A 55,827-nucleotide genomic window follows, 5' to 3' on the forward strand; every position below is an offset into this window, starting at 1 on the left:
AACACGCGGCCCATGATCTGCACATCCTGCCTGGACGGCAGGTCGTCCGATCCCTCGCAAGGGCTCAATACGGTCAATGACCCAATAAGGGCGAGCAGGATTTGCCGTCTCATACTGCCCGCACGCCTGTTGCAGCTCAAGATGCTGTTGCTGGATAAATTCCAACATCACCCTGGAGCCATACTTGTTAAAATATTATAAAACTCCCATATCTGATCAAATCAGCACGACGGATCGGCACCCGGATAGCGTGTTGAGGTCGGCCTCATCGATATCGGCACCGGAGCCTGCGGCTGTGCCGACGACAGATCTGACGTCGGCGAACAGATCGGCGCCTCCATTGCGCGCGAAAACCACCTATGATGTCGCGATGTGTGGCGGTCGGTCGCAGTTCGCGCTCGGAACTGTCCAGTGCGGGCGGCGCGGTCGGGTCAGGATGGCCGCGTCGAGGGCGGGTCTGGCTCGACGTGTCGGACCCGTTCGGTTTCTGCCCCTCGGACGGGCGGCACGCCCGAATGGCCTGGCGTCCCGGGCAATTCGTTCGGCTTTGGCTTCCGCGCGCCGTCGACGCCAAAACCTGCTCCCGCGGCACGACGCTCGAGGCCCGGCGTCGTCGGGTCAGGCAGAAGCGGAACGGCCCTTCGAAGGTCGAGCCCCGCTTCGGGCGGATCGTCGCGTGCGGCCTGCGGCTGCCGGTCCACGCGGGATCACCACGCCCGTGACCGAGCGAGACGAACGGCCACCTGCATGGCCTTGCACGGTCGACGGCGGAGGATCATGGTCGCCAGCCGTGAAGTCCTGAACAGCACCTCTACGGAGCCTGCGGAGAGACCGGTTTCGACGGGAGTAGCTTTCAACTTCACGGCACGCTTTGTGATCTGAACTCCCGATACCCCTTCGCCCTGAGCTCGCAGGCCGGGCAGACCCCGCAGCCGTAGCCCCAATCGTGGCGGTGCGCCCGGTCGCCGGTGTAGCAGGTGTGGGTGTCGTCGCGCACGAGGTCGACCAGCGGCGCTCCGCCGAGCCCCTCGGCCAAGCGCCAGGTGGCGGCCTTGTCGATCCACATCAACGGCGTGTGCAGCACAAAGCGCGCTTCCATGCCGAGGTTGAGGGCGAGCTGCATCGCCTTGATGGTGTCGTCGCGACAGTCCGGATAGCCGGAGAAATCCGTCTCGCAGACGCCGGTGACGATGTGCTTGATGCCGCGCCGGTAGGCCAGCGCCGCCGCGAAGGTGAGGAACAGGAGGTTGCGGCCCGGCACGAAGCTCGTCGGCAGGCCGTTGTCCCCCATGCTGATCGCGACGTCGCGGGTCAGGGCGGTGTCGCTGAGCTGCCCCAGGACGGCGAGGTCGAGCATGTGGTCGGGGCCGAGCCGGCCCGCCCAGGCGGGGAAACCCGCGCGCAGCCCGTCGAGGAACGGCGCCCTCACGTCGAGCTCGACGCGGTGGCGCTGGCGATAATCGAAGCCCACGGTCTCGACGTGGGCGAAACGGTCGAGCGCCCAGGCGAGGCAGGTAGCGGAATCCTGCCCGCCCGAGAACAGCACGATCGCCCGCGCTTCGTCCTGTCCGGCCATCACGCGATCCCCAGGAACTTGTGCGTCTGCAGCCCGAGGCGCCAGCGCGGGTTCGCCATGCAGTAGCGCACGGCAGCCTCCGTGTTGGCGGCCGCCTCGGGCCCGTCCATCGGCTGCAGGATGAAATGCCCGAAGCCGAGATGCGCGAAGCGCTCCGGCAGGGCGCGGGGCTGCGGGAAGACGAGCTTCAGCTCGTCGCCGCGCTCGACCGCCAGCGGCGCGTCGCCCTTCGGGCTGACGCAGAGCCAGTCGAGGCCCGGCGGGGGCGCGATGGTGCCGTTAGTTTCCACCGCGATCTCGAAGCCCCGCGCGTGCAACGCCGCCGTCAGGGCTTCGTCGACCTGCAGCAGCGGCTCGCCGCCGGTGAGCACGGTCAGGCGGTTGTCGGGCGCGCCGGTCCAGGCCGCCGCGACCGCGGAGGCGAGGGCGTCCGCGTCGGCGAACCGGCCGCCGCCGGGGCCGTCGAGGCCGACGAAATCCGTGTCGCAGAAGGTGCAGGCGGCCGATGCGCGGTCGGCTTCCCGCCCGCTCCACAGGTTGCAGCCGGCGAAACGGCAGAAAACGGCGGCGCGGCCGGCCTGCCGGCCCTCGCCCTGGAGGGTGTAAAAGATCTCTTTGACGGCATAGGACATGATCGCCACAGGATATAGGCGATCGTCCGCCCGATTGCAGCAGGGGCGCACGGACCCGCGCCGCACGGTCGCCCGTTCGGGCCGGACCACCACGAGAGGATCGCACCATGACGACGACACGGGGCGCCGCCCTGGCCTTCACCCTGGCCTGCCTGGCCGCCGGGCCGGCCTCCGCCGCCACCTGCCACATGACCGTGCAGGGCGTGCCGGTCATCGACGACCGGGACTGCGCGGTCAGCGGCCGCGCCGGCGACGTCACCATCACGGTCGGGGCCGAGGATGCGATCAGGGTCAGGCGGGCGGCGATGAGCGGCCGCTTCGTCGCGCGGCGCCCCGGCGACGGGCGCCTGCGCCGGGTGTTCGTGCGCTACGGCCAGGTCGTCGTGTCGAGGGATTCGGACGACAAGACCTGCTACTTAAACCAAAGGGCGACGCTCTGCGTCGACCCCTGAGGCCGGGCCGCGGAACGGCCCGGCGCCCGCCCATCAGCGGAACGGCGGCTCGTCGAAGGCGCGCAGCTTGCGCGAATGCAGCCCCGCCCGGTCGCGGCGCAGCCGGTCGAGCGCGTCGAGGCCGATGAGCAGGTGCTCGCCCACGGCCCGCTCGTAGAAGGCGTTGGCGGCGCCGGGCAGCTTGATCTCGCCGTGCAGCGGCTTGTCGGACACGCAGAGCAGCGTGCCGTAAGGCACGCGCAGGCGGTAGCCCTGGGCCGCCACCGTGCCGCTTTCCATGTCGACCGCGATCGAGCGCGACAGGTTGATCCGCCGCCGCTCCTGCGAGAAGCGGAGCTCCCAGTTGCGGTCGTCGTAGGTCACGACCGTGCCGGTGCGCAGGCGGCTCTTCAGCGCGTCCGGCGCTTCCCCGGTCACGCCGGCCGCCGCGGCCTGCAGCGCCAGCTGCACCTCGGCCAGCGCCGGCACCGGCACGTCGGGCGGCACCAGCTCGTCGAGGATGCGGTCGCGGCGCATGTAGCCGTGGGCGAGCACGTAGTCGCCGATGGTCTGCGATTGGCGCAGGCCGCCGCAATGCCCCACCATCAGCCAGCAATGGGGGCGCAGCACCGCGAGGTGGTCCGTGATGGTCTTGGCGTTGGACGGGCCGACGCCGATATTGACCAGCGTGGTCCCCGAAGGGGCGCCGTCCGGCCCGCGCCCGACGAGGTGGTAGGCGGGCATCTGCGAGCGGTGCCAGGGCGAGGCCGCGATCACGGCCGCCGGATCGGCGTCGGCCGCCTCGCCGCGCTCGACCACGACGCCGCCCGGCAGCACCAGACGCTCGTAGCCGTCGCTCTCGGCCAGCGTCCTCAACCCGACGCGCACGAACTGGTCGACGTAGCGGTGGTAGTTGGTGAGCAGGATCCAGGGCTGGATGTTGCGCCAATCCGAGCCCGTGTAGTGGACGAGGCGGCGCAGGGAGAAATCGATCCGCACGGCGTCGAAGAGGGCCAGGGGCCGCGCGCCGTCGGGCTCGTCGACCTGCCACAGCCCGTCGGCGATCTCGTCGCCCACGGCGCTCAGCAGAGGCACGGGGAAGTGGCGGGCGAGTTCGGCCGGGGTGACGCCGCCGGACGCGAGGTCGGCGCCGGGCTCGACCACGTAGGGATAGGGGATCTCCTGGGCGCTCGACCCGACCTCGATCGAGACGCCGTAGTCCCGCACCAGCGGGCGGAGCTGGTCCAGCAGGTAGGGGCGGAAATAGTCGGGCTGGGTCACCGTGGTGGTGTAGGTGCCCGGCCCCTGCAGCTTGGCGGTGGCGCGCTTGATGCGCGGCACCGGGCCGTCGGGCGCGTAGGTGACGCGCAGCTCCGGATAGCGGAACTGCATGCGGGTGCCCATGTCGGGCGCCGTGCCGTCGTCGAGAAAGCGCCCGAGCGCCGCCCGCAGCGCTTCGGTGGCGCCGGCGTGGAGGTCGCGCAGGCGGTCCACCGCCGCTTCCGGCGAATCCATGGTCTCGGTCGGGCGGAGTTCGTCGGTCTGCACGCGGGGACACCTCGATGGCGCCGGGGGCGCGGTCGGCCGACTCTCGCATCCCCGGCCCCCGAGCGCAAAGACGACGATCAGGCCGCCTCGGACCGGTCTCCGGGGCGGCCGTGCGGCTTGCCGTGCGGCTTCGGACCCTGCGGGACCTCGACGGTTTCGCCGGCGCGCAGGACCGTCCTGACCTTGATCTCGGACGGCTTGGCGTCGCCCGTGACGGTGACGACGTCCCCCGGCGCGAGCCGGATGCGCTCGGCACCCTTCGGGCCGAGGTCGGCCAGGACGGTGCCGCCCTCGCCCTTCAGGGTGAACCGGTGGGCGAAGACGTCGGCGACGGTGCCGGACAGCGTGACGGTATCGGACATGGATCGATCTCCTCGTTGACGATGATGCCGGCGGTCGAAGCCCTCGACCGCCGGCCAGCGCGACCGGGCGCCGCCGCTCGGGCGGCGCGGCCCGTCGCGATGGGTGGGCGGGAACCCGCCCTTCGTTGGCTGCCTCCGCGACGCGGGAAGCGGCTTAGCTCGGTTGCCGCGCGGGCTGCCGATCCGTGACCCGGCCCCTTCGGCCGGATCCCGGATCAGAAGCCGGCGCGGACCGGAGGCGGGGGCGGCCCCCCGGGACCGGCGTCGAGCGCGTCCTGGCGGCCATCGGCGTGCGACAGCACGGCCGCGTGCAGCGTGCCGTGGTCGAAGCGGCCCTGCACCGTCACGGTTTCGCCGGCCTTGACCAACGCGGCGCCCCGCGCCGCCGGTCCAGTCTCGACGAGGGCGCGGCCGGTGTCGTCGGCGAGGACGAACTTGTCGCCGAACACGTCGGCGACCTGGCCCTTCAGGGCGGCGCTGCCGTCCTTGACGCTGCCGATGGGGCCGGGCGCGAGGGCCAGCACGGTCGTGTGCCGCGTGCCGTCGGCGAAGTGGATCAGCGCGCCGCCGGCCCCGAAGGCGAGCAGCAGCGCCGCGGCGGCTCGGACGCCGCGGCGGCGCGACAGCCCGGGGCCGGGGAGCCCGGGGCGCGGCGTGGTGGCGCGGGTGGAGGCGGGGTCGGAGGTGGACATGCGGTGGGCATCCCGTGTTGGCGATGCCCCGGTGTAGCGGGGTGGCCGCGACGGGCGCTGAACCCCGCGGTTCAGACTGGGTTCAGGTGCCGCCCGCGCCCCGGCGGCCTTCGCCGCGCTGCAACCGCCGAGGTGTCGGCTGCGGATCCACGAGCTCTGCAGATGTGAAAGATGCCGGAACAAGGAGCGTCGCCTGAAAGGCTCGCTTCTTCGGTCAACGGCGATCTGATAAGCTGTCGCGCGTACTGGAGCGGACGAAGGGATTCGAACCCTCGACCCCAACCTTGGCAAGGTTGTGCTCTACCACTGAGCTACACCCGCATCCATGTCGCGCGGCGACGAGGTGGTTATTGCCGCAGACCGGGACGGTTTGCAAGCCCGCCGGCCACAAAAAGCGACGACGGCCTGCGGGGACGTCGGCCGTCGGCAACGGAAGGCCGCACGGCGCGTTGCATCCCGGACGAGGCGGGGGAAGACGGCATGAGGCGATCGGCACTCGGAATCATCGCGGCCTGCGCGCTGGCCGGCCTGGGCCTGGGGAGCGCGGAGGCGCAGACGCCCGGCGGGCAGACGGGCGGCACCTCCGGCGGCACGGGCGGCGCCAGCTCCAGCGGCGGCCAGGGCGACGCCGGCGGCACGGGGCACACCGGCGTGAAGACGGAAGGCAGCGGGCGGCCCGCGCCGGCCGAACCCGCCGCGGGGTCCAGCGCCGGCGGCGTCAGCGGCACGCCCATCGTCGGCTCCGGCGCCAACGGCAACGGCGGGGTGATGACGGGGACCACCGGCAAGGCGCCCCCGTGAAGCGCGGCGAATACGGGGGGCCGACACCATGAGCAAGCGATCCACGATGGTCGTGACGGCGGCGGCCGTGGCGCTGCTCGCCGCGGCGGGGGGCGCCGGGGCGCAGAGCGGCCGCGGGGCGGACCTGGACGCGAACGCGGGCTCGCCCCTGCCGGGCGGCGGCACCACCAAGGACCTCACCGTGCCGGGAGCGGGCGGCGTGGCCGGGACGGGGCTCGGCGGTTCGACGAACGGGTCGGGCAACGGCGCCACGAGCGGCACGCCCAGCGGCGACACCGGAGCGGCCGGCGTGCCGGGCACCGGCACGAGCGTCCCCGGCCCGGCGGGACAGGGCATCGGCGGCCAGGGCGTCTCGAACGGCATCGGGACCGGCGCGGCCGCGTCCCCGGCGGGCAAGGCCGGTTCGGGCGCGGCGGCGACGGGCGGGGCCGGCGCCAAGCCGTGAAGGCGGCGCGGCTCCGGGCGGAGCCTCGACCCGTCAGAAGTGCTCGTCCTGGGGGGCGGTCGGCTTCAGCTCGTGGCGCATGATTAGCGGCACCTGGGTGAGCGCGAAGACGATCGTCAGCGGCATGGTGCCGAACACCTTGAAGCCGGTCCAGAACACGTCGCTCTGGGTGCGCCACACCGCTTCGTTGAGCGCCGCCAGCACGAAGAAGAACAGGCCCCAGCGGAAGGTGAGCTTGCGCCACCCCGCCTCGTCGAGGTGCAGCGCCGAATCGAGCACCACGGGCAGCAGCGGTTTGTTGAACGCCAGGCCGCCCAGCAACGCCGCGCCGAAGATGCAGTTGATCACCGTCGGCTTGATCTTGATGAAGACCGGGTTGTCGAAATAGAACGTCAACGCGCCGAAGAACAGGACGGCGACCGCGGTGACGACCGGCATGACCGGGAGGCGGCGGGTCAGCGCGTAGGAGGCGGCAAGCGTCACCACCACGCCCACCATCAGCACCCCCGTGGCGACGTGGAGGCCGTAGCGGTAGGAGGCGACGAAGAAGCAGGCCAGCGGCCCGAGCTCCAGCACGAGCTTCAGCGCCGGGTCCACCGCGCGTCCGGCGGGCTTCGCCGCGCGCGCCGCGCCCCCGGCGGCTTTCGGTCTGTCATCGAGACTCGTCATCGTTCGCCTGTCACCTCGGCTCCGCGCGCCGACCGGGATTCGCCACCCCGGCCGGCGCGCCGGCGCCCGAATAGCCTCAAACTTCAACCCGATAAAGCGACGAACCCGTTCTTTTGATGACGCGGCGCGGCGTCAACGCTCCAGGCCCGCGATGGCGCGGGCGAAATCCGCGGCCGCGAAGGGTTCGAGGTCGTCGATCCCCTCGCCGACGCCGATGAAATGGACCGGCAGGGCGAACTTTTCCGCCACCGCCGCCAGGATGCCGCCCCGCGCCGTGCCGTCGAGCTTGGTCATCACCAGGCCGGTGACGCCGGCGACCCTGGCGAAGATCTCGACCTGGCTCAGGGCGTTCTGGCCCACCGTCGCGTCGAGCACGAGCAGCACGGCGTGGGGCGCGTCGGGCTCCGCCTTCTTCACCACGCGGACCACCTTGGCGAGCTCGTCCATCAGCTCGGCGCGGTTCTGGAGCCGCCCCGCCGTGTCGATCAGCACCACGTCGGAGCCGTTGTCGCGCGCTTCCGCGATGGCGTCGAAGGCGAGGCCCGCGGCGTCGGCGCCCTGCGGCCGCGACACGACGGGCGAGTTCGTCCGCTCGCCCCAGACGCGCAGCTGCTCGATGGCGGCGGCGCGGAACGTGTCGCCGGCGCCGAGCGTGAGCTTCAGGCCCTCCGCCGACAGCTTCGCCGCGAGCTTGCCGATCGTCGTGGTCTTGCCCGAGCCGTTGACGCCCACCACCAGCACCACGAAGGGCTTCTTCGCGGCATCGACCGCGAAGGGCACCGCCACGGGGGCCAGGACGGCTTCCACCTCGCGCGCCAGGATGGCCTGCACCTCCTCGGGGTCGATGCCCTTCTCGTAGCGGCCCGAGCCGATCGCCCCGGTGATGCGGGTCGCCATGGCGATGCCGAGGTCGGCCCTGATGAGCACGTCCTCCAGGTCGTCGAGGGTGGCGTCGTCGAGCTTGCGCTTGGCGAAAACCCCGACGATGCCGTCCTTGATCGACGACGACGAGCGCGACAGCCCGCCCGTCAGCCGCGCCAGCCAGCTGCGCCGCGGCGGCTCGGCGGCTGGGGCGGCCCCGGGAAGCGCTTCGGCCTCGACGAGCCGGGCCAGCGGCGTCTGCCCCGCGGGGGCGGGCGGAGGCTGCGGCGCTTCGGCGACGGGGCCAGCCGCGTCGGGCTCGGGCCGCGGCGGCTCCGGCGCCAGGCGGGGCGCGGGGTCCGGCGCCGGGCGCGTCGCGTCGGGAGCCGCCGGGATGGGATCGGACGCCGGCTTCAACGCCGGGACGGGATCGGGCGCCGGCTTCGGCGCCGGCAGGGGATCGGGCGCCGGCGCCGGCCGGGGAGGAGCTTCGGCGGCGGGGGCGGGATCGGGCGTGGGCTCGGCCGGAGCCGCGGGCTCGGGCACGGCGCCGCCGCCGAACAGCCGCTTGAAGAAGCCCGGCTTCCGCTTGCCGCCCTGATCGTCGTCCCCGGCCATCCGCCCATCCCCGTCCCGTGCCGCGCGGCTCGCCACGCCGTCCCGGTTCCGATAAGCCTTTCCCGGTGCAGCCGATAGACCTCGCCCCCCGCCTCCTCTACCGCGACGCCCTGATGCTCGTCCTGGACAAGCCCGCCGGCATCGCGGTCCACCCCGGCCCGAAGGGCGGCGACAGCCTGGAAGCGCATTTCGACGGCCTGCGCTTCGGCCTGCCCCGCGTGCCGGCCCTGGCCCACCGGCTCGACCGCGACACGTCGGGCTGCCTCGTGCTCGGCCGCCACCGCAAGGCGCTGCAGAAGCTCGGGGCGCTGTTCAAGGCGGGCCGCGTCGACAAGACTTACTGGGCGGTGGTGGAGGGCGTGCCCGAGGCGGATTCCGGCACGGTCGACCTCGCGCTCGGGCGGCGGGACGCGTCGCGCGGCTGGTGGATGCAGGTCGACCCCGCCGGCCAGGAGGCCGTGACGGATTGGCGCGTGCTCGGGCGCGGCGGCGGCCGGAGCTGGCTCGAGCTGAAGCCGCGCACGGGCCGCACGCACCAGATCCGCGTGCATTGCGCGGCGCTGGGCTGGCCGCTGGTGGGCGACGCCATCTACGGCGACCGCGACGCCGCGTCGACCACGACGCTGCACCTGCTCGCCCGCCTCGTGGCGGTGCCGCTGTACCCGAGCCGGGCGGCAGTGGAAGCGGAAGCCCCGGTGCCGGGCCACATGGCCGCCGCGCTGGCGGCGCTGGGCTTCGCGGGAAACCCGGCCCCCTGACCCCGGGGGCCGGCCCGGCGTTCAGATCCGCTTCAGCGACAGCGCCTTGCCCTTCTTCGGGTCGTTCATCCAGGACCCGTCCTCCTGGGCGTCGAGCTCGGTCGTGTGGCCCTTGCGGGCGGTGAGCACCAGCTTGCCGCCCACCATCTCCCAGCCGACCGGATCGAAGATCACGATGCCCTGGTCGCGGCAGGCCGGGGCGAGGCGGGCCTTCAGGGTCCGGCCCGCTGCCGACGCGTCGTCCAGCGTCACCATGCAGCCGGTGTCGTGCGTCCTGTCGCGCAGCACCGCGTAGCGGCCGGCCACGTCGGCCGGCTTCTGCCCGGCCGCGGCGGGCCGCTTGGCGGCCGGCGCCGCCTTGGCGCTCGCCTGCGCGAGTTCGACCGCGGCGGGCGCCGCCGCGGCGGCCCTGTCCAGCGCCGCACGGCCGCGGCCGTCGGCGGAGCGGAGCGACAGCGCGTCGCCCTGCGGGGTCGTGGTGCGGAACCCCGCCCCGTCGACCGCGAAGGCGAGCAGCGGCTCGCCGCGCGCGTCGTCGAGGTGGAGGCCGTCGCCCACCTCGGACCAGGATGCGACGCCCTTCAGCGCCGGAAAGGCGCGGTGGCAGCCCGGCGGCATGGCGACGGGGGCGGTCTTGCCGCCCGCGGCGGCGTGCAGGGTCAGGCGGCACTGCTTGCCGCCGTCCCCCGACAGCGTCCAGCTGCTCGCGGCCGGCGCCGGCGCCGCCTGCGCGCCGGCGGCGCACAGCAGCGCCGCGGCGGCGATGGCGGGGCGGATCGCGTGCATGATGCGGGCTTTCGGGAGCGCGGTCATCGGGGGCCGGCCGAGCCCTTGTAGGCGCCGCGCCACGGCGTCTCGACCACGGGAGTCAACGGGGGCGCGCCGGCGCGCCAGGAGCGGATGTTGTCGACCACGAGCTGGCCCATGGCGTCGCGCGTGTGGTGCGACGCCGAACCCACGTGGGGCAGCAGCACGACGTGGTCGAGGTCGAGCAGCGCCTGGGGCACCTTCGGCTCCTCGGCGAAGACGTCGAGGCCGGCGCCCAGGATGGTCTTGGACTGCAGCGCCGCGATCAGCGCCGCCTCGTCGACCACGGAGCCGCGCGCCACGTTGATGAGGATGCCGGAGGGGCCCAGCGCCTTCAACACGGCGGCGTCCACGAGATGATGCGTTTCGGCGCCGCCCGGCGTGATGACGACGAGGATGTCGCAGTTCTCGGCGAGCTCGAGCGCGGTCGCGTGGTAGCGGAAGGGGACGCCGTCCTGCGGCCGGCGGCCGTGATAGGCGATCGCGAGGCCAAAGGCTTCGGCGCGATGCGCGATGGCCTTGCCGATCCGCCCCAGCCCGAGGATGCCGAGCGTGCGGCCGCGCAGCGTGTGGCTCAGCGGAAAGGCGCCGTCGAGCCACCGCCCGGCCCGCAGGTGGCGCTCGGCGGCGGGGAACTGGCGCACGGTCGCCAGCACGAGCCCCATGGCGGTGTCGGCCACCTCGTCGTCGAGCACGCCCGGCGTGTTGGTGACCAAGAGCCCGCGCTCGCCCGCCCAGGCGGCGTCGATCGAATCGTAGCCCACGCCGAAGCTCGACACGATCTCGAGCTTCGGGAACCGCGCCATGAAGGCGCCGTCGACCTTGACGTGCCCGCCGACCGCGAGGGCGCCGACCTCCGGCGCCACGCGGGCCAGCTCGGCGTCCGGATCGGCGGACTCCCACAGCTTCACCAGGCCGGCGTCGCCGCCGAGGGCCTCGACGACCTTGGGTGCCATCGGTTTGGGCATGAGGATCAGGGGAGACGCCAAGCCGATGCTCCGGAACGCTGAAAGGTGTGAGCCATCATGCGGCAAGGCCGCCCCACCGGCAACAGCGCGATCGGGTCCGGGCGCCGCAAGCTGGGGTGCCCGCCGACCGGGCGACGCTCTCCCCCATGCCCGCCCGCATGGCGGAAGTCGCCGGATCGCCGGCGAGACTTCGGGCATCGGCCGAGGAATGCCGCTCCTCGAACCGGCGGCGGCCTGGACGGGACGAGGAAAGGCCGCCGCTGGCACGGGAGCGCGTGTGGCCACGGGAGGGGGGCGGCGTCAGCCGCCGGTGGCGAAGCCGGGGTAGAGCGTCATGCCGCCGTCGACGAACATGGTGGTGCCCGTGACGTAGTCGGCGGCGTCGGACGCCAGCCACACGGCCGCCTGGGCGATGTCGTCGGGCTCGCCGATGCGCTTGTAGGGCACCAGCGTCATCAGGTCGGCATAGGCTTCGGGCGTGGACCAGGCCGCGGTGTTGATGGGCGTGCGGATGGCGCCGGGACCGATGGCGTTGACGCGGACGAAATGGGGCGCGAGCTCCTGCGCCATGCTCTGCATCAGCATCATGATGCCGCCCTTCGACGACGCATAGTTGACGTGGCCCGCCCAGGCGATCTGCTGGTGCACCGACGACATGCAGATCATCTTGCCGGCGGCGAGCGACACCCCTTTCACGACGCCGCGCTTCAGGAACTCGCGCGCGGCGGCGCGCTGGCACAGGAACTGGCCGGTGAGGTTCACCGAGATGACCTTCTCCCACTGCGCCAGCGTCATGGACACGAGCGGCGAGTCGGCCTGCAGGCCGGCATTGCTGACCGAGATGTGCAGCGTGCCGAATTCCGCGATGGCCTTGGCGTACATGGCCTCGACCTCGCCCTCGTTCGACACGTCGGCCTTCACCACGATGGCGCGGCGGCCGAAGCCCTCGATCTTGTGGGCGACCTCCTCGGCCGTCTCGGGATGGGTGACGTAGTTCACCGCCACGTCGGCGCCCGCCTGCGCGAGGCCGAGCGCCACCGCTTCGCCGATCCCGGAATTGGCGCCGGTGACGATGGCGGGCTGGCCCTTCAGCACCTCGTTGTAGGCGATCCGGGGCACGCGACCGGGGTCGAACTGGGCGGGGGCGGCGGATTTCGCGTCGGCCTGCTTGGCATCGCTCATGGCGGGTGTCCTCGGTCGAACGGCGGAACGGCTCCGCCTCGGCTCCCGCTCAACGACCGGCCGCGCGTGGCGTTCCGCCGCAAGCGCCCGGCCGGGCCGGGCCGGGCGCGATTGGCCCCCCGGTTGCGGCGTGGTACACCCGCGGCTCATCAGGACGCGACGGCCCGAGCCTGCGCACCGGACGACGAGGATCCCATGACGACCAGCGCCCCGAACGCCCGCCTCGGCGAGGTGACGCAACGCATCGTCGAGCGCAGCCGCGACACCCGCTCCCGCTACCTCGACCGGATCGCCAAGGCGGCCGAGGCCGGCCCGCGCCGCGCGCGGCTCGGCTGCGCCAACCAGGCCCACGGCTTCGCGGCCTGCGGGGTCAGCGACAAGGCGATGCTGCGTTCGGGCGCCGGCGCCAACCTCGCCATCGTGACGGCCTACAACGACATGTTGTCCGCCCACCAGCCCTACGAGGGCTACCCCGAGATGATCCGCCGCGCCGCCCGCGACGCCGGCGGCGTGGCCCAGGTGGCCGGCGGCGTGCCCGCCATGTGCGACGGCGTCACCCAGGGCGAAGCCGGCATGGAGCTGTCGCTGTTCTCCCGCGAGGTCATCGCTCTGTCGACCGCCGTGGCGCTGTCGCACCAGACCTTCGACTCGTCCGTGTACCTCGGCATCTGCGACAAGATCGTGCCCGGCCTCGTCATCGGGGCGCTGGCCTTCGGCCATCTGCCGGCGATCTTCATCCCGGCGGGGCCGATGACCTCGGGCCTGCCCAACGACCAGAAGGCGAAGATCCGCCAGCTCTTCGCCGAAGGCAAGATCGACCGCGCGGCGCTGCTGGAAGCCGAGGCCGAGTCCTACCACGGCCCCGGCACCTGCACGTTCTACGGCACCGCCAACACCAACCAGATGATGATGGAGATCATGGGGATGCACCTCCCCGGCGCATCCTTCGTCAACCCCAACACGCCGATGCGCGAAGCCCTCACGCTGGAAGCGGCGCGCCGCGCCATGCAGATCACCGCGCTCGGCAACGAATACACCCCGATGGGGCGCATGCTGGACGAGCGGGCCTTCGTCAACGGCATCGCGGGGCTGCACGCCACCGGCGGCTCGACGAACCACACGCTGCACATCGTCGCCATGGCGGCGGCGGGGGGCATCAAGCTCACCTGGCAGGACTTCTCCGACCTCGCCGACGTGGTGCCGCTGCTGTGCCGCGTGTACCCGAACGGCAAGGCGGACGTGAACCACTTCCACGCCGCCGGCGGCATGGCCTTCGTGATCCGCGAGTTGCTGAGCGACGGGCTGCTCCACCGCGACGTCGAGACCGTGATGGGCAAGGGGCTCGACGCCTACACGGCCGAGCCGGCGCTGGGGGCCGAAGGCCAGCTCGTGTGGCGCACGGGCCCGCAGCAGTCCGGCGACGAGACGGTGCTGCGCGGCGTCGCCAAGCCGTTCCACGCCACGGGCGGGCTGAAGCTGCTCGACGGCGGCCTCGGCCGCGCGGTGCTGAAGACCTCGGCGGTGGCGCCCGAGCGCCACGTCATCGAGGCGCCGGCGCGCGTGTTCCATTCGCAGGAGGAGCTGCAGCGCGCCTTCAAGGCGGGCGAGTTCACCGGCGACATGGTGGCGGTGGTGCGCTTCCAGGGCCCCAAGGCCAACGGCATGCCGGAGCTGCACAAGCTGATGCCGCCCCTCGGCGTGCTGCAGGACCGCGGCCACCGCGTGGCGCTGGTGACGGACGGGCGGCTGTCCGGCGCGTCCGGCAAGGTGCCGGCGGCGATCCACGTCACGCCCGAGGCGACGGAAGGCGGCCCCATCGCCAAGGTGCGGGACGGCGACATGGTGCGGATCGACGCCGTGACGGGCCGGCTCGACGTGCTGGTGCCGGCCGACGAATGGGACGCCCGCGAGAACGCCACCTGCGACCTCGAAGACTCCCACTGGGGCTGCGGGCGCGAGCTCTTCGCCCCGTTCCGCGCCGCTGTCGGCGCCGCGGACGCCGGGGCGACCATCTTCGGGTGACACGGAGGGTGGGGGCGGCGGTCGACGCGGGGGCGCCCCGCGGCGGACCGCGTCCGCGCCCCCTCCCCGCTCGGCCGGCCTATTTCGCCAGGTGCTGGTCGAAGAACCGCGTGATCTCGCCGAACACCTCCTTGGTGAGCGGCGCCTGGGGGTCGAACAGGTACTGCGCGTGGGAGATCCCCTCGTAGACCTGCAGTTCCTGCACGACGCCCGCTTCGCGCAGCTTCTGCTGCGTCCTGACCGTGTTCGACAGGAACAGGTCTCGGGTGCCGCTGGTCAGGATCGTCGGCGGCAGGCCGTGGAAGTCGCCGTAGATGGGCGACAGCTGCGGGTCCTTCAGGTCGTGGCCGGCGGCGTAGAGCTGCGCCGCGTGGGTCAGGTAGCCGGAATAGCTGACCAGCACGTTGTCGACCCACTCGTTGGTCCGGTAGGTGTCGCCGGTCTCGGTCATGTCGGACCAGGGCGTGCCGGGCGCGACGGCGCCGGGCAGCGCCACGCCCTCGCCCTTCAGCCGCAGCATCAGCGCCAACGCCATGCCGCCGCCCGTCGAGGTGCCCACCACGGCCACCTTCTTCGGGTCGGTTTCGGCGATCAGCGCCCGGTAACCGGCGTCGGCGTCGTCCATCGCGGCCGGATAGGGCGCGTCGGGCGGCATGCGGTAATCGACCGCGACCACCTTGTAGCCGCCGTAGGCCGCCATCAGCATGGCTTCGGCGGTGCCCGACTCGCCGGGCCCGTAGACGTATCCGCCACCGTGGATGTTGTAGACCACCTGGCCCTTGTGGGCGTCGGGGATCTCCTTCGGCGTCAGGACGAAGCCCTTCACGCCGCCGATCGTGGTGGGCTGGATGGTGACGCCCAGGGCCGCGCGGGCCTTGGCCAGCCCCGGCAGGGAGGCCTGCGCCAGCTTGTCGACCAGCGCCTTCCAGGCGGCGGCGTCGGGCGGGTTGGCGTTCCAGGCCGGCACGCGGTAGGGCGCGGCGACGAGGGCCGCCGTGGCGAGATCGACGTCGTCGGGGACCGGCACGGCCTTCGCCGGCACGGAGCGGGGGCCGGGCGCGCCGTTGGCGGCGTTCTGCGCGGCCTCGAGGGCGGGGAAATCCGGGTTCGGAACCGTCTGGGCGAGGAGCGGCGTCGCGCCGAGAAGCGCCGCGGCGCAGGCCGCCGCGCGCAGAACAATCGACATGTTTCCATCCCGTGGGCGCTGTCCGACCCCGGGCCGGCCGGCGCGGCGCCCTCGCCCGGTTGGCCGCATGTTACGGTCCTTCGCGGCGCGCCGGCAAGCTGCGCCCCCGGCGGGGGCCGGGCGCGCACCGCGACGGCCGTTCGCCGCAGGCTTTCCGTCCAGCCCCGCCTTGATCGGCCGGGCGAGTGTTGATAGGACGCCCCGGAAGCGCGGTTCTCGATTGAAGAACGGCTCGCCCGAACAGAAATCCGTTCATCTATTCAGTCTAGGTTTCCGTGCCATGGCGGCATGGGCCTGCAACGATCGGACGCGTCCGCCACGCCCGCGCCGGGACGGCGACGTCGACCGGACGGGATCGCGATTTCGAGACGCCGGAACCGGACCTTCAGAACCCTCATGACCGACCTGACGAAGACCGTCGCCCCCGATTCCAACAGCGTCGTCGACAGCGTCGTGTGGCGGTACGCCTGGGCGTCGCACGACCTGACATACGGCTTCACGGCGTCGGACATCGACGGCGACGGCAGGCCCGATTTCGACGAGGGCAATTGGCGCGCCTTCTACGGGTCGATCTTCGCCGATCTGTCCACCTTCACCCCCCTCACGTTCCACGAGACGGCGGCCAGCGCGGCCCTGCTGAACCAGATCCTGGGCAGCGGCGGGGGCGGTCAATCGTCCGATCCCGCGCCGGGCGTGACGCAGACGGGCACGGAGCTGGACATCTCCGGGACCGCCGCCTCGGCGTCCAGCGCCGTGTTCCTGGGACAATATTCGAACTCCTGGCTGCACGAGATCGGGCACAGCCTCGGCTTGCGCCACACGTTCGAGGTCGCGGGCGAGATCGACGACGGCGTCCGGGGCGAAGCGGACCTCGGCGTCCACTTCCTGAACTCGTCCCTCTACAGCGTCATGTCGTATTCCGGGACGGTGTGGGGCGAGGACAACCCGTGGACGCCGTCCGTCGACCCCGGGCAGACCGTGCTGAACGCCAACCTCGGCTCGTACGGCCCGATCGACGTCGCCGCCCTGCAGTACATCTACGGCGCGAAGGCGCACGATACCGGCGACGACGTGTACACGTTCGGCGACGACAAGGCGGCCGATGCGGGCTACACCACCATCTGGGACACGGGCGGGACCGACACGATCCGGTACGTCGGATCGAGCCGGTCCAAGATCGACCTCAGGGCGGCGACGCTGGACAAGCAGGTCGGCGGCGGCGGCTTCCTGTCTACCTCGGAAACGCTGACCGGGGGCTTCCTGATCGCGAACGGCGTCACGATCGAGAACGCCATCGGGGGAAGCGGCGACGACATCGTCATCGGCAATGCCGTGGCCAACACGCTGACGGGAGGCTCCGGCCACGACACGCTCACGGGCGGGGGCGGCGCCGACGTCTTCAAGGACACGGCCGCCGACCACGACGGCGACACGATCACCGACTTCACGAACCTCGACACCCTCCGCTTCACCGACGCGGCGCTCGGCAGCTTCTCCTTCGGCTACGACGCTTCGACCGGCCGGCTGACCTACGCCACGGGCAGCGGCGGCGGCCTTGGCCTGTCGCTGTCGCCCGGCCTGTCCGGCGCTTTCGTGGCGACGACGGATCCGTCCGGCGGCGTCGACCTCAGGCTCGCCGCAGCCACGGTCCCGGCGGCGACGCCTGCCGGCGGTTCGGCGGCGCCCGCCCCGACCGGCCAGGCTTCGACCACCGCCGGCCAGACCGTCGCCGCCACCGTTTCCGCGGTGGCGGCATCGGTGGCGGCCGGCCCGACCACCGCCCCGGCGACTGCCGGAACCGCGGTCACGAATGTCGGCGGGGCGATCCCCGCCGCCGCCCCTGCCGTCACGGGCACCGGCGACGGGCAGGCCGCCTCCGCGGCGGTCGCCGCCACGCAGGTCGCCGCGCAGGTCGCCACTGTGCCGACGGCGTCCCGCGCGGTTTCGACGGCACCGGTGGACAAGCTCGCCCTCGACCCCGGCCTCGCCTACACGGGCGACGGCGGCTTCGTGTTCACCGGCCACGCGTCGAGCACGGCCGGCGTGGCGAGCGTGGCGTTCTCCGCCGAGGTGGACGGCGCGCGCCGGCAACTGGGCTTCGCGGCCGTCGCGGCGGACGGGAGCTTCGCTTTCACCGACGCCGTCGACGACCCGCAGAGCTTCATCGTGGCGACGATGACCGACGGCGCCGGCGGACGATCGGACGTCGCTTCCCCGGCGAGCCTGGCCCGCCCCCCCGAGGGGGCGGGCTTCGTGGCCGAGATCGACAGCTACGACGGCGGCGCCCAGACGAGCGTGGCGCTGATCCGGGCCAACGGGCACCGCCAGGTCGACGTGCTGACGGGCGGGCAGACGCTCGCGTCGTCGAGTTTCGACGTGTTCCTCAACCACGGGGCTCCCGACAACACCTTCGTGTTCGATCCCGGCTTCGGCCGCGACGTCATGCGGCAGTTCCGCGTCGGCGGCGACGGGGGCGACACGCTGGCGCTGTCGGGCGCGGACTTCGACAATTCCGTGGCGGAGGTCCTCCGCGACAGCCGCATGGTGGGCGGCGCCGTCGTGATCTCCGATCCGGTCACCGGCGACATCCTGCGCCTGGCGGGGGTGACCAAGCGGGAGCTGATCGCCGGCCGGGACGCCGTGACGTTCCACGCGTGACGCCCGCGCGCGCCTCGGCGGAGCGGGGGCGTCACGCGCTTTCGGCGCTGAACTCCCCCGTCGCCTCGTCGAGGTCGATCAGGCGCATGACGATGTCGGACGGCTCGTAGACGGAACCTTCCGTCATGGCGTCGCCGGCCTCGTTGGCGCGGCCGATCACGACCTTGAACAGCCCGTCCGCGCGGTCGCGCGCGAGCTGGAGGTCGCGGATGCGTTCGCGGTTGCCGCGCTTCGTGCGCCAAGCGTCGAGGTCGGGCGCGTCGAACAGGTCGTAGCGCACCCCGCCCGGCACCTCGCGCAGCTTGTCGGCCCACAGCGTGACCACCACCGTCGCCCCGTCCTCGCCGTGGCCCGACCAGGCCCAGCGCTCGTTCTTCAGCGCGGCGCCCAGCGCCGCATAGGCTTCCACTTTTCCGACCATTCCACCGTGGCTCTTCGATCAGGTTTCCGAGGGGCTCGCCCTTCGGCGGGCTTCGACGCGAAGCCCTGACACGAGGACCGCTCCGCGGATAGGCTCGATGCCCCGCCTCGCACGCGAAACCCGCGGCGGACGACGGCCTCCGCGGCCGGCCGTCACGCCATCACGGCCTCGATCAGGAACGGCCCTTCCCCGTCCCGGTTCAGGGCGTATTCGAGCACGGCGTGGAACCCTTCGGCGGTTTCGACCGCCGCGCCCTCGACGCCGAAGCCGTTGGCGAGCGACACCCAGTCGACCGCGGGGTCGTCGAGCTGCATCATGCGGCGCGCGTTCTCGCCGAACTCGTTCACGCCGACGTTGCGCATCTCGCGCTGCAGGATCGCATAGGCGCGGTTGGAGAAGACGATCGTCACCACGTCGAGCTTTTCGCGCGCCTGCGTCCACAGCCCCTGCACGGTGTAGAGGCCGGAGCCGTCCGCCTGCAGCGCCACCACCTTGCGGCCGGGCGACGCCAGCGCGGCCCCGGCCGCCGCGCCCGGGCCCATGCCGATCGCGCCGCCGGTCAGCATCAGGTAGTCGTGCGGCGGCGCGCCCTTGAGGAGGTCGAAGACCGGGCGCGCCGTGGTCAGCCCCTCGTCGATCACGATCGCGCCTTCGGGCATCAGCATGGCGATGGAGCGCGACAGCGCGGCGTCGGTGAGGTCGCCCTCGGCCACGCCCTCCAGGGGCGCGGGCCGCGCGACCTCGAGCGGTGCCCCGGCGCCGAGCCGGTCCGCCAGGACCGACAGCGCGTCGCCGATCGCCTCGCCGGGCTCGGCCAGGACGAGGGCCCGCGCGCCCTCGGGCAGCAGCCGGTTCGGCTTGTTCGGGTAGGCGAAGAAGGCCACGGGCTCGGGGGCGCCCACCAGCACGAGCACGTCGACGTCGGCCAGGCACGCCAAGGCGAGGTCGATCGCGTAGGGGATCTTGGTCACGGGCACCCGGCCGAGCCCGGCCTCGATGCGGGGGATCTGCACGGGGGCGAAGAGCCTGGCGCCGGTCGCGGCGGCGATGCGGCCGGCGGTCTCCAGGCCGCCGGCGCGCAGCCCCTCGTGGCAGAGCAGGATCCCGGCGCGCGGCCCGGCGCCGCGGATCGCCGCCGCGGCGGCGGCGATCCGCTCCTCCGGCACGGCGCGGGGCGCGGGGACCGATGCCGCCACGGCCTCGGCGGGGGCGTCGACGCCGCCCCAGGCCGAATCGGCGGGCAGGATCAGCGTCGCCACGCCGGGATGGGTGCGGGCCGCCAGGATCGCCGCCTCGGCGGCGGGGCCCACGTCGTCCGGGCCCGTGCAGCGGCGCAGCCAATGCGACATGGGCCGGGCGAGCGAGTCGATGTCGGTGGTCAGCGGCGCGTCGAAGGGGAGGTGGTATCCGGCGTGGTCGCCCACGACGTTGACCACCGGGGTGCGGGCGCGGCGGGCGTTGTGGAGGTTGGCGAGGCCGTTGGCGAGGCCCGGCCCCGTGTGGAGCAGCGTGGCGGCGGGCTTCCCGGCCATGCGGGCGTAGCCGTCCGCGGCGGCCGTCACCACGCCCTCGAACAGGCCCAGCACGCAGCGCATGGCGGGCCGGCGGTCGAGCGCCGCCACGAAATGCATCTCCGACGTGCCCGGGTTGGCGAAGCACACGTCCACGCCGTTGACGAGCAGCGTGTCGCACAGGCGGTCGGCACCATTCATCGCGTCGGTCTCCAGGGCCGCCCGGCGGGCGCCGCATTGCGTTCCGGTGTTTTCGCGCCGATCCTGCGCAAAGGGAAGCGGGGGCGGCGCATCGTGGTGATCCTGGGGCTGACGGGTTCGATCGGCATGGGCAAGTCGACCACCGCGGCGATGTTCCGCGACGCCGGCGTGCCGGTGTTCGACGCCGACGCCGCCGTCCACGCGCTGTACCGCGGCGCCGCCGTGGCGGCGATCGAGGCGGCCTTCCCGGGGGTGGCGACGGGCGGCGCCGTCGACCGCGAGCTGCTGCGCCAGCGGGTGCTCGACGACCCTTCCGTGCTGCGCCGGCTCGAAGCCATCGTGCACCCGCTGGTGCGGGCCGAGCGCGCCGCCTTTCTGGCGCGGGCGGAGGCCGCCGGGGCTCCGCTCGCGGTGCTCGACATTCCGCTGCTGTTCGAAACGGGGGGCGACGCCGAGGTGGACGTCGTGGCGGTGGTGACGGCGCCCGAGGCTGTGCAGAAGGCGCGCGTGCTCCTCCGCCCCGGCATGACCGAGGCGCGGCTTTCCGCTATCCTCGCCCGGCAGGTGCCCGACGCCGAGAAGCGCGCCCGCGCGCGCTTCGTGATCGACACCGGCGCGGGCATGGCGGCCGCGCGGGCGCGGGTCGCGGCCGTGATCGCCGCGCTGGCGAAGGATGGATGAGGCTGATGCGCGAGATCGTGCTCGACACCGAGACCACCGGCCTCGACCCCAAGACGGGGGACCGGCTCTGCGAGATCGCCGGCATCGAGATCATCAACCACATCCCCACCGGCAACCGCTACCACGTCTTCATCGACCCCCAGCGCGACATGCCGGAGGGCGCCTTCAAGGTGCACGGGCTGTCGGCCGAGTTCCTGGCGGGGCACCCGGTCTTCGCCGTCCAGGTCGACGGCTTCCTGGACTTCGTGCGCGGCGCGAAGCTGGTGATCCACAACGCCGAATTCGACATGCGCTTCATCAACCACGAGCTCGGGCTGCTGAAGAAGCCGCCGATCCCGATGGACGACGTGATCGACACGCTCGCCATGGCGCGTCGCCGCCACCCCGGCGCGCCGAACTCGCTCGACGCGCTCTGCGCCCGCTACAAGATCGACACGTCGAAGCGCGTGAAGCACGGCGCCATGATCGACGTCGAGCTGCTGGCGGAGGTCTACGCCGAGCTGTCGGGCGGCCGGCAGACGAGCTTCGGCCTGGGCCCCCGCGCCGCCGTGCAGGCGACGGCCGGGGCGGTGGCGGCCCCGCTGCGCCGCTCCGTCCCCCTGCCCCCGTCCGTCACGGCCGAGGAGGACGCCGCGCATGCGGCCTTCGTCGACGGCATGGGGCCGAAGGCGATCTGGATGAAATACGGGATGGGCGCCGAGGAGCGGAAAGCGGGATAGGGTCCACCCGGACCCGCCCCGTCCGGCGGCACGACGTGGCGGCGCCGATCGGTTTCGGCGAGCCCGCAGGCAGTCAGGCTTCGGCGTCGCGCCGGGAGGGGCGGATGCGCGAGGCGGGGATTACGACCGCCCCTCCACCCGCTGCCCGCATGGCGACCGGTCCCGACGCCGGGCATCGCCGGGGCGGACGTGCCGAAGCATGATCGCCCATCGAACCCGCGGTTCCTGTTCGCACCGCAACGGGTGAGGGTCCGTCTACACCGGAAGCACGAGTTCGCCCTGTCGTGCCACGGTCGCGACGAAGCGGCGATCGTCCGCCGACAGGCCGGCGCGCAACGCATACTCGCCCGGCGAAACGATCCAGCCCGATCTCCGGGTGCAGTACCAGGCGAAGTCGCGCGGATCGAGCCGCAACACGACATCGCCGGTCTCCCCGGGCGAAAGATCGATGCGGGTGAAGGCCTTGAGTTCGCTGGGCGGGCGCTCCACGGGGGCCGCGTCGGGGGACACGTAGACCTGCACGACCTGTGATCCCTTTCGCTGTCCACGGTTGGCGAGGGTCACGCGCAGCGCCACCGTCGCGCTTGCCGAGAAGGTGTCGCCCTCGACCACCATCGCCTCGATGTCGATCGCCGCGTAGCCGAGCCCATGGCCGAACGGAAACAGGGGCGCGATGGCGTTCGCCTCGTGGTGGCGGTAGCCGACGAGCAGCCCTTCGGCGTACCGCACGCGCCCCTCGACGCCGGGATAGGACAGCCCGCCGCCCCCCTGGGTCTGCGTATCGTCGAGGCGATGCGGGAAGCTTTGCGGCAGCCGCCCGCCCGGCTCGACGTGGCCGAGGAGGACGTCGGCTACGGCGTGGCCGGCTTCCTGTCCGGGATACCAGGCCTGCACGACCGCGGACACCTTCCCGACCCACGGCATCTCGACCGGACCGCCGGTCTGGAGGACGACGACCGTGCGCTCGGCGACGGCAGCCACCGCCTCGATCAACTCGTTCTGCCGGCCCGGCAAGGTCATGGAGGGGAGATCGGCGCCCTCGCTGTCCCACTCGCCGTTGCGCCCGACGCAGAGGACGGCGACCTGCGCTTCGGCGGCGACCCGTACGGCTTCCGCGATCTCCGCGTCCGCCATCGGGAGGCCGATGCCGACATGGTAGGCGGAAAACGCCATCAGCGTGGTTTCGACCGGTTGAAACAGGATGACGATCTCGCAGGACCGGCCGACCGCCATCTCGACCTCGCCGATCCGCTCGTCGCAGCCTTCCTCGAAGAACGTCGATCCGCGCGTCCAGCTTTCCCAGGCCTCGACCACCTCGCACCCATCCACGAGCACGCGCGCGCGGCCTGCGGCGTAGACGCCGATGCGGTGGCGCCCATCCGCCTCCGGCACGTAACGCCCGGTGATCCGCAGCGAGAAGCGCTTCGGGTCGACCCTGCCGCCCGCGGGGGCGTCGATCATCATGGCGTGGGCCACCGCCAACGTCTCGACATGGACGGGCGTGCCCGAGAAATCGTCGTTGGCGAACCATTCGGCCCTCAGCGGGCCGGCGAGTTCGGGCGCATATCGATGGTTGTCGCAACCCGGCGCGAACAGAAGCGCGCCTTCGCCGACCGCCGCGGCGAGGCCTTCCCACGGCGAAACCTGCCGGTGAGCCTTCAACTGGGAGGAACCGCCCCCCATGCAGCGGGCCGCCTTGGCGTTGGGCCCGATCACGGCGATCTTTCCGACGCCGGCCAAGGGGAGCGTCCCGTCGTTGGTGAGGAGAACCGTGCCGCGCGCGCCCGCGCGTCGGATCAAGGCGCGTGTGGCCTCACGCTCGACGGCCTTCTCCTCGTGCGGCCGCGCGTCCTGCAGGGCACCGGTGCGCTGCATGAGGCGCAGCATGTTCAGGGCAGCCTGCCGAACCGCGTCCCGGGGCACGGTTCCGGCCTCGACGGCGCGCACGAGAGCCGCGCCACGGTCGCGGGTCGGTCCGGGCATCTCCAGGTCGAGGCCCGCCCGCATCGTTTCGGCGGTGGAATGGGAACCGAACCAGTCGCTCATGACGACGCCGTCGAACCCCCATTGGCGGCGCAGCACGTCGGTGAGCAGCCAGCCGTGCTCGGAGGTGAAGGTCCCGTTCAGCCGGTTGTAGCTCGACATCACGGCCCACGCGTGGGCTTCCTTCACGGCGGCCTCGAAGGGCACCAGGTAGAGTTCGCGAAGCGTGCGCTCGTCCACCTCGGACGACATGGTGGTGCGCTGGAACTCGCTTTCGTTGGCCACGAAATGCTTCACCGTCGCGCCGACCCGCTGGCCTTGCAGGCCGCCGATGTAGGCCACCGCGAGCGCGGCCGTGAGGACCGGATCCTCCGCGTAGCATTCGAAGTTGCGCCCGTTCAGCGCACCGCGCTGCAGGTTGACCGTGGGCCCGAGGAGCACGTGGGCTCCCTTGTCCTTCACCTCTTCGGCGAGCGCGGCGCCGATCTCGGACAGAAGGGACCGGTCCCAGGTGGCACCGAGCGAAATCCCGACCGGAAAGGCGGCGGCGCTGATCGCGCCGATCCAGGAACCGGCGCCCCGGGCCCCGTTGGGTCCGTCCGTCACGCGGAGGCTTCCGATGCCGAGCCGCCCGATGGCCGGGGTGGACCAGAAATCGGCGCCCGACAGCAGGCTGACCTGCTCCTCCAGCGTCAAGCCGTCCACAAGGGTCGCGGGGGTCATGTCGGTCACGAGAGCTCTCTCCGCAGCATGGGGGGGCGACCGGGGAAACCCTGTGAGGCCCCGGCGCGGTCGTCGTGGTCGAGACGATGGAAGGCTCGAGCGGAATGCCGGCTCAGACGCGCTCGCCGGTGGCGGCGTCGAACACGGACAGGCGCGCGGGATCGAAGGTGAAGCGCAGCGTCTGCCCGACCTCGAAGACGCGCTCGCCGTCGACCCGCACCGACATGGGCTGGCCGCCCAGTTCGGTCCACAGCAGCGTGTCGGCGCCCATGGGCTCCACGACGGCGACGCGCCCGTCGAAAGCGTAGCCGGATGCGGCGCCGGCCACCGACACATGCTCGGGCCGCACCCCCAGTGTCACCGGCGCGCCCGGATCCCGGGAGCCGTCGGCGAAGGCATAGCCGGAAAGGGGGATGCGGACCTGGCCGAGGACGAAGACGTCCCCGTCGAGGCGCCCGTCGAAGAAGCTCATGGCCGGCGACCCGATGAAGGCTGCGACGAACCTGTTCACGGGCCGCTGGTAGACCTCGATGGGGGGTGCGAGCTGTTGAATGACGCCCCCTTTCATGACGGCGATCCGGTCGGCGAGCGTCAAGGCCTCGATCTGGTCGTGGGTGACGTAGATCATCGTGTTGCCGAGGCTCTGGTGGAGGCGCTTGATCTCCACCCGCAGTTCCGCGCGGAGCTTGGCGTCGAGGTTGGACAAGGGCTCGTCGAAGAGGAACACATCCACCTCGCGCACGAGCGCCCGGCCGATGGCGACACGCTGGCGCTGGCCGCCAGACAATTCGGCAGGCTTGCGCTGCAGGAGGGGGTCGAGCTGAAGCATCCGCGAGGCTTTCTCGACGCGTCGCGCGATCTCACCCTTCGGAACGCCGTTCATGCGCAGTCCGAACGACAGGTTCTCGGCCACGCTCATGCGGGGGTAAAGGGCGTAGGATTGGAACACCATTCCGATCCCGCGGTCCTTGGGCTCGGCGAAGGTGACGTCCTTGCCCGAGATGGAGATCTCGCCGCCGGACACGTCCAGGAGGCCCGCGATGGCATTGAGCAATGTGGACTTGCCGCAGCCCGAAGGCCCGAGAAGCACGAGGAACTCGCCGCGCCGGATCTCCAGGTCGAGGTCCTCAATGGCCGTATGACCGCCGTATCGGATCTGCAGGTCGCGAACGACAACGCTCGGGGCAGGCCTCGATGAGTTCGTCATGATCAACCCTTGACACCGCCGGCCGCGATGCCGCGCACGAACCAACGACCGGACAGGAAGTAGACAGCGAGGGGGAGCAGCGCAGTCAGGATCGTCGCGGCCATGTTGACGTTGTAGAGCTTTTCGCCCTGCGACGAATTCACGACGTTGTTGAGAAGCACCGTCATCGGCAGGTTGTCACGACCGGCGAAGACGAGACCGAGGATGAAGTCGTTCCAGATGCCCGTGATCTGGAGGATGGCCGCCACCACGAGCGCCGGGGTCGACATCGGCAGAACCACGTAGAAGAAGATCTGCCAGAACCCAGCGCCGTCGACGCGCGCAGCCTTGAACAGGTCGACCGGCAGGCTGGAATAGTAGTTTCGAAACAACAACGTCATCACCGGAAGGCCGAAGATGACGTGGACCAGGACGATGCCGGCCAAGCTCCCATAGATCCCGACGGCCGAAAACAAGCGGACCAGGGGATAGATGAAGACCTGGTAGGGCATGAAGGCGCCCAGGAGGAGCGCGGCGAAGAGGACGTTGCCGCCCCGTATCCTTCGATGCGAGAGCGCATATCCGGTCACGGCTCCCAAGACGATCGATAAAGCGACGGAAGGGACGAGGATCCGCAGCGAGTTGAAGAAGCCGTCCGAGATGCCGGTGCATTTCAGCCCCGTGCAGGCTTCGCTCCAGGCCGCGGTCCAGGCCTTGAGGCTGGGCGAGGCCGGCAGGGCGAAGATGCCGCCTTGCCGGATCTCGTCCATGGACTTCAGCGAGGTCACCGTCATGATGTAGAGCGGCGTGATGAAGAACAGCGCCGCGACCGCGAGGGCGGCATAGAGCGCCACGCGTCCGGCGATGGGCCGGCGCGGCCTCGCGACGGGCGTGCCGGTCGGCACGGGGGCCGAAGCGGCGGCCCTCACGCGTGGCCTCCCGCGCGGTGCGCCTTGAAATATTCCTGGTAGAGCCAGGGTGCCAGGGCGGCCAGCACCGTGACGAACATGACGGAGGAAGCGGCCGTGGCGAGCCCGATGTTCTGGCGCGTGAACAGGTAGTCCATCACGAACTTGGCCGGCACGATCGTGGCGTTGCCGGGCCCCCCGTTGGTCAGGGCGACCACGAGGTCGTAGGCCTTCACGACGGCGACGGACAGCAGCACGACCGACGTGACGACCACGGGCCGAAGCAGCGGCAGGACGATCGACATGTAGACGCGCCACGTGGGGATGCCCTCGATGCGCGCGGCCTTCCACAGATCCTCGTCGACGCCGCGGAGCCCGGCCAGCATGAGCGCCATCACGAGGCCCGACGATTGCCAGACGCCCGCGATCACGAGCGCGTAGATCGCCATGTCGCGCTGAACGACCCAGTCGAAGGTGAATGAGGTCCAGCCCATCCCGCGCACGCTGGCTTGGATGCCGAGCGAAGGATTCATCATCCACTGCCAGACTAGGCCGGTGACGATGAAGCTGATGGCGTAGGGATAAAGGAAGACGGTCCGCAGCAGGTCCTCGCAACGGACCTTCTGGTCGATGAAGGCGGCGAGGAGGAAGCCGATCACCAGGCTCCCACCCACGAAGAGCAGGCCGAAGGTCACGAGGTTGCGCGCCGACAGGATCCAACGCGCATCGGAAAACAGGCGCGCATACTGCTCGAGGCCGATGAAGTCGCTCACCGGCAGGAGCCTGGAATCCGTGAAGGAGATGCAGACCGTCCAGACCATCGTGCCTGCATAGGCGAAGACCACGATGAGGAGCGCGGGCAAGAGGGCGAGGAGAGGAGCGATATCGTGCCGCCTCGATTGAGCCATGACGTCGATCACCGCAGGAAGGGGTGGAAGGGGGGCGGGGAACGCCGCTGCCGGGACAAAGCCGGCCGCGACCGCGGCATGGCGAAGACTTCGGGCGCCGCCTGCCGCCATGGGACCCGTGGACAGGGTTCGACGCGGCGTCCACGGGATCGCGCGGGATGGTCCCGAAGACCTCGGGTTCAGGCGGCGAAGCGCACGCCGCCGTTTCGGCTCGCGGTCGCGCGCGTCAGTGCGCCGACCTGATGACGCCCGCGAACGTTTCGACGAAGCTCTTCGCGTCGGCGCCCGGCGTGTTCCAGAACTCGGTCACGGCATCCTGCACCGCCCCCAACGTGTCGGCCGTGAGGAGGAAGTAGTTGGACGGAACCTGGTTGGCGGGATCGCGCACCATGGCGATCCCCACCTGTGCGCAGGGATCCATCGAACTCGTGTCGACGTCGATGCGCACAGGGATCGAACCCTTTCGCTTGTTGAACTCGAGTTGCGTGACAGGGTCGAGCATGGTTTTCGCGAGCAGGGCCTGCGCGGCGGTGGGCGTCGCCCCCGGCCCCAGCTTGGGGAACACGAAGACGTCTCCGCCCATCAGGTAGCCCGGCTTGCCCGGCATCAGGCTGCAGCCGACCTTGGGGCCGCCCGGCGCCATGCCGGCGGCGTTGAATTCACCCTTGGCCCAATCACCCATGATCTGGAGGCCGGCGTGCCCGGCGATGACCATCGCGGTGGCGTCGTTCCAGGCTCGCCCGGGGGATCCCGGATCGACATAAGCCTTCATGCGCGCGAAGACCTCGACGGCCTCGCGGAACCGCGGTGAATGGACCGCCTCCAGGTCGTGGTCGCGGAACACCTTCAGGAAGAGATCCTTGCCGCCTTGGCCGAGCAGGACCGCTTCGAACACGATCTCCTCCTGCCAGGCCTGCCCGCCCCAGGCGATCGGCACCACACCGGCGGCCTTCAGCTTGTCGAGGGCCGCGAACAGGGCGTCGAAGCTCGTCGGCACGTCCTGGATGCCGGCCTTGGCGAAGACGTCCTTGTTGTAGAACAGCCAGTTCTGGCCGTGGATGTTGATCGGCACGGCGAAGAACTTGCCGTTGCGCGTGGCCGCGGCCGCGATCGGCCCTGGAATGATCTTGGCCCAACCTTCGGCGACGGCCACGCCCGAAAGGTCGGCCAGAAGCCCCTGGCCGACGAGATCGTCGAACTGGCGGCCGGTGTTGAACTGGCTGGCGGCAGGCGGGTTTCCGCCCACGATGCGGTTGACGGCGGCAGCGCGGGCGTTGTCCGTGCCCGCCACGGCATTGTCGACCCATTTCCCACCCGCGGCGTCGAACCGGTCCGCGATGACCTTCACGGCGGCGGCCTCGCCGCCGGACGTCCACCAATGGATGACCTCGGCCGGGACCGCCTCCTGGGCCTCGGCGGCGAGAGGTGAAAGCGCGAAGCATGCACCGCACAACAGCGTTCGCCACAACGACTTCGACATCCGTCCCCTCCCAGAGAGCGATTTCGGGCTCCGTGACGTTGCGTGACGTCACGTTGGCCTCTGTAAACGTTTACAACGTTAATTGACCCTTGAAATTCCGCAAGGGTCAAAATGGCGATACCTCGAGGGATCTGCAGATGGCTTCGGTACGCGGTGGGTCGAGAGACAAGCCGCCCAGCATTGTGGACGTCGCGCAGCATGCCGGCGTGTCGACCGCGACCGTGAGCCGGGCGCTTGCAGCGCCCGAACAGGTGCGCCCGGCCCTGCGCGAACGGGTCGAGATGGCGGTGCGAGACCTCGGCTACCGGCCGAACGCGGCTGCACAACGGTTGCGGGGACGACGGTCGAGGCTCATCCTCGTCGTCACGCTGACGCGCTGGAGCGCTCCGTTCTTCGCGGAGGTGCTCAATGGGATCGACTCTGAACTCGCCGCCAACGGCTACGCGATGATCCTCGGCAACCTCGACCTGGATCGGCGCCAGGACGGGCATCTGGTCGACATGATGCAGTCGGGACGCTTCGATGGTGTCCTGGCACTCGCGGGCGTCGCGAATGCCGCGAACGGCCATGAGCTGAAGGAGCCTGGCCTGCCGCTCGTGTCGATCTGTTCTGAAATCCAGGGCACCCCGTCGGTCCTGACCGACGAGGGTGAAAGCATCGTCGAAGCGGCCGAGCACCTGTTCGGCATCGGCCACCGCCACTTCGTCTACCTGTCCGGGCCGGCGACGAACTTCAGCGACCGGTCGCGCTGGGACGCCCTGAAGGCGTACTTCGAGGCGAAGAAGGACGAATGCCGCCTCGATCGCATCGAAGGCGATTTCACCCCCCGATCCGGAGCCGCGGCGGCAGAACGCTTCCTCGCATCGCTGGAGCGTCCGACCGCCGTCCTGTCATCCTCGGACGAAATGGCCATCGCCTTCATGAAGGTCGCCAAGCACGCCGGCGTGCATGTGCCCGGCGACGTGTCGGTTTGCGGCTTCGATGGGATCGACTTCGCCGACTATTGCGAACCGACGCTCACCACGATCAGGCAACCCCGTTTCGAACTGGGGCGGACCGGCGCCTACCGGCTGTTGCAGATCATCGCTGGACATTCCGAGGTCGACGCGGGCCGAACCGTCCTCCGCAACACATTGTGCCTGCGCGACTCGACGGGCCGGGCTCCCCGACACGGCTAGCCTCCCGGGGCTCTTCCGAATGGCCCCGTGTCGGACATCCGGCCCCTGGACGGCCCGAGGCGGCGGCGGTAGCGTGGACGAAACGGCGGCGCATGCGGCGCCGGACCGCACGAGGGAGAACGCCATGGCCGCCTTGACCGTCATCGCCAAGTTGAAGGCCAAGGGCGGCCGGGAAGAGGACCTCGCCGCGCTGTGCGGGAGCCTCGTCGGGCCCACGCGCGCCGAGAAGGGCTGCCTCACCTACGACCTGCACCGGTCCCACGACGACCCCGGCCTGTTCATGTTCACGGAATCCTGGGAAAGCCGCCCCCTGTGGGAGGAGCACATGAAGTCGCCCCACCTCGTGGCCTTCGGCGAGAAGCAGGACGACGTGATCGAAGCCTGGGACCTCTTCACCGGCGAGAAGCTTTGATCCGGCGTTTCGAGGAGCCGTCCCCGTGAAGATCAAGTTCTACGCCCACGCCTGCTTCCGCCTCGAGGCGGACGGCGTGACGGTGATCACCGACCCCTACACGCCGGCGCCCGGAAACAGCGGGTTCGACCCGATCGACGAGCCCGCCGACGTCGTGCTGATGAGCTCGGCGACCGACGACTTCCATTCCGACCCGTCGCACGTCCGCGGCGACCCGATCGTCGTCAACACGCTGGAGTTGCCGCCCGAGGGCACGGTCGTCAAGGGCATCCCGGTGCGGTCCTTCCCGGCCTACGAGAGCAGGACCTTCGACTACCGGTCGGAGTTCGGCCGGGACCCCGACGCCAACGCGCTCTACCACTTCACGCTCGGGGGCCTGCGCTTCCTCCACATGGGCGACATCGGCAACCCGGTGGCGCCCGACCAGCTCACCGCGTTGAAGGGGCAGGTCGACGTGCTGCTGGCGCTGACGGGCGAGCACGCCACCATCGCGCTCGACGACCTCGACGCCGCCATCGCGACGATCGGGCCGCGGGTCGTCATCCCCATGCATTACTTCAGCCCGAAGGGCGTGCTGAAGATCGAGCCCGTCGACCGCTTCCTCGACCGCCTGCCCCCGGAGTCGATCACCCGCGTCGGCGGCCCGGAGATGGAGCTGTCCCCCGAAACGCTGCCGAAGGACGCCCCGCACGTCTTCGTCTTCGAGCAGTCGCGCTGAAGCCCGAACCCGGACCCTTCGGGTCACATCGCACGCGCGGGAACAGGACCTGACAGGACCCGGCGGATGGGATCGGCCTGCCGGGTCGACCCGGCCTCGGCGAGCGGGGCTGCGCCCTCGACCAGGGCGGCCAGACGGCGGACCCTGGCGGGGGTGAGGCGGAAGGCGCTCATCGGATCGGCCGAGGGGACGCGCGTCCTGCGCGCGCCATCCATCGGCGCCAAGCCGCTGGGCCAAGGGCTGACCAGCACCGGGATGGGATCTCCCGAGCGGTTCGGCAGCGTCAGGACCCTCGTGGCACGCGAGCGTCCATCGGCGGCGGTCGCTGGGGCGACGGGCCGCGAAAGCGCTTCGCCCGCGTCCGGCCGCTCCGCGCAGGAGCGCCCTCAGCATCGTTGCAGCGACGGGGTTGGCGAGCAGCACCTTTCCGTCGGTCCCGGCCGGCACGATGCCGACCGAAGGATGATCAGCGCCTCGACGGTGCCGTCCCTGCCCCGTCGCGCTGCGCGGAGCTCACGATGCACCTGGATGGCGCGCCGCAGGTGCGAGCTCAGCCTAGCCCCGAGATCCCGCTCAGCCGCGTCGAACATGCGCGATCCCCGCAAAACGGCGATGCCGCTCAGGATCGACCCGCCACAGGACGATCGAGCGGCGACAAACGCTCTACAGCCGCGAGGGAGCACCGGCTCATCGCAGCACTCGCCATGCCCGTACTGGGCAGGGCCCAGAATATCGACTGCCGTCGCCTGGGCTCCGGTCGACAGGCGAGCAACCGGCTGCACGAATGGTTTCGACGCGGCAAAATCCTGTACGCAGGACTTCATAAAAATATGGCCAACATCATAACGAATATCGATTGTGGCGATATCATCAGGGCGTAACGTGACCTGACGTCCATCGAATGCTTCGGCGATCCGCTCCAGCGTGACGGGCCAGCGCTCTGGGCCGATCGCCGCCATGTAGATGTGATCGGCGAGGATCGAAAGGAGGCGATGACCTGCACACAACCCGTCGCTCCAAGGAATCGATAGCCGGAACATGACGTCACGGCTGACGACACGCCCGTCGGCATCGTGACAACGCAATGGAGGTTGATGAGTCGAGAAACAACGCTGCCCTACCCCATTTGGGGGATGGACGGATACCTCGGTCCCATGGCGTAAATGACAAGAACGGCGCCCCCGGAAGACAAGACTTCGCGGGCGCATCAGTCCTTCCAAGGACTGATCGCGCGTCGATCGACATCGACCGAGAAATACGAGTGACGAGACGTGGCCCAGCATTGGATGAGGGATGTCGATCGTGAAGCACGCTCCTTTGGCGACGGCCGTGCAGTGCATCCCGGCAGAACAGGCCGCTCCCCAGCAGCGGCGAGCGAGGACGTGAGCCGGCTGCCCGACCTGCACGACGGGTCCGGCGTCACCGTCGGGATCCTGTCCGACAGTTTCGATACCGCGACGACCTTCGACCGAGACGGGAACCGCGACACCGCCGCCACCGACATCGCCGCCGGCCTGTTGCCGGCCGACCTCGCCATCCTCGACGACCATGCCGGGGGAAGTGACGAAGGGCGCGCCATGGCGCAGATCGTCCATCGGACCGCGCCGGGCGCGTCCATCCTGTTCGACACCGCCGCGGGAGGGCAGGCCGTCTTCGCCCAGCACATCCTCGACCTCGCGGCCGCCGGAGCGAAGGTCATCGTGGACGACGTCGGCTATGCGGCCGAGCCGGACTACCAGGATGGGGTCGTGGCGCAGGCGATCGAACGGGTCACGGCTCAAGGGGTCGCGTATGTTTCGGCCGCGGGCAACAACGGTGCGGCGGGATACGAGGGCGCCTTCCGAGCCGGCGGCCATTTCAGGTGGAACGGCATCCGTTACACGGCCCAAAGCTTCTCGACCGGGGGCGGCCCTTTGGCCGACACGCTGCTCCCGATCAGCGGCCAGGCTGGGCAGGTGGCCACGATCCAGCTCGCATGGAGCCAGCCCGCGGCCTCGGCCAGTCCGGGCCGGGGGGCGACGGGCGACCTCGACCTCTTCCTGACCGACGCCCGCGGCAACGTCGTCGACCGCATCGCGGCGGCCCACGACAATGTCGGCCGGGACCCCGTCGAGGTCCTCGACCTGCACCTTCCCGAGACGGGCACCTTCGATCTGCGGGTCGGCCTGCGCGACGGGACGGAAGCGCCGGGCGACCTCAGGATCGTCGCGATCAGCGACGGCCGGCCGCTCTCGATCGGCGCCGTGTCCAGCGCCACCGGAAACGCCACGCTGATCGGCCACAAGGGCGCGCCGGGCGATATCGCGGTGGGGGCGGCCCGTTCGGCCGAAGCCTCGTCGGGCGGCGCGGCTTTCCCGGTCTCCGAACCGTTCTCGTCGGCGGGCCCGGATATGCGGCTGTTCGACGACGGCGGCGACCCGCTCCCGTCGCCCGCGGTCGGCGGCGTCTCGGTGTCGGGCAGCGACGGCGTCCCGACGTCGTTTTTCGGCCGGGGCGGGCGTGTCGATGCCGACGGCGATCCCCTGTTCTTCGGCACCTCGGCTGCCGCGCCGCAGGTCGCGGCCGTCGCGGCCCTGCTGCTGCAGCAGGATCCGCTGTTGACGCCGGCGGAGGTCCGCAGAACCCTCCAGGACACCGCCCTCCCCACGGTGGATTCGTCCGGCGCGTGGGATCCCCAAGTCGGCGGCAGCGGCTTGGTGCAGGCCGGCGCGGCCCTGGACGAGGTCGCCCGGATGGCGGCCTTCGCCGTGACCGAAGCGGTCCCCGAGCGGGCCGGCCTCGCGGGCGCCGGTCGGGGCCGGCAGCATGGGGCGGCGGCGGACGCCGCTGGCGCTCTCGCGGCGGCCCTGCGCGGTGGTCCGGTCCACGGCGGCGCTGCGGCGATCCATGCCGGCGCGACGTTCCGCGAGATGGCGGCGGCGGGGCTGTCGGTGACGCATCCGCCCTATGGGCATCCGGACGCCTTCGACCATCCGTCGCTCGTTTTCCGGCATCACCAGCCCTTCGCGCTGTGATCCGCGGCCCGGCTGGACGGGCCGGGGGAAAGCGTCGGCCACCGGCCCTTCCGCCGGGATCCGTCGAGCCGTCGCGGTTCGCCCCGGCCGACGCCATCGGTCGAAGCTGTCCATTTTCGAAGAATGCCTTCACGCGATCGGGCGATCGCGGTCTGCTCGAAACAAGGGTGGGGACGATGAAGTATTTCAACAGCAAGCCGGTCGACGACCTCATGGACCGGCTGATTTCATTTTTCGTGTTATCGCCGGCGGATGCCGAACGCTTGTGGTCGTTCTTCCAGGACGAGATGGCGATGCGGCCGCAATCGTTTGCCGCCCTCGCGACCATGTCGGAGACCCTGCGGGTCGCCCGCTCGTTGGAGCGGTGTCGGTCCGCCCGGCTGGAAACCCGGCACGGGCCGGGCCGATGCTCCTCGCCGACGGTGCTCACGGTGCCGCGCGACGCTGTGGAGGGTCATGGCCGCGCTGCGGCCGCGCGCGATCGGGACGAGGCCTTCCCCGACCTGGCTTCACGATCCGGCAGCGGACCGGCGCGCTCGAACATCGCCGCCGCCGGCTGACACGGCCACGGGGCGGATCGGCGATGGGCGCGCGAGCGAAGCCGCGATCCGCATCCCCCGGCACGGCGCAGGCTCCGGAGGACGGACGAAAGACGCCGCCCGGGCGCGTCCGGGCAGCCTTCGCTTTCGTTCTGACCTTCGTTTTATTCGCTTGCCAGCCCTTCCGCCTTCGACATACCTTCCCTGCGTGACACGAATGAGCGCCGGCCAAGGCGCCGTTCCGGGAGGGTGAGGCATGGACGTTCGACGCCGGAGCGACATCGGGGCCCCTCGCCCGTGAGCCTCGTGCTCGACCGCATCGGCCTGAAGCGCGGCGACGAGGTCCACATCGCAGACGCGTCGCTCGAGTTGCACGCCGGCTCCATGAACGTGCTGCTCGGGCCGACGCTCAGCGGCAAGACCACCCTGATGCGCCTGATGGCGGGGCTCGACCGCCCGACCTCCGGCCGGCTCGTCGAGGACGGGCGCGACGTCACGGGGCTCGGCGTGAAGCACCGCTCGGTCGCCATGGTGTACCAGCAGTTCGTCAACTACCCCACGCTGTCGGTCTACGAGAACATCGCGTCCCCGCTGCGCGTGCAGGGTCTGCCCAAGGCCGAGATCGAGAGCCGCGTCGCCCGCGCCGCCAAGCTGATGCGGCTGGAGCCCATGCTGAAGCGCACGCCCGCGCAGCTGTCGGGCGGCCAGCAGCAGCGCACCGCGCTGGCCCGCGCCCTCGTCAAGCAGGCGAAGCTCGTCCTGCTCGACGAGCCGCTCGCCAACCTCGACTACAAGCTGCGCGAAGAACTGCGCGAGGAGCTGCCGCGCATCTTCGCCGAAACCGGCGCCATCCTGGTCTATGCCACCACCGAGCCGGCGGAAGCGCTGCTGCTGCGCGGCTCCACCGCCACGCTGCGCGAAGGCCGCATCACCCAGGTGGGGCCCAGCGCCGCGCTGTACCGCGAGCCCGGCAACCTCGACGCGGCCCGCGTCTTCTCCGACCCGCCGCTGAACGAGCTCGCCTTGACGGTGTCGAACGGCGTCGCGGCCCTGGCCGACGGCTCCCGCCTGCCCGGCGACGGGGCGCTCGGCGCCCTGCCCGACGGCGCGGCGACGCTGGGGTTCCGCGCCGACGCCGCCGCCGCCGCCGTCGCGGTGGGCGGCGACGGGCGCGACCCGTCGCACCCCGCCTTCCCGGGCACGGTGGCGGTGACGGAAATCTCGGGCTCGGAAAGCTTCGTCCACATCGCCACCGACGCGGGGCTCGGCACCCTCGTGTGCCTCGTCGAGGGCGTGCACGCCTTCGAGCCCGGCGACCGCGCCGAAGCGCGCCTCGACCTCGCCCGCGCCTTCGCGTTCGGCGCCGACGGCCGGCGCATCGCCGCCCGGCCCGCCGCGGCGCCGCGGCGCGAACCCGTGCCGGCCTGAGGGAGCCCCGCGCCATGGCCCAGATCACCCTCGACGGCATCGGCCACGCCTACGGCGGCGACCCGAAGACCGAGGCCGACTACGCCTTGAAGCCGATCCACCACGTGTGGGAGGCCGGCAAGGCCTACGCGCTGCTCGGGCCCTCGGGCTGCGGCAAGACCACGCTGCTCAACATCATCTCGGGGCTGGTCATCCCGTCGCACGGGCGCCTGCTGTTCGGCGACCGCGACGTGACGCGGCTGCCGACCGAGCGGCGCAACATCGCCCAGGTGTTCCAGTTCCCGGTCATCTACGACACCATGACGGTGGCCGAGAACCTCGCCTTCCCGCTGGTGAACCGCGGGGTGGCGCGGCCGCGGATCGACGCGCGGGTCGGCGAGATCGCCGCCATGCTGGACCTCACGGCGGACCTGAAGCGGCGGGCCCGCGGCCTCACCGCCGACGCCAAGCAGAAGATCTCGCTCGGCCGCGGCCTCGTCCGCTCGGACGTGTCGGCCGTGCTGTTCGACGAGCCCCTCACCGTGATCGATCCCGCGCTGAAATGGGAGCTGCGCTCGAAGCTCAAGGCCGTGCACCGCGCGCTCGACCTCCTGATGATCTACGTCACCCACGACCAGGTCGAGGCGCTGACCTTCGCCGACAAGGTGGTGGTGATGAACGACGGCCGCGCCGTGCAGATCGGCACGCCGGCCGAGCTGTTCGAGCGGCCCGAACACACGTTCGTGGGCTATTTCATCGGCTCGCCGGGCATGAACCTGCTGCGCGGCGAGGTCGCCGGGGCCGAAGCCAGAGTCGACGGCCACGTGCTGCCGCTGGGCGCCGCCTACCCGGCCCTGCCCCAGGGCATGGCGGTGACGCTCGGCATCCGCCCCGACTACGCGACGCTGACGGCGGGCGACGGCCTGCCCGTGACGGTGACGCGGGTCGACGACCTCGGCCGCAAGCGCCTCGCCCATGCCAGCCTGGGCGGCGGGCAGAGCGTGGTGGCCACGGTGCCCCACGGGATGGGTGTCGAGACCGGGCCGGCGCGGCTCAGGCTCGACCCCGGCAAGATCCACGTCTACGTCGACGAGCGCCGCGTCGCCGGGCGCGACCTCGTGGGAAGGGCCGCCTGATGGACAGCCGCGTCTGGGACAACCGCGCCTGGCTCTTCGTCGTGCCGGTGATGGCCTTCGTGCTGTTCTCCTCGCTCATCCCGATGATGACCGTGGTGAACTATTCCTTTCAGGACTCGATGGGGCAGAACAGCTTCTTCTGGAACGGCCCCGGCTGGTTCCAGAACCTGCTCGACCCCACCACCGCGGTCGGGGCCCGCTTCCAGGGCGCGCTGCTGCGCAACTTCGCCTTTTCGTTCACCGTGCTCGCCATCGAGATCCCGCTCGGCATCGCGGTGGCGCTGTGCATCCCGAAATCGGGGTGGCGGGTCGGCGCCGTGCTGGTCGCCATCGCGCTGCCGCTGCTCATCCCCTACAACGTGGTGGGCACCATCTGGCAGCTCTTTTCGCGCACCGACATCGGCCTGCTCGGCGTGGCGCTCGGCCGCTCGGGCGTGCCCTTCAACGTCACGCAGAACGCCGGCTCCGCCTGGGCCGTGATCGTGCTCATGGACGTGTGGCACTGGACGTCGATGGTGGCGCTGCTCTGCTACGCCGGCCTGAAGGCCATCCCGGACGCCTATTACCAGGCGGCGCGGATCGACGGCGCCAACCGCTGGAGCGTGTTCCGCAACATCGAGCTGCCGAAGCTGCGCAAGGTGCTGGTCATCGCCATGCTGCTGCGCTTCATGGGCTCGTTCATGATCTATACCGAGCCCTTCACGGTGACGGGCGGGGGGCCCGGCGAGGACACGAGCTTCCTGTCGATCGACCTCGTCAAGATGGCGCTGGGCCAGGTCGACCTCGGCAACGCCGCCGCCTATTCGCTGGTCTACAACCTCATCACGCTGACGGTCTGCTGGATGTTCTTCACCTACACGACCCACGCGGATTCGAAGGACGTCGCATGAGCGCTTCCGCGATCTCCGCCCCGCTCGCGACGTCCGGCACCCGCGAGGCCCGCGCGGCGCGCGGGCCCAAGGGCCGCACGATCGGCATGGCGCTCTACATGCTGTTCCTGTTCGTCCCGGTGTATTGGCTGGTCAACGCCAGCTTCAAGACCAACGCCGACATCCTGTCGGGGCTGAGCCTGTGGCCGCAGCACCCGACGCTGGAGAACTATTCCAAGATCTTCGCCGATCCCGATTGGCATTCGGCGTTCACCAACTCCATCCTGATGGTGGTCATCAACACGGTCATCTCCGTGTCGGTGGCGCTGCCGGCCGCCTACGCGTTCAGCCGTTACCGGTTCGTGGGCGACAAGCCGCTGTTCTTCTGGCTGCTGTCGAACCTCATGGCGCCGCCCGCCGTCTACGCGCTGCCGTTCTTCAACCTGTATTCGGCGACGGGGCTGTTCGACTCCATCTGGGCGGTGGCGCTGGCCCATTGCCTGTTCAACGTGCCCCTCGCGGTGTGGATCCTCGAAGGCTTCATCTCCGGCGTGCCGCGCGAGATCGACGAGACGGCGGAGATCGACGGGTATTCGTTCCCGCGCTTCTTCGTCAAAATCTTCCTCCCGCTCATCGCCAACGGCATCGGGGTCGCGGCCTTCTTCTGCTTCATGTTCTCCTGGGTGGAACAGCTGCTCGCCACCACGCTCACCACCGTCAACGCCAAGCCCATCGCCGGCATGATGTCGCGCGCCTATTCGGCGGCCGGGCTCGACTGGGGCCTGCTCGCCGCCGCCGGCACGCTGACGATGATCCCGGGCGCGATCGTCATCTGGTTCGTGCGCAACCACATCGCCAAGGGCTTCGCCCTCGGGCGCGTGTGACCATCCGCGCCTGAGGGGGCCGACCATGGATTCGTTGTCCGACGCCGTCGCCTGGATGGCCTGGACCTGGCAGACCGTGCTGTTCTTCGCCGCGCTCGCGGCCTGCCTCGCGGGCCTGACGGCGCTGGCGGTGTACCGGCCGGAAACGCCCCACGTCGGCGTGCTCGGCTTCGCCACCACGCGGGGCGACAGGTTCTTCGTGTCGCTGCTGCTGTCGGCCTTCATCTTCGTGGGCTTCATCCGCTTCGGCGGACAGGACTTCACCTGGCCGGGGCTGGCGGCGCTGGCCGCGACGGCGCTGATGTTCCGCTTCGCTTGAAGCGTCGCCCCTTTCGCGCCCGCCCCCTCGGGGCGCGGCGCCAAGACCAAGAGGACCCAGGGCGATCCCGCACCGGGCCACATCAGGACGAGGAAACCATGGTCGATCGCCGTCAAGTCATCAAGGGCGCCACCGCGCTCGGCGTCGCGGGCGCCGCCGGCGTCATCAAGCCGACGCCGAGCTACGCCCAGAAGGTCGACGCCGCCAAGAAGTGGGTCGACGCCGAGTTCCAGCCCTCGACGCTGTCCAAGGACGCGCAGATGGCCGAGATGGAATGGTTCATCCAGGCCGCCAAGCCCTACGCCGGCATGAAGCTCAGCTGCGTATCCGAGTCGCTGAAGGTGCACGACTACGAATCGCAGACGCTGACCAAGGCCTTCGCCGAGATCACCGGCATCGAGGTCAAGCACGACATCATGGACGAGGGCGCCCTGGTCGACAAGATCGGCGTCGAGATGCAGTCCGGCCGCCCGATCTACGATTTCTGGATGAACGATTCCGATTTTATCGGCACGCATCCGCGCTACAACGACATCGTCGACGGTTCGCTGACCGACTTCATGGCGAACAACGGCAAGGACGTCACCAGCCCGACGCTGGACCTGTCCGACTTCATGGGCCTCAGCTTCGGCACGTTCGACGGCAAGCTGTACCAGCTCCCCGACCAGCAGTTCGCCAACCTGTACTGGTTCCGCTACGATTGGTTCCAGCGGCCCGACCTGAAGCAGCGCTTCAAGGCCAAGTACGGCTACGACCTCGGCGTGCCGGTCAATTGGTCGGCCTACGAGGACATCGCGGACTTCTTCACCAACGACGTGAAGGAGATCGATGGCCAGAAGGTCTACGGCCACATGGACTACGGCAAGAAGGACCCGTCGCTGGGCTGGCGCTTCACCGACGCCTGGCTGTCCATGGCGGGCTCGGGCGACCGCGGGCTGCCGAACGGCCGGCCCGTCGACGAATGGGGCATCCGCGCCGAGAACAACATCCCCGTCGGCTCCTCCATCACCCGCGGCGGCGACGCCAACGGGCCGGCGGCCGTCTACGCGCTGACGAAGTACATCGACTGGCTGAAGAAATACGCGCCGCCGGAAGCCGCCGGCATGGACTTCCTCGAGTCCGGCCCGGTGGTGGGCCAGGGCCACGTCGCCCAGCAGATCTTCTGGTACTCGGCCTTCACCGACTCGGCCCGCAAGGCCGAAGCGGTGATGAACCCGGACGGCACGCCGAAGTGGCGCATGGCCCCCTCGCCGCACGGCGCCTACTGGAAGGAGGGCATGAAGCTCGGCTACCAGGACGTCGGCTGCTGGACCATGCTGAAATACGCCCCCATGCCCAACATCAAGGCGGGCTGGCTCTACGCCCAGTTCACCACGTCGAAGACCGTGTCGCTCAAGAAGGCTCTGACCACGCTCCACCTCATCCGCGAGTCGGACGTGTGGCATCCGGCGATGACGGAGCTGGCGCCCAAGGTCGGCGGCCTCGTCGAGTTCTACCGCTCGCCGGCCCGCAAGCAGTGGACGCCCACCGGCGTGAACGTGCCCGACTACGCCAAGATGAGCCAGGTGTGGTGGCAGAACGTCGCCAACGCCATCTCGGGCCAGGTGACGCCGCAGCAGGCCATGGACGGCCTCGCCCGCGACCAGGACGCCATCATGGCGCGGCTGGAGAAGTCCGGCGTGCAGGGCAAGCTCGGGCCGAAGATGAACAAGGAGGAGACGGCGGAATACTGGTATGCCAGGGCCGAGAAGGACGGCAACCTGGCCCCCCAGCGCAAGCTCGCCGACGAGAAGCCGAAGGGCGAAACGGTGGACTACGACACGCTGATCAAGTCCTGGCCCTCGACGCCGCCCAAGAAGGCGTGACCTCGCGTCCCCCTTCCCCCCGCACGGGGGAGGGGGACCATCCGAAGGCGAGTGGCGGGGGCCCATCGGGCGACGCACCCTCGACGAACGTCCCTTCCCCCGAGTCTCCCCATGCCCGGCGCCATCCTCGTCATCGACCAAGGCACGACCTCCACCCGCGCCATCGCGTTCGGCCCGGACGCCATGCCGGTGGCCTCCGCCCAGGAGGAGTTCCCGCAGCACTTCCCCCACCCCGGCTGGGTCGAGCACGACCCGAAGGACCTGCTGCGCACCTCGATCTCCACCGCCCGCATCGCCATGGCGCGCGCCGAGGAGGCGGGGTTCACCGTCGTGGCGCTCGGCATCGCCAACCAGCGCGAAACCGCGCTCGTGTGGGACCGCCGCACCGGCGAGGCCATCCACCGCGCGGTGGTGTGGCAGGACCGGCGCACCGCCGGCACCTGCGCGGAGCTCAAGCGCGCCGGCGCCGAAGCCCTGGTGCAGGACCGCGCCGGCCTGCTGCTCGACCCCTATTTCTCCGCCACCAAGGCCGCCTGGATCCTCGACCACGTCGAGGGCGCCCGGGCCCGGGCCGAGCGCGGCGAGCTGCTGTTCGGCACGGTGGACAGCTTCCTGCTGTGGCACCTCACGGGGGGCGAGGTCCACGCCACGGACGCCACCAACGCGTCCCGCACGGCGCTCAGCGACATCCGCCGGGGCGCCTGGGACGAGGACCTGTGCCGGCTGTTCGGCGTGCCGATGGCGATGCTGCCCGAGATCCGCGACTGCGCGGCCGAGTTCGGCACCACCGAACCCCGCCACCTCGGGCGCGCCCTTCCGGTGCGCGGCATCGCGGGCGACCAGCAGGCGGCGCTGATCGGCCAGGCCTGCTTCGCGCCCGGGATGGTCAAGGCCACCTTCGGCACCGGCGCCTTCGTGCTCCTCAACACCGGGCGCACGCCGGTGCGCTCGACCCACCGCCTGCTCACCACGGTGGCCTACCAGCTCGACGGGGTGCGGACCTACGCGCTGGAAGGCTCGATCTTCTCGGCCGGCGCCACCGTGCAGTGGCTGCGCGACGGGCTCCACCTCGTGCGCTCCTCGGCCGAAACCGGCGACCTCGCGGCCGATTCCGATCCCGACCAGCCCGTCTACCTCGTGCCGGCCTTCGTGGGCCTCGGCGCGCCGCACTGGGACGCGGAAGCGCGCGGCACCATCACGGGGCTGACGCGCGGCTCGGGCCGGCGCGAGATCGCCCGCGCGGCCCTGGAATCGACCGCCTTCCAGACCCGCGACCTCGTCGACGCCATGCGGGCCGACGACAGGAGCGACGCCGCCCACGCGGCGGTGATCCGCGCCGACGGCGGCATGAGCGCCAGCGACTACACGATGCAGAGCGTCGCCGACATGATCGACGCGCCGGTCGACCGCCCCGCCGTGCTGGAAACCACCGCGCTCGGCGCCGGCTACCTCGCGGGGCTCCGATCCGGGCTCTACCCGGCGCCGGACGAGTTCGCCCGCGGCTGGAAGCTGGAGCGGCGGTTCGAGCCCGCGATGGCGCCGGCGCGCCGCGACGCCAAGCTGGCGGGCTGGCGCGACGCCGTCGCCCGGACCATGATGCCCCGGCAGGGGTGAGCGGCGCAGCGCCGCGCGACGGGAGCGGCGGGCGTGTCGGGAGCGCGAATGTTCGACCGGCAGGCGTTGATCGCCGCCTTCGAGGCGATCGGCGCCGCGGCCCTCGCGAACGGGACGCGCCTGGAACTGGCCGTCTACGACGGGGCCGCCCTGATGCTGGCGAGCGATGTCCGCTTCGCCCCCGAGGACGTCGACGTCGCCGCCATCGGCCTCCCCTGGCCCGATTGGCTGTCGGCGGTCGTACGGGACATCGCCGAGCGCAACGGCTGGTCCGGGGACTGGCTCGGCGACGCCGTGACGTTCCACCTGAGCCCGCTCGCCGACCACGCGGCGGACCACGCCGAATTCGGCTCGTTCCCGCGGAGCGGGGCACCCGGCCTCGACGTGCTCGTCCCGACGGCTCCCTACCGTCTCGCCCTCAAGCTGAAAGCCATGCGGGTCCTCGACGCCGCGCAGGGTGAGCGGGAAGCGGCGGACATCCGCGGGCTGATGCGGATGCTGGACGTCGATGCGGGTGGCGCCATGGCGATCCTGCGCCACCACTTTCCAAACACCGCGGCCGACGGGAGCGAGAAGCGCGTCCTGCTCCGGCACATCGGATCCAGCGACGAGGGAGACGGCGATGCGCCCCGCCACGGCCGCTGAAGCCTGCCGGCGTTCCCAGAACGGACAGCCTCGGGACAAGGTCGTGAGCGACGTCCCGCAGGGCGTCCACGCCGCGGACGCGTCGTCCCGAGCCGCCATGCCGGCCGAGGAGCCGCCACGCCGCGCCGACATGCCCCGCCGATGAAGATCCGCTTCCGCTGCGACCCGGCCCTCCTCGGCCACATCCCAGCCCCCGTGCCGGCCCGCGCCGCCCTGCCCGATTGGCTGCGCGCCATGCCGGCCACCGCCGCCTCGGAGTTGCACGGCGGCCCGGTGCGGACCGTGAAGCAATGCCCGCCCTTCGTCGACGCCATGGCGCACGGCTTCGTGATCCCGCTGCCCTGCGACGTCCGCGTGGCGGGCGGGCGGCTGTCGTGGGACTGGGACCTGCCGGCGCCGTCGCTCCCAGCGCATCCGCGCTCGCCCCTGTCGTTCCACGCGCCCGCCCAGGTCGAGGGCTCGCCGTTCCACCGCGCCGACCGCGCCATCGTGAAGTTCAACAGCTTCTGGACGGTGGAGCTGCCGCCCGGCTGGTCGCTCTTCGCCACCCATCCGGCGAACCGCGAGGACCTGCCGTTCCGCCTGCTGACCGGCCTGGTCGACGCCGACCGCTTCACCGCCGTCGGCATCCTGTTTCCGGCCCAGTGGAAGGACCCCGGCTTCGCGGGGGTGCTGCCGCGCGGCACCCCCGTGGCGCAGTGCTTCCCGGTGCCGCGGGAGCCGCTCGACCTCGACGTCGGCGCGCTCGACCCCGCCGGGGCGGAAGCCTACGGCGCCACCGCGCACGCGCTGCTGTCGACGCCCGGCACCTACCGGCGGCGGCACCGCGCGCGGCGCGGGCGGTCAGGCGCCCTCGAAGCTCCGGCGCAGGGCGCCGAGATCGAGCCATAGCTCGCCCGCGCGCGCCGCGCTGAGCGCCTGGGCGGCGCGCCCGAAGCTGTCCGGCCGCATCCGCACCGCCGCCCCGTAGGCGGCGCGGGCCCCCGCGACGTCGCCCCCCTCCTGGCGCACGGTGCCGAGGTTCAGCGCCGCCTCGGCCGACGACGGATCGAGCGCCAGCGCGGCCGCGTAGGCGCCCTCCGCCCCGGCGAGGTCGCCGGCGTCCTGCGCGGCGACCCCTTCGAGGAAGCGGGCGCGCACCGAGCGCGGGTCGAGCGCGGCGGCCTCGGCGAAGGCGGCGCGGGCGGCGGCCGGGCGGCCCAGCGCCTGCAGGGCCGCGCCGACGCGCAGGCAAAGGTCGGGGGTGGGCGCCGCACGGCGGGCGCGGTCGAGGCACACCAGCGCGGCTTCCGCCTGGCCGAGGTCGGCCAGCGTGTCGCCCAGCAGGCGCCAGCCCGCGGCCTCGTCGGGGAAGGCGCGCAGGCAGCCGTCGAGCACCGCCGCGGCCCCAGGATGGCCGGAGCGCAGCAGGCTCGCGCAGAGCGCGAAGGTCCTCTCGGCGTCCGTCACGCGTCGGCCGCCCCGTATCCCCCGCCGCCCGGCGTTTCGAGCGCCAGCACGTCGCCCGGCGCGAGTTCGGCGCGGTCCGAGCCGCCCATCGCCGTGGTGGTGCCATCGGCCCGCTCCACCCATTGCCGTCCCGGCGCGCCGTCGGCGCCCCCGCCGAGGCCGAAGGGCGCGACCGTGCGGCGCGACGCCACCACCACGGCCGTCATGGGCTCGAGGAAGCGGATGCGCCGCACGGTGCCGTCGCCGCCGCGCCACCGCCCCGCGCCGCCCGAGCCGCGGCGGATGGAGAACCCGTCGAGCCGCACCGGATAGCGCAGCTCCAGCACCTCGGGGTCGGTCATGCGGGTGTTGGTCATGTGGGTCTGCACGGCGGACTGGCCGTCGAAGCCCGGCCCGGCGCCGGTTCCGCCGGCCACGGTCTCGTAATATTGCCGCGTGGCGTCGCCGAACAGCAGGTTGTTCATGGTCCCCTGGCTGCAGGCGATGGCCCCCAACGCGCCGAACAGGGCGTTGCACACGGCCTGACTCACCTCCGTGTTGCCCGCCACCACGGCGGCGCCCGGCGCCGGCGACAGGAAGGTGCCGGGCGGGACCACGATGCGGATCGGCTTCAGGCAGCCGTCGTTCAGGGGCACGTCCGTGCCGACGAGGCAGCGGAACACGTAGAGCACCACGGCCCGCGTCACGGCCGCGGGCGCGTTGAAGTTGCCCGGCCGCTGCGGCCCCGTGCCGGTGAAATCCACCACCGCCTCGCGCGCGTCCCGGTCCACCGTGACGCTCACCCGCAACGGCGTGCCGTCGTCCATCGCGTAGTCGAAGGCGCCACCGTCGAGCCGCGTCAGCAGGCGCCGCACGCTTTCCTCGGCGTTGTCCATGACGTGGCCCATGTAGGCCGACACGACATCCCAGCCGTGGCGCGCGACGACGCGCTCGAGTTCGGCCGCGCCGCCCCGGTTCGCCGCCACCTGGGCCTTGATGTCCGCCACGTTGACGTCGGGCGAGCGGGCCGGGAACTCGGCGCCGGCCAGCAGCGCCCGGAACTCGGCTTCGCGGAAATGGCCGCCGTCGACCAGCAGCAGGTCGTCGAGCACGACGCCCTCCTCCGCCAACCGCCGCGAGAAGGGCGGCGTCGAGCCCGGCGTGGTGCCGCCGACGTCGGCGTGGTGGCCGCGCGAGCCGACGAAGAAGCGGATCGCACGCCCGTCCGGCCCGAACACGGGCGTGATGACGGTGATGTCCGGCAGGTGCGTGCCGCCGTTCGAAGGGTCGTTCAGTGCCACGGCGTCGCCGGGCTTCAGCGAGGCGCCGCGGCTGCGGATCACCGCCTTCACGCTGTCCCCCATGGCGCCGAGATGCACCGGCACGTGGGGCGCGTTGGCGACGAGGTTGCCGTCGGCGTCGAAGATCGCGCAGGAAAAGTCGAGCCGCTCGCGGATGTTGACCGACAGCGACGTGTTGCGCAGCACCGCGCCGGTCTGTTCGGCGACGTGCATGAACAGGTTGTTGAACAGCTCCAGCCGCATCGGGTCCGGCCGCGACGCGTCCGCGCCTGTGGCCTCGGCCCGCGGCGCGGCGCAGCGCAGCACCACGTGGCCGAGCGGCGTCGCTTCCGCGGCCCAGCCGGGCTCCACGACGATCGTGGCGATGGCTTCGCGGATCAGCGCCGGGCCCTCGACCCTGTCGCCGGCCATCAGGGCGGGCCGGTCGAACACCGGGGCCGCGTGGGAACGCCCGCCACTCCACAGCGCGACGCGGTCGATCGGCTCGGGGGCGCCGGCGCCGCGCCGGGGCAGCTCGGCCTCGGTCACGGCCTCGCCGGGCGCCGTGGCTTCCACCGCCACGGTTTCGGCGACGAGGCCGCGCTCGGGCGTGGCGAAGCCGAAATGGGCGCGGTGGGCGGCCGTGAAGGCGTCGCGCAGGGCGTCGAGCGGCCCGAGCCGCACCGGCAGCGCGGTGGCGGTGCCGGCATAGCGGAGGTGGACGGTGCTCTCGACCGCGATCGCCCCGGCGGCGACGCCCTGGGCCGCCAGGGCGGCGCGCGCTTCGGCGCCGAGGTCGCGGGCGACCGCTTCCAGCGCCGGCAGCGCGGCGTCGTCGAGCGGGAGCTCGACGGCACGCTCGCGCAGGCTCGTCTGGTCGGCCAGCCCCATGCCGTAGGCCGACAGCACGCCCGCGAAAGGGTGGAGCAGCACGGTGTCGATGCCGAGCTCGTCGGCCACCAGGCAGGCGTGCTGCCCGCCGGCGCCGCCGAAACACTGCAGCGCGAAGGCGGATGCGTCGTGGCCCTTCTGCACCGACACCTGCTTGATCGCCTGGGCCATGTTGGCGACGGCGATGCGCAGGAAGTCTTCCGCCACGGCGCGGGGGTCGCGCGCCGTGCCGGTGGCGGCGGCGATCTCGCCGGCGAAGCGCTCGAAGCCCGCCCGCACGGCGTCGGCGTCGAGCGGGGCGTCGCCGTTCGGCCCGAAGATCGCCGGGAAGTGCCGGGGTTGGATCTTGCCGACCAGGATGTTGGCGTCCGTGACGGTGAGCGGGCCGCCGCGGCGGTAACCGGCGGGGCCGGGGTCGGCGCCGGCGCTGTCGGGCCCCACGCGGAAGCGCAGACCGTCGAAATGCAGCAGCGAGCCGCCGCCGGCCGCCACCGTGTTGATCGCCATCATGGGGGCGCGCACCCGCACGCCCGCCACCTCGGTCTCGAAGGAGCGCTCGAAGGCGCCGGCGTAGAGCGCCACGTCGGTCGAGGTGCCGCCCATGTCGAAGCCGATCACGCGGTCGAAGCCGGCGAGCGCGGCGGTGCGCGCCGCCCCGACGATGCCGCCCGCGGGGCCGGACAGGATGGCGTCCTTGCCCGCGAAGGCGTGGGCTTCGGCCAGGCCGCCGTGCGACTGCATGAAGTAGAGCCGCGTGCCGCCGAGCTCGGCCGCCACCCGGTCGACGTAGCGGCGCAGCACGGGCGACAGGTAGGCGTCGACCACGGCCGTGTCGGCGCGGGGGATCAGGCGCAGCAGCGGGCTGACGGCGTGGCTGGCCGACACCTGAGCGAAGCCCGCCTCGCGCGCGAGGTCGGCCAGGCGCCGCTCGTGGTCGGGCCAGCGCCAGCTGTGCATCAGGGCGATCGCCACGGCGCCGATGCCGTCGCGGCGGGCGGCGTCCAGCGCCGCGCGGGCGCCGTCGAGGTCGAGCGGCTCCACCTCGGCGCCATCCACCCCGACGCGCCCGCCGACCTCCGCGACGCGCTCGTGCAGCAGCGTCGGCAGCGTGATGGCGAGGTCGAACAGGCGCGGGCGGGCCTGGTTGCCGATGCGCAGCGCGTCGGCGAAGCCGCGGTTCACGAGCAGCAGCGTGCGCTCGCCCTTGCGCTCCAGCAGCGCGTTGGTGGCCACCGTGGTGCCCATCTTCACCGCATCGACGAGGCCGGGCGGGATCGGCTCGGACGGCGCGAGCCCCAGCACCGCCTTGATGCCCGCCACGGCGGCGTCGGCGTAGCGGCCGGGGTTCTCGCTGAGCAGCTTGTGGGTCGACAGCGCGCCGTCGGGCGCCCGCGCCACCACGTCCGTGAAGGTGCCGCCCCGGTCGATCCAGAACTGCCAGCCGGACGCCGGGACGGTGGGATGGGTCATGCGGGAGGTCTCGATCTCGGTGGAAACGGTGCCGGGCCGGGACGCCCGCCGTCCGGCAGCCGACGGACGTATAGCCCAGCCTGCCGGGCGGCGCAGGCCGGCGGCCAGCATCGTGCGCGGCGCTCGTCCTCCCGTTCGCAGACGGGCGCCCCCTTTCCGGCTGGCATGTGGCGGTTCCAGCGTGACACACGTCGCAGGCGAAGCACGTCCCGTTCCAACGGCGGCGCGAAATGGAGGACCGGATCCCATGATCGACGCTCTCTCGTTCCGCGTGGACTCCGCCGGGGGCTCGGCGGCGCTGCGTTTCCGCCCCGAGCGGCTGGTCGTCGCCGGCTGGGCCGGGCGCGACCCCGCGGCTCTCCGGCACCACATCGAGGAGCTGGCGGCGCTCGGCATCGCGCCGCCGAGCCGCACGCCGCTGTTCTACGCCGCTTCGGCCGACCTCCTGACCCAGGCCGACGTCCTGCAGGTGCTGGGGCCGGACAGTTCGGGGGAGGTGGAGCCGCTGCTCGTCGTGACCGGGGACGGGCTGCTGATCGGCGTCGGCTCCGACCACACCGACAGGAAGGCCGAGGCCTGGTCGGTGCCGCATTCGAAGCAGCTCTGCGGCAAGCCCGTGGCGTCGGCGCTGTGGCGCTTCGCCGAGGTGGCGGACCATTGGGACAGGATCGTGCTGCGGGCCTCCGTGCCCGACGCCGCGGGCGGCTGGCGGCTCTACCAGGAGGGCGCCGCGGCGGGGCTGCGCCGGCCGGACGAGCTGCTGGCGCTCGCGGGCGGGCTTGCGCCCGGCACCGCCATGCTGTGCGGCACCGTGCCGGCGATCGGCGGCATCCGCCCCGCCGCGGCGTTCCGCATGGAGCTCGACGATCCCGTGCTGGGCCGCACGATCCGCCACGAGTACCGGATCGCGGACATGCCCGTGGTGGCGTGAGGCCCGCCCATCGCCGGGGCGCGCCGGCCGCCCCGGCGAGGTCGACGGAGGCGCCGAACGGCGGCGGCATGAGGCGGCGGGGGTGATCGCGCCCGGCGGCACGCCCCTTGCTGCGCTCAAGCCCGATTCACTGCATCGGCGCGGTTCGCGCCCGACCGGAGACCGCGATGATCCAGAGACGCACGCTGCTCGGCGCCGCCCTCGCGGCCCCCGCCCTCCTGGCCTTCGGGCGGGCGGCGGCCGCCGCCGAGGACGTTCCGATCGGGATCGTCTATCCCTTGAGCGGCAACAGCGCCCAGATCGGCGCCGACGCGCACGCGGCCTACGACGTCACCGCCGAGATCATCAACGGGCGGCACGACCCCCTGCCGATGCTGATGGGCCAGGGCGGCGGGCTCGCGAGGCTCGGCGGCGCCAAGGTCCGGCTCGTCTACGCCGATCACGCCAACGATCCCCAGAAGGCGCGCGCCGAGGCCGAGCGGCTGATCACGCAGGACAAGGTGGTGGCGATCATCGGCTCCTTCTCGTCCGCCACGGCGGCGACGATCAGCCAGGTCTGCGAGCGCTACGAGGTGCCCTACATTTCCGCCGACAATTCGTCGCCGAGCCTGAGCCAGCGCGGGCTGAAGTGGTTCTTCCGCACCACGCCGAACGACGCGAACTTCTCCCAAGCCATGTTCGCCTTCTACAAGGACGTCGGCGCGAAGACCGGGCATCCGGTGAAGAGCGTGTCGCTGTTCTACGAGGATTCGATCTTCGGCACCGATTCGTCCAACATCCAGCGCAAGCTCGCCGCCGACAACGGCATCGCGGTGGCGGCCGACATCCGCTACCGCGCCAACTCGCCCTCGCTCAGCGCCGAAGCGCAGCGGCTGCGGGCCGCAGGCGCCGACGTGCTGATGCCCTCGTCCTACGTCAGCGACGCCATCCTGGTCATGCGGGCCATGAACGAGGTCGGCTACCATCCGCCCGCCATCCTGGCCCAGGCGGCGGGGTTCCAGGAGCAGAGCTTCATCACGGGCGCGGGCGACCTCGCCGAGGGCGTGCTGTCGCGCTCTTCCTACGCGGGCGACGCCGTGAAGACGCGCCCGGCGATCATCCCCGTGAGCGCGCTGTACCGGGCAAAGCAGAACAAGGGCCTGAACGACAACACGGCGCGCCAGGTCACGGCGCTGCAGGTGCTCGCCGACGCCATCGACCGCGCGGGCTCGGCGAAGCCGGCCGACATCCGCGACGCCCTGACCAGGACCGACGTGAAGGGCGTCGACACCATCATGCCGTGGACGGGCGTCAGGTTCGACGCCACGGGCCAGAACACGGACGGCACGCCGGTGATCCAGCAGGTGCACGAGGGCGCCTACCGCACGGTGTGGCCGGCCGAGGTCGCCGTCGCCGAGCCGGTGTGGACCGTCGGCCAGTGAGGGGATCGGGCGTGGCGCGGGTGGGCCTCCCCCGACAGGGGATCGTGGCGCGGGCGGCCGGACGGTCCGGCGCGCGGGGGCGCCCCGCATGACCGCCCTCGTCCTGCAGGCCGTCGTCAGCGGGTTGCTGATGGGCCTGATCTACGCCCTGGTGGCGGCGGGGCTGAGCCTGATCTTCGGCCTGATGGACGTCGTCAACTTCGCCCATGGCGAGATGCTGATGCTGTCCATGTTCGCCGTGCTGGCGCTGCACGGGGCGCTGCACGTCGACGCGCTGCTGCTCCTGCCCGTGGTGGCGCTGATCATGTTCGGCGGCGGCGTGGCGGTGTACCGCCTGCTGATCGCCCGGGCCCTGTCGGTGGCGTCCAACCGCGGCATGGTGCAGATCTTCGTCACCTTCGGCCTCGCCATCTTCCTGCGCGGCGCGGCGCAGTTCGCCTTCGGGGGCGAGTTCCGGTCGATCAACGACGGGTGGCTGTCGAACCGCACCGTCGCGCTGGGCCCGGTGTTCCTGCCCCTGCCCCAGGTGGCGGCCGGCCTCGTCTGCCTCCTCGCCTTCGCGGGCCTGCTGGCGCTGTCCCGCACCGAGTTCGGCCGGGCGCTGGAAGCCACGCGCGAGGACCGCGACGCCGTGGCGCTGATCGGCATCGACCGCGACCGCATCTTCGCCTTCGGCTGGGGCATCGGCGCGGCCACCGTCGGGGTGGCGGGCACCATGCTGTCGACCTTCTACTACGTGTCGCCGAGCGTCGGGCTGAACTTCGCCGTCATCGCCTATGTCACGGTGGCGCTCGGGGGCTTCGGCTCCATGCTGGGGGCGTTGGCGGCGGGGCTCCTCATCGGCCTCGTCGAGAGCCTCACCGCCCTGGCGCTGGAGCCGTCGCTGAAGCAGGTCGGCATGTTCGCCGTCTACCTCCTCGTGCTGGTGTCGCGCCCGCGCGGCCTGTTCGGGAAGATCTGATGACGGACGCGCGCGCCCCGGCCCCCGCGCCCCGCCGCCCCAACGCCATCCTGCGCCGCCGGCGGCGGGAACTCGCCCTGGGCGCCGCCCTGCTGGCCGCCCTCGCCGCCCTGCCCTGGTTCATCTCCGACGTCTACACCCAGAACCTGCTCATCCTCGTCCTGCTCTACGCCGGCCTGTCGCAGGCCTGGAACGTGCTCGGCGGCTATTGCGGGCAGGTCTCGCTCGGCCACGCGCTGTATTTCGGCCTCGGCGGCTACACGTCGACGATGCTGCTGCTCGACCTCGGCCTGCCGCCGGTGTTCGGCATGGTGGCCGGCGGGCTCGTCGGCGGCGTCGGTGCGCTGCTGGTCGGCTGGCCCTGCTTCCGCCTGTCGGGCCACTATTACGCGGTCGCCACCGTGGTGGTGGGCGAGATCGGCTACCTGCTCTTCATCAACTGGGACTTCGTGGGCGGCGCCAGCGGCCTCACGGTGCCGATCGCGGGCCGGAGCTGGCTGTACCTGCAGTTCGGCGTGTCGAAGCTGCCGTGGATCTACGTCACCCTCGGCTTCGCGGCGGCGGCCTGGACCGTCGCCTACCTCGTCGAGGGCTCGCGCTGGGGCTACAGCTGGCGCGCCGTGAAGGACGACGTCACGGCGGCCCGCTCGCTCGCCGTCCGGGTGTTCCCGTCCAAGATGGCCGCCGCCGCCATCAGCGGCTTCCTCACCGGGGTGGGGGGCGCCATCTACGCGCAATATGTCGGCTACATCGACCCGGACAGCATCCTGGCCGGCAGCTTCTCGATCCTCATCGCCCTGCCGGCCGTCCTCGGCGGGGTCGGCACGCTGTGGGGGCCGCTGCTGGGGTCGGCCGTGCTGATCCCCGTGTCGGAGCTGTCGCGCTCCTACCTCGGCTCGTCGGGCAGCGGCGTCGACCTGATGATCTACGGCGGCCTCATCGTCGCGGTGTCGCTGGCGCGGCCCGCCGGGCTCGTCAGCCTGTTCGGCACCCGCGGCCTCGCGGGGGGACGCGGCCGTGGCTGAGCTCCTGGAAGTGCGCGAACTGTCGAAGCGCTTCGGCGGCGTGCAGGCGAATTCCGACATCTCCTTCGACGTGCGGGCCGGCGAGATCCTGGGGCTGATCGGCCCCAACGGCGCCGGCAAGACGTCGCTGTTCAACGCCATCTCGGGCGAGGTCGCGCCCGACCGCGGCGAGATCCGGCTGGACGGGCGCCGCATCTCCGGGCTCGGGCCCGTCGCGGCGTCCCGCGCCGGCATCGCCCGCACGTTCCAGGTGGTGCGCTCCTTCGATTCGATGACGGTGCTGGAGAACGTCATGGTGGGGGCCTTCACCCGCGCCGGGGCGGCCCGCGACGCCATGCGGCGCGCCGAAGCCGTGATCGACACGGCGGGCCTGTCCGCGCGCATCGACGCGCCGGCCGTGTCCCTCACGCCGCCGGAGAAGCGCAGGCTGGAGATCGCGCGGGCGCTCGCCACCGAGCCCCGCGTGCTGCTGCTCGACGAGATGCTGACCGGCCTGACCCCCGCCGAGGCGCGCAACGGCGTCCAGCTCGTCCGCGACCTGCGGGACCGCGGCATCACCATCGTCATGGTGGAGCACGTCATGGAGGTGCTGCTGCCCCTGATCGACCGCGCCGTGGTGCTGAACCTCGGCCGCGTGCTCACCACCGGGCTGCCCGCCGAGGTCGTGCGCGACCCCGAGGTGATCCGCGCCTACCTGGGGGACCGCTATGCTCAGGCTTGAAGGCGTGTCGGCCAGCTACCGCGGCCTGAAGGCGCTGCAGGGCGTCGACGTCGCGGTCGAGGCCGGCGAGGTGGTGGCCGTGGTGGGCGCCAACGGGGCGGGCAAGAGCACGCTGCTGAAGACCATCGCGGGCCAGGTCGCCACGGAAGGGACCATCACCTTCGAAGGGCAGAGCCTGCGCCGCCTGGCGCCGCACCGCATCGCCCGGCTCGGCGTGGCGCTGGTGCCGGAAGGGCGGCGGCTGTTCCCCCGCCTGTCGGTCGAGGACAACCTCCGCCTCGGCGCCTACGCGCGGCGCCACGACCCCGACCGCTTCGGGCCCCTCGACCTCGTCTTCGAGCTGTTCCCGCGGCTGAAGGAGCGGCTCGCCCAGCGGGCCGAAACCCTGTCGGGGGGCGAGCAGCAGATGCTCGCCATCGGCCGCGCCCTGATGACCAAGCCGCGCCTGCTGATGCTCGACGAGCCCAGCCAGGGCATCATGCCGAAGCTCGTCGACGACATCCTGGCCGCCGTCACCCGCATCCGGGGGCTCGGCGTCACGGTGCTGATCGTCGAGCAGCGCTTGGCCGAAGCGCTCGCCATCGCGGACCGCGCCTACGTGCTGCAGACGGGGCGCGTGGTGATGTCGGGCCCCGCCGCCGCGGTGGCGGCCGACGCCGACGTCCGCCGGGCCTACCTCGGCATCTGACGCCGGCGGCCGGGGCGGAGCCCGTGTGGCGCGGCGCCGGTGCCCCGCCAGGATGAACGGTTCACGCTGTCCGGCGAAACGCCCGGGGGCCGCGGGAACGGACGGAAACGATCAAGGATGGGGAAACCGTCCCCGCCGCATGTCGGGGCATCAGGCGGGAGCGGCACATGCGGACCGGGTCAGAACGCGGCGGCGGCGAACGGCCCGGGACGGTCCGCCTGTCCGAGATCCTGGGCGCGCTGAGCCACGCGCTCGACCTCACGGAGGGACAGCCGCAGGGCCACTGCGTGCGGGCGACCTGGATCGGCATGCACGTCGGCCGTGCGCTCGGCCTCGCGCCGCCCGACCTGTGGAACCTGTACTACACGGTGATGATGAAGGACCTCGGCTGTTCGAGCAACGCGGCCAGGATCTGCGAACTGTACCTGTCGGACGACATCGGCTTCAAGCGCGACTTCAAGGCCGTCAACGACAGCCTGCCGAGCGTGCTGGGCTTCGTCTTCTCCCACACGGGCATGAAAGCCGGCCTGTCGGACCGGCTGCGGGCGATCCTCAACATCATGCAGAACGGCGGCAGGATCGTCGACGGCCTGATCGAGACGCGGTGCCAGCGGGGCGCCGCCATCGCGGCGAGTTTGCGCCTGCCCCAGGCCGTCTGCGACGGCATCCACTCGCTCGACGAGCATTGGAACGGCGGCGGACGCCCCGACCACCTCGCCGGAAACGCGATCCCCGTTCCCTCCCGCGTCGCCCTGCTGGCCCAGGTCGTCGACGTGTTCCACCGCTCGACGGGGCGGGACGCGGCGATGGCCGAAGCCCGCAAACGCTGCGGATCCTGGTTCGACCCCGCGATCGTGGCGGGGTTCGAGCGCGCCGCGGCGGAGCCGGGCTTCTGGGAGGTGCTCGAGTCGGACGGGCTCGACGCCGCGGTCTTCGACATGGAGCCCGCCGGCCCCGCGGCGGCGATCGACGACGACTACCTCGACGACATCGCGCGCGCCTTCGCCCACGTCATCGACACCAAGAGCCCCTTCACGTCGGGCCATTCGGAGCGCGTGGCCGTCTACGCCGACCTCGTGGCCGCCGAGATGGGCTACGGCGCCGAGCGCCGCCGCTGGCTCCGGCGCGCCGCCCTGCTGCACGACATCGGCAAGCTCGGCGTGAGCAACGCCATCCTCGACAAGAACGGCAAGCTCGACGACGCGCAATGGGTCGAGATGCGCAACCACGCCGTCCTGTCCGAAAGCATCCTCGAGCGCGTCACGCCGTTCCGCGAGATGGCGCGGATCGGCGGCGCCCACCACGAGCGCCTCGACGGCCGGGGCTACCCCCGGGGGCTCGAAGCCGGGGAGATCGAGCCCGAAACCCGCATCGTGTCGGTGGCCGACGTCTTCGACGCCCTGACGGCCGACCGTCCCTATCGCGCCGCCATGCCGGTGCCGAAGGCGCTCGCCATCATGCGCGAGGACGTGGG

The 55,827-nt window shown here is 71.7% G+C and carries 50 protein-coding genes and 1 tRNA gene (1 of these 51 only partly in view); 29 read left to right on the forward strand and 22 right to left on the reverse strand.

The window, feature by feature from the left end:
* Window positions 1-859: 859 nt before the first annotated feature.
* Window positions 860-1,576 (reverse strand): 7-cyano-7-deazaguanine synthase QueC, encoded by a 717-nt coding sequence (gene queC / locus D3273_RS15620; protein WP_129227824.1) that lies wholly within the window; start codon window positions 1,574-1,576, stop codon window positions 860-862.
* Entirely contained in the window at window positions 1,576-2,208 is a 633-nt protein-coding gene (gene queE, locus D3273_RS15625) for a 7-carboxy-7-deazaguanine synthase (protein ID WP_129227825.1), read from the reverse strand. Before queE ends, queC begins: the two co-directional genes overlap by 1 nt.
* Before the next feature lie 107 nt (window positions 2,209-2,315).
* Between queE and D3273_RS15630 the strand changes: the two genes are divergently transcribed.
* Window positions 2,316-2,660 (forward strand): hypothetical protein, encoded by a 345-nt coding sequence (locus D3273_RS15630; RefSeq protein WP_129227826.1) that lies wholly within the window; start codon window positions 2,316-2,318, stop codon window positions 2,658-2,660.
* 33 nt (window positions 2,661-2,693) lie between these two features.
* On the opposite strand, the gene D3273_RS15635 is transcribed toward D3273_RS15630, so the two are convergent.
* From D3273_RS15635 to D3273_RS15650, 4 genes are all read right to left on the reverse strand, one after another.
* The gene (locus D3273_RS15635) at window positions 2,694-4,187 is read right to left on the reverse strand and encodes an AMP nucleosidase (RefSeq protein WP_129227827.1); all 1,494 of its coding nucleotides are present in this window, start codon (window positions 4,185-4,187) and stop codon (window positions 2,694-2,696) included.
* 77 nt (window positions 4,188-4,264) lie between these two features.
* Entirely contained in the window at window positions 4,265-4,549 is a 285-nt protein-coding gene (locus D3273_RS15640; protein ID WP_129227828.1) for a hypothetical protein, read from the reverse strand.
* 215 nt (window positions 4,550-4,764) lie between these two features.
* Complete coding sequence (locus tag D3273_RS15645) at window positions 4,765-5,241, reverse strand: hypothetical protein (protein ID WP_129227829.1); 477 nt, start codon at window positions 5,239-5,241, stop codon at window positions 4,765-4,767.
* A 246-nt stretch (window positions 5,242-5,487) separates the two neighbouring features.
* Window positions 5,488-5,562 (reverse strand) — tRNA-Gly (locus D3273_RS15650).
* A gap of 159 nt (window positions 5,563-5,721) precedes the next feature.
* Here D3273_RS15650 and D3273_RS15655 point away from each other — a divergent pair.
* On the forward strand, window positions 5,722-6,042 hold the full coding sequence (locus D3273_RS15655; RefSeq protein ID WP_129227830.1) for a hypothetical protein: 321 nt from the start codon (window positions 5,722-5,724) through the stop codon (window positions 6,040-6,042).
* A gap of 28 nt (window positions 6,043-6,070) precedes the next feature.
* A complete protein-coding gene (locus D3273_RS15660) occupies window positions 6,071-6,487 on the forward strand; it encodes a hypothetical protein (protein ID WP_129227831.1) in 417 nt (138 codons plus the stop codon).
* Between the two features lie 33 nt (window positions 6,488-6,520).
* Here the strand turns inward: D3273_RS15660 and D3273_RS15665 are convergent, their stop codons facing one another.
* Window positions 6,521-7,156 (reverse strand): septation protein A, encoded by a 636-nt coding sequence (locus tag D3273_RS15665; RefSeq protein WP_129227832.1) that lies wholly within the window; start codon window positions 7,154-7,156, stop codon window positions 6,521-6,523.
* Between the two features lie 132 nt (window positions 7,157-7,288).
* A complete protein-coding gene (ftsY, locus tag D3273_RS15670; protein ID WP_129227833.1) occupies window positions 7,289-8,635 on the reverse strand; it encodes a signal recognition particle-docking protein FtsY in 1,347 nt (448 codons plus the stop codon).
* A gap of 113 nt (window positions 8,636-8,748) precedes the next feature.
* On the opposite strand from ftsY, the gene D3273_RS15675 reads away from it, so the two are divergent.
* Complete coding sequence (locus D3273_RS15675) at window positions 8,749-9,393, forward strand: RluA family pseudouridine synthase (RefSeq protein WP_129227897.1); 645 nt, start codon at window positions 8,749-8,751, stop codon at window positions 9,391-9,393.
* A gap of 21 nt (window positions 9,394-9,414) precedes the next feature.
* Here D3273_RS15675 and D3273_RS15680 read toward each other — a convergent pair whose 3' ends face one another.
* From D3273_RS15680 to D3273_RS15690, 3 genes are all read right to left on the reverse strand, one after another.
* A complete protein-coding gene (locus D3273_RS15680; RefSeq protein ID WP_129227834.1) occupies window positions 9,415-10,206 on the reverse strand; it encodes an AprI/Inh family metalloprotease inhibitor in 792 nt (263 codons plus the stop codon).
* Entirely contained in the window at window positions 10,203-11,168 is a 966-nt protein-coding gene (locus tag D3273_RS15685) for a 2-hydroxyacid dehydrogenase (protein ID WP_129227898.1), read from the reverse strand. Before D3273_RS15685 ends, D3273_RS15680 begins: the two co-directional genes overlap by 4 nt.
* Window positions 11,169-11,468: 300 nt before the next feature.
* The gene (locus D3273_RS15690) at window positions 11,469-12,350 is read right to left on the reverse strand and encodes a glucose 1-dehydrogenase (protein WP_129227835.1); all 882 of its coding nucleotides are present in this window, start codon (window positions 12,348-12,350) and stop codon (window positions 11,469-11,471) included.
* 195 nt (window positions 12,351-12,545) lie between these two features.
* On the opposite strand from D3273_RS15690, the gene edd reads away from it, so the two are divergent.
* Window positions 12,546-14,372: a phosphogluconate dehydratase gene (gene edd, locus D3273_RS15695; RefSeq protein WP_129227836.1), complete on the forward strand. Its 1,827-nt coding sequence runs from the start codon at window positions 12,546-12,548 to the stop codon at window positions 14,370-14,372.
* Window positions 14,373-14,451: 79 nt separating this feature from the next.
* Here edd and D3273_RS15700 read toward each other — a convergent pair whose 3' ends face one another.
* Window positions 14,452-15,558 carry an alpha/beta hydrolase gene (locus tag D3273_RS15700; protein WP_129227837.1) on the reverse strand — a complete coding sequence of 369 codons (1,107 nt, stop codon included), beginning with the start codon at window positions 15,556-15,558 and terminating at the stop codon, window positions 14,452-14,454.
* Window positions 15,559-15,954: 396 nt separating this feature from the next.
* Here D3273_RS15700 and D3273_RS15705 point away from each other — a divergent pair, with 396 nt between their 5' ends.
* Window positions 15,955-18,216, forward strand: coding sequence for a M10 family metallopeptidase C-terminal domain-containing protein (locus D3273_RS15705; RefSeq protein ID WP_245501200.1), 2,262 nt, complete (start codon window positions 15,955-15,957; stop codon window positions 18,214-18,216).
* A gap of 31 nt (window positions 18,217-18,247) precedes the next feature.
* Here D3273_RS15705 and D3273_RS15710 read toward each other — a convergent pair whose 3' ends face one another.
* Window positions 18,248-18,637 (reverse strand): hypothetical protein, encoded by a 390-nt coding sequence (locus D3273_RS15710; RefSeq protein ID WP_129227838.1) that lies wholly within the window; start codon window positions 18,635-18,637, stop codon window positions 18,248-18,250.
* Window positions 18,638-18,789: 152 nt separating this feature from the next.
* Window positions 18,790-20,349 (reverse strand): acetolactate synthase large subunit, encoded by a 1,560-nt coding sequence (locus tag D3273_RS15715; protein WP_129227839.1) that lies wholly within the window; start codon window positions 20,347-20,349, stop codon window positions 18,790-18,792.
* 93 nt (window positions 20,350-20,442) lie between these two features.
* Here D3273_RS15715 and coaE point away from each other — a divergent pair, with 93 nt between their 5' ends.
* A complete protein-coding gene (gene coaE, locus D3273_RS15720; protein ID WP_129227900.1) occupies window positions 20,443-21,030 on the forward strand; it encodes a dephospho-CoA kinase in 588 nt (195 codons plus the stop codon).
* Between the two features lie 5 nt (window positions 21,031-21,035).
* Window positions 21,036-21,749 carry a DNA polymerase III subunit epsilon gene (gene dnaQ, locus D3273_RS15725; RefSeq protein WP_129227840.1) on the forward strand — a complete coding sequence of 238 codons (714 nt, stop codon included), beginning with the start codon at window positions 21,036-21,038 and terminating at the stop codon, window positions 21,747-21,749.
* Between the two features lie 255 nt (window positions 21,750-22,004).
* On the opposite strand, the gene D3273_RS15730 is transcribed toward dnaQ, so the two are convergent.
* From D3273_RS15730 to D3273_RS15750, 5 genes are all read right to left on the reverse strand, one after another.
* A complete protein-coding gene (locus D3273_RS15730) occupies window positions 22,005-24,455 on the reverse strand; it encodes a beta-glucosidase family protein (RefSeq protein ID WP_129227901.1) in 2,451 nt (816 codons plus the stop codon).
* A 112-nt stretch (window positions 24,456-24,567) separates the two neighbouring features.
* On the reverse strand, window positions 24,568-25,662 hold the full coding sequence (locus D3273_RS15735) for an ABC transporter ATP-binding protein (RefSeq protein WP_129227841.1): 1,095 nt from the start codon (window positions 25,660-25,662) through the stop codon (window positions 24,568-24,570).
* A gap of 2 nt (window positions 25,663-25,664) precedes the next feature.
* A complete protein-coding gene (locus tag D3273_RS15740; protein ID WP_428977784.1) occupies window positions 25,665-26,570 on the reverse strand; it encodes a carbohydrate ABC transporter permease in 906 nt (301 codons plus the stop codon).
* Window positions 26,567-27,457 carry a carbohydrate ABC transporter permease gene (locus D3273_RS15745; RefSeq protein ID WP_129227842.1) on the reverse strand — a complete coding sequence of 297 codons (891 nt, stop codon included), beginning with the start codon at window positions 27,455-27,457 and terminating at the stop codon, window positions 26,567-26,569. The genes D3273_RS15740 and D3273_RS15745 overlap by 4 nt, the downstream gene beginning before the upstream one ends.
* 226 nt (window positions 27,458-27,683) lie before the next feature.
* Window positions 27,684-28,937 carry an ABC transporter substrate-binding protein gene (locus D3273_RS15750; RefSeq protein WP_129227843.1) on the reverse strand — a complete coding sequence of 418 codons (1,254 nt, stop codon included), beginning with the start codon at window positions 28,935-28,937 and terminating at the stop codon, window positions 27,684-27,686.
* A gap of 137 nt (window positions 28,938-29,074) precedes the next feature.
* On the opposite strand from D3273_RS15750, the gene D3273_RS15755 reads away from it, so the two are divergent.
* From D3273_RS15755 to D3273_RS15765, 3 genes are all read left to right on the forward strand, one after another.
* The gene (locus tag D3273_RS15755; RefSeq protein ID WP_129227844.1) at window positions 29,075-30,115 is read left to right on the forward strand and encodes a LacI family DNA-binding transcriptional regulator; all 1,041 of its coding nucleotides are present in this window, start codon (window positions 29,075-29,077) and stop codon (window positions 30,113-30,115) included.
* A gap of 124 nt (window positions 30,116-30,239) precedes the next feature.
* Window positions 30,240-30,527 carry a putative quinol monooxygenase gene (locus D3273_RS15760; RefSeq protein WP_129227845.1) on the forward strand — a complete coding sequence of 96 codons (288 nt, stop codon included), beginning with the start codon at window positions 30,240-30,242 and terminating at the stop codon, window positions 30,525-30,527.
* Between the two features lie 25 nt (window positions 30,528-30,552).
* On the forward strand, window positions 30,553-31,245 hold the full coding sequence (locus D3273_RS15765) for an MBL fold metallo-hydrolase (protein ID WP_129227846.1): 693 nt from the start codon (window positions 30,553-30,555) through the stop codon (window positions 31,243-31,245).
* A 386-nt stretch (window positions 31,246-31,631) separates the two neighbouring features.
* On the opposite strand, the gene D3273_RS15770 is transcribed toward D3273_RS15765, so the two are convergent.
* Window positions 31,632-32,204 (reverse strand): hypothetical protein, encoded by a 573-nt coding sequence (locus D3273_RS15770; protein ID WP_129227847.1) that lies wholly within the window; start codon window positions 32,202-32,204, stop codon window positions 31,632-31,634.
* A gap of 423 nt (window positions 32,205-32,627) precedes the next feature.
* Here D3273_RS15770 and D3273_RS15775 point away from each other — a divergent pair, with 423 nt between their 5' ends.
* The 11 genes from D3273_RS15775 to D3273_RS15825 all read left to right on the forward strand — a co-directional run bounded on the left by D3273_RS15775 (window position 32,628) and on the right by D3273_RS15825 (window position 44,428).
* The gene (locus tag D3273_RS15775; RefSeq protein WP_129227848.1) at window positions 32,628-34,259 is read left to right on the forward strand and encodes a S8 family serine peptidase; all 1,632 of its coding nucleotides are present in this window, start codon (window positions 32,628-32,630) and stop codon (window positions 34,257-34,259) included.
* A gap of 176 nt (window positions 34,260-34,435) precedes the next feature.
* Window positions 34,436-34,819: a hypothetical protein gene (locus D3273_RS15780; protein ID WP_129227849.1), complete on the forward strand. Its 384-nt coding sequence runs from the start codon at window positions 34,436-34,438 to the stop codon at window positions 34,817-34,819.
* A 276-nt stretch (window positions 34,820-35,095) separates the two neighbouring features.
* Entirely contained in the window at window positions 35,096-36,226 is a 1,131-nt protein-coding gene (locus D3273_RS15785) for an ABC transporter ATP-binding protein (protein ID WP_129227850.1), read from the forward strand.
* Window positions 36,227-36,240: 14 nt separating this feature from the next.
* Window positions 36,241-37,341: an ABC transporter ATP-binding protein gene (locus D3273_RS15790; protein WP_129227851.1), complete on the forward strand. Its 1,101-nt coding sequence runs from the start codon at window positions 36,241-36,243 to the stop codon at window positions 37,339-37,341.
* Window positions 37,341-38,231, forward strand: a complete 891-nt coding sequence (locus tag D3273_RS15795; protein ID WP_129227852.1) for a carbohydrate ABC transporter permease — start codon at window positions 37,341-37,343, stop codon at window positions 38,229-38,231. Before D3273_RS15790 ends, D3273_RS15795 begins: the two co-directional genes overlap by 1 nt.
* An 86-nt stretch (window positions 38,232-38,317) precedes the next feature.
* Complete coding sequence (locus D3273_RS15800) at window positions 38,318-39,094, forward strand: carbohydrate ABC transporter permease (protein ID WP_245501205.1); 777 nt, start codon at window positions 38,318-38,320, stop codon at window positions 39,092-39,094.
* Window positions 39,095-39,119: 25 nt separating this feature from the next.
* Window positions 39,120-39,413 (forward strand): DUF2160 family membrane protein, encoded by a 294-nt coding sequence (locus tag D3273_RS15805; protein ID WP_129227854.1) that lies wholly within the window; start codon window positions 39,120-39,122, stop codon window positions 39,411-39,413.
* Between the two features lie 98 nt (window positions 39,414-39,511).
* Complete coding sequence (locus tag D3273_RS15810; protein ID WP_129227855.1) at window positions 39,512-41,278, forward strand: ABC transporter substrate-binding protein; 1,767 nt, start codon at window positions 39,512-39,514, stop codon at window positions 41,276-41,278.
* 111 nt (window positions 41,279-41,389) lie between these two features.
* Window positions 41,390-42,892 (forward strand): glycerol kinase GlpK, encoded by a 1,503-nt coding sequence (glpK, locus tag D3273_RS15815; protein WP_129227856.1) that lies wholly within the window; start codon window positions 41,390-41,392, stop codon window positions 42,890-42,892.
* Between the two features lie 48 nt (window positions 42,893-42,940).
* Complete coding sequence (locus D3273_RS15820; RefSeq protein WP_129227903.1) at window positions 42,941-43,537, forward strand: hypothetical protein; 597 nt, start codon at window positions 42,941-42,943, stop codon at window positions 43,535-43,537.
* 141 nt (window positions 43,538-43,678) lie between these two features.
* Window positions 43,679-44,428, forward strand: coding sequence for a hypothetical protein (locus tag D3273_RS15825; RefSeq protein WP_129227857.1), 750 nt, complete (start codon window positions 43,679-43,681; stop codon window positions 44,426-44,428).
* On the opposite strand, the gene D3273_RS15830 is transcribed toward D3273_RS15825, so the two are convergent.
* Both D3273_RS15830 and D3273_RS15835 read right to left on the reverse strand, forming a co-directional pair.
* Window positions 44,381-44,986, reverse strand: coding sequence for a tetratricopeptide repeat protein (locus D3273_RS15830; RefSeq protein ID WP_129227858.1), 606 nt, complete (start codon window positions 44,984-44,986; stop codon window positions 44,381-44,383). The genes D3273_RS15825 and D3273_RS15830 overlap by 48 nt on opposite strands.
* The gene (locus D3273_RS15835; protein ID WP_129227859.1) at window positions 44,983-48,606 is read right to left on the reverse strand and encodes a hydantoinase B/oxoprolinase family protein; all 3,624 of its coding nucleotides are present in this window, start codon (window positions 48,604-48,606) and stop codon (window positions 44,983-44,985) included. The genes D3273_RS15830 and D3273_RS15835 overlap by 4 nt, the downstream gene beginning before the upstream one ends.
* A gap of 247 nt (window positions 48,607-48,853) precedes the next feature.
* Between D3273_RS15835 and D3273_RS15840 the strand changes: the two genes are divergently transcribed.
* The 7 genes from D3273_RS15840 to D3273_RS15870 all read left to right on the forward strand — a co-directional run.
* A complete protein-coding gene (locus tag D3273_RS15840; protein ID WP_129227860.1) occupies window positions 48,854-49,537 on the forward strand; it encodes a DUF2848 domain-containing protein in 684 nt (227 codons plus the stop codon).
* 167 nt (window positions 49,538-49,704) lie between these two features.
* Window positions 49,705-50,958 (forward strand): ABC transporter substrate-binding protein, encoded by a 1,254-nt coding sequence (locus D3273_RS15845; RefSeq protein ID WP_129227861.1) that lies wholly within the window; start codon window positions 49,705-49,707, stop codon window positions 50,956-50,958.
* A gap of 88 nt (window positions 50,959-51,046) precedes the next feature.
* A complete protein-coding gene (locus tag D3273_RS15850; protein ID WP_129227862.1) occupies window positions 51,047-51,919 on the forward strand; it encodes a branched-chain amino acid ABC transporter permease in 873 nt (290 codons plus the stop codon).
* On the forward strand, window positions 51,919-52,944 hold the full coding sequence (locus tag D3273_RS15855; RefSeq protein WP_129227863.1) for a branched-chain amino acid ABC transporter permease: 1,026 nt from the start codon (window positions 51,919-51,921) through the stop codon (window positions 52,942-52,944). Before D3273_RS15850 ends, D3273_RS15855 begins: the two co-directional genes overlap by 1 nt.
* Window positions 52,937-53,665, forward strand: coding sequence for an ABC transporter ATP-binding protein (locus tag D3273_RS15860; protein WP_129227864.1), 729 nt, complete (start codon window positions 52,937-52,939; stop codon window positions 53,663-53,665). The genes D3273_RS15855 and D3273_RS15860 overlap by 8 nt, the downstream gene beginning before the upstream one ends.
* Complete coding sequence (locus D3273_RS15865) at window positions 53,652-54,353, forward strand: ABC transporter ATP-binding protein (RefSeq protein WP_129227865.1); 702 nt, start codon at window positions 53,652-53,654, stop codon at window positions 54,351-54,353. The genes D3273_RS15860 and D3273_RS15865 overlap by 14 nt, the downstream gene beginning before the upstream one ends.
* 167 nt (window positions 54,354-54,520) lie before the next feature.
* Window positions 54,521-55,827: the 5' portion of an HD-GYP domain-containing protein gene (locus D3273_RS15870; protein ID WP_129227866.1), read on the forward strand. The gene runs 82 nt beyond the window's last position; only the first 1,307 of its 1,389 coding nucleotides appear in the window; its start codon is at window positions 54,521-54,523; the stop codon falls past the right edge of the window.

Source organism: Lichenibacterium minor (assembly GCF_004137685.1).
In the GTDB taxonomy this organism is placed as follows: Bacteria; Pseudomonadota; Alphaproteobacteria; order Rhizobiales; family Beijerinckiaceae; genus Lichenihabitans; species Lichenihabitans minor.

What these genes read in the sequence shown, in the direction of transcription:
- D3273_RS15865 (WP_129227865.1), top strand. Translation starts at nt 53,652, where the DNA reads ATGCTCAGGCTTGAAGGCGTGTCGGCCAGCTACCGCGGCCTGAAGGCG.
- D3273_RS15710 (WP_129227838.1), bottom strand. Translation starts at nt 18,637, where the DNA reads ATGGTCGGAAAAGTGGAAGCCTATGCGGCGCTGGGCGCCGCGCTGAAG.
- D3273_RS15690 (WP_129227835.1), bottom strand. Translation starts at nt 12,350, where the DNA reads ATGAGCGATGCCAAGCAGGCCGACGCGAAATCCGCCGCCCCCGCCCAG.
- ftsY (WP_129227833.1), bottom strand. Translation starts at nt 8,635, where the DNA reads ATGGCCGGGGACGACGATCAGGGCGGCAAGCGGAAGCCGGGCTTCTTC.
- queE (WP_129227825.1), bottom strand. Translation starts at nt 2,208, where the DNA reads ATGTCCTATGCCGTCAAAGAGATCTTTTACACCCTCCAGGGCGAGGGC.
- D3273_RS15790 (WP_129227851.1), top strand. Translation starts at nt 36,241, where the DNA reads ATGGCCCAGATCACCCTCGACGGCATCGGCCACGCCTACGGCGGCGAC.
- queC (WP_129227824.1), bottom strand. Translation starts at nt 1,576, where the DNA reads ATGGCCGGACAGGACGAAGCGCGGGCGATCGTGCTGTTCTCGGGCGGG.
- D3273_RS15730 (WP_129227901.1), bottom strand. Translation starts at nt 24,455, where the DNA reads ATGACCCCCGCGACCCTTGTGGACGGCTTGACGCTGGAGGAGCAGGTC.
- D3273_RS15675 (WP_129227897.1), top strand. Translation starts at nt 8,749, where the DNA reads ATGCTCGTCCTGGACAAGCCCGCCGGCATCGCGGTCCACCCCGGCCCG.
- D3273_RS15640 (WP_129227828.1), bottom strand. Translation starts at nt 4,549, where the DNA reads ATGTCCGATACCGTCACGCTGTCCGGCACCGTCGCCGACGTCTTCGCC.
- D3273_RS15825 (WP_129227857.1), top strand. Translation starts at nt 43,679, where the DNA reads ATGAAGATCCGCTTCCGCTGCGACCCGGCCCTCCTCGGCCACATCCCA.
- D3273_RS15655 (WP_129227830.1), top strand. Translation starts at nt 5,722, where the DNA reads ATGAGGCGATCGGCACTCGGAATCATCGCGGCCTGCGCGCTGGCCGGC.
- D3273_RS15780 (WP_129227849.1), top strand. Translation starts at nt 34,436, where the DNA reads ATGAAGTATTTCAACAGCAAGCCGGTCGACGACCTCATGGACCGGCTG.
- dnaQ (WP_129227840.1), top strand. Translation starts at nt 21,036, where the DNA reads ATGCGCGAGATCGTGCTCGACACCGAGACCACCGGCCTCGACCCCAAG.
- D3273_RS15810 (WP_129227855.1), top strand. Translation starts at nt 39,512, where the DNA reads ATGGTCGATCGCCGTCAAGTCATCAAGGGCGCCACCGCGCTCGGCGTC.
- D3273_RS15820 (WP_129227903.1), top strand. Translation starts at nt 42,941, where the DNA reads ATGTTCGACCGGCAGGCGTTGATCGCCGCCTTCGAGGCGATCGGCGCC.
- D3273_RS15685 (WP_129227898.1), bottom strand. Translation starts at nt 11,168, where the DNA reads ATGCCCAAACCGATGGCACCCAAGGTCGTCGAGGCCCTCGGCGGCGAC.
- glpK (WP_129227856.1), top strand. Translation starts at nt 41,390, where the DNA reads ATGCCCGGCGCCATCCTCGTCATCGACCAAGGCACGACCTCCACCCGC.
- D3273_RS15850 (WP_129227862.1), top strand. Translation starts at nt 51,047, where the DNA reads ATGACCGCCCTCGTCCTGCAGGCCGTCGTCAGCGGGTTGCTGATGGGC.
- D3273_RS15630 (WP_129227826.1), top strand. Translation starts at nt 2,316, where the DNA reads ATGACGACGACACGGGGCGCCGCCCTGGCCTTCACCCTGGCCTGCCTG.
- D3273_RS15795 (WP_129227852.1), top strand. Translation starts at nt 37,341, where the DNA reads ATGGACAGCCGCGTCTGGGACAACCGCGCCTGGCTCTTCGTCGTGCCG.
- D3273_RS15705 (WP_245501200.1), top strand. Translation starts at nt 15,955, where the DNA reads ATGACCGACCTGACGAAGACCGTCGCCCCCGATTCCAACAGCGTCGTC.
- D3273_RS15800 (WP_245501205.1), top strand. Translation starts at nt 38,318, where the DNA reads ATGGCGCTCTACATGCTGTTCCTGTTCGTCCCGGTGTATTGGCTGGTC.
- edd (WP_129227836.1), top strand. Translation starts at nt 12,546, where the DNA reads ATGACGACCAGCGCCCCGAACGCCCGCCTCGGCGAGGTGACGCAACGC.
- D3273_RS15760 (WP_129227845.1), top strand. Translation starts at nt 30,240, where the DNA reads ATGGCCGCCTTGACCGTCATCGCCAAGTTGAAGGCCAAGGGCGGCCGG.
- D3273_RS15845 (WP_129227861.1), top strand. Translation starts at nt 49,705, where the DNA reads ATGATCCAGAGACGCACGCTGCTCGGCGCCGCCCTCGCGGCCCCCGCC.
- D3273_RS15745 (WP_129227842.1), bottom strand. Translation starts at nt 27,457, where the DNA reads ATGGCTCAATCGAGGCGGCACGATATCGCTCCTCTCCTCGCCCTCTTG.
- D3273_RS15645 (WP_129227829.1), bottom strand. Translation starts at nt 5,241, where the DNA reads ATGTCCACCTCCGACCCCGCCTCCACCCGCGCCACCACGCCGCGCCCC.
- D3273_RS15665 (WP_129227832.1), bottom strand. Translation starts at nt 7,156, where the DNA reads ATGACGAGTCTCGATGACAGACCGAAAGCCGCCGGGGGCGCGGCGCGC.
- D3273_RS15805 (WP_129227854.1), top strand. Translation starts at nt 39,120, where the DNA reads ATGGATTCGTTGTCCGACGCCGTCGCCTGGATGGCCTGGACCTGGCAG.
- D3273_RS15755 (WP_129227844.1), top strand. Translation starts at nt 29,075, where the DNA reads ATGGCTTCGGTACGCGGTGGGTCGAGAGACAAGCCGCCCAGCATTGTG.
- D3273_RS15660 (WP_129227831.1), top strand. Translation starts at nt 6,071, where the DNA reads ATGAGCAAGCGATCCACGATGGTCGTGACGGCGGCGGCCGTGGCGCTG.
- D3273_RS15840 (WP_129227860.1), top strand. Translation starts at nt 48,854, where the DNA reads ATGATCGACGCTCTCTCGTTCCGCGTGGACTCCGCCGGGGGCTCGGCG.
- D3273_RS15715 (WP_129227839.1), bottom strand. Translation starts at nt 20,349, where the DNA reads ATGAATGGTGCCGACCGCCTGTGCGACACGCTGCTCGTCAACGGCGTG.
- D3273_RS15855 (WP_129227863.1), top strand. Translation starts at nt 51,919, where the DNA reads ATGACGGACGCGCGCGCCCCGGCCCCCGCGCCCCGCCGCCCCAACGCC.
- D3273_RS15750 (WP_129227843.1), bottom strand. Translation starts at nt 28,937, where the DNA reads ATGTCGAAGTCGTTGTGGCGAACGCTGTTGTGCGGTGCATGCTTCGCG.
- D3273_RS15835 (WP_129227859.1), bottom strand. Translation starts at nt 48,606, where the DNA reads ATGACCCATCCCACCGTCCCGGCGTCCGGCTGGCAGTTCTGGATCGAC.
- D3273_RS15735 (WP_129227841.1), bottom strand. Translation starts at nt 25,662, where the DNA reads ATGACGAACTCATCGAGGCCTGCCCCGAGCGTTGTCGTTCGCGACCTG.
- D3273_RS15700 (WP_129227837.1), bottom strand. Translation starts at nt 15,558, where the DNA reads ATGTCGATTGTTCTGCGCGCGGCGGCCTGCGCCGCGGCGCTTCTCGGC.
- D3273_RS15770 (WP_129227847.1), bottom strand. Translation starts at nt 32,204, where the DNA reads ATGGCGGCGATCGGCCCAGAGCGCTGGCCCGTCACGCTGGAGCGGATC.
- D3273_RS15680 (WP_129227834.1), bottom strand. Translation starts at nt 10,206, where the DNA reads ATGACCGCGCTCCCGAAAGCCCGCATCATGCACGCGATCCGCCCCGCC.